At 71.2% G+C, this 55,913-nt stretch carries 50 protein-coding genes and 2 pseudogenes (1 of these 52 running past the window's edge); 28 read left to right on the forward strand and 24 right to left on the reverse strand.

From position 1 onward, the window contains the following. The 3 genes from ACBJ59_RS29745 to ACBJ59_RS29755 all read left to right on the forward strand — a co-directional run. Positions 1-560: ABC transporter permease (locus ACBJ59_RS29745; RefSeq protein ID WP_375113513.1), on the forward strand; the 560-nt coding region annotated here is incomplete at its 5' end. Between the two features lie 224 nt (positions 561-784). Beyond that, positions 785-2,125 (forward strand): serine hydrolase domain-containing protein, encoded by a 1,341-nt coding sequence (locus ACBJ59_RS29750; RefSeq protein WP_375113514.1) that lies wholly within the window; start codon positions 785-787, stop codon positions 2,123-2,125. Positions 2,126-2,252: 127 nt separating this feature from the next. Beyond that, complete coding sequence (locus tag ACBJ59_RS29755; protein ID WP_375113515.1) at positions 2,253-2,879, forward strand: DUF1707 domain-containing protein; 627 nt, start codon at positions 2,253-2,255, stop codon at positions 2,877-2,879. A gap of 32 nt (positions 2,880-2,911) precedes the next feature. Here the strand turns inward: ACBJ59_RS29755 and ACBJ59_RS29760 are convergent, their stop codons facing one another. The 4 genes from ACBJ59_RS29760 to ACBJ59_RS29775 form a co-directional block, all read right to left on the reverse strand. Continuing rightward, entirely contained in the window at positions 2,912-3,679 is a 768-nt protein-coding gene (locus ACBJ59_RS29760; RefSeq protein WP_375113860.1) for a sporulation protein, read from the reverse strand. 358 nt (positions 3,680-4,037) lie between these two features. Continuing rightward, positions 4,038-4,757, reverse strand: coding sequence for a MerR family transcriptional regulator (locus ACBJ59_RS29765; protein ID WP_375113516.1), 720 nt, complete (start codon positions 4,755-4,757; stop codon positions 4,038-4,040). A 34-nt stretch (positions 4,758-4,791) separates the two neighbouring features. After that, positions 4,792-6,216, reverse strand: coding sequence for a serine hydrolase domain-containing protein (locus tag ACBJ59_RS29770; RefSeq protein WP_375113517.1), 1,425 nt, complete (start codon positions 6,214-6,216; stop codon positions 4,792-4,794). 108 nt (positions 6,217-6,324) lie between these two features. Continuing rightward, positions 6,325-7,140, reverse strand: coding sequence for a class I SAM-dependent methyltransferase (locus ACBJ59_RS29775; RefSeq protein ID WP_375113518.1), 816 nt, complete (start codon positions 7,138-7,140; stop codon positions 6,325-6,327). Between the two features lie 87 nt (positions 7,141-7,227). Here ACBJ59_RS29775 and ACBJ59_RS29780 point away from each other — a divergent pair, with 87 nt between their 5' ends. From ACBJ59_RS29780 to ACBJ59_RS29805, 6 genes are all read left to right on the forward strand, one after another. Then, entirely contained in the window at positions 7,228-7,710 is a 483-nt protein-coding gene (locus tag ACBJ59_RS29780) for a GbsR/MarR family transcriptional regulator (protein WP_375113519.1), read from the forward strand. 166 nt (positions 7,711-7,876) lie between these two features. Further along, positions 7,877-8,755: an ABC transporter permease gene (locus ACBJ59_RS29785; protein WP_375113520.1), complete on the forward strand. Its 879-nt coding sequence runs from the start codon at positions 7,877-7,879 to the stop codon at positions 8,753-8,755. Positions 8,756-8,799: 44 nt separating this feature from the next. Then, on the forward strand, positions 8,800-9,834 hold the full coding sequence (locus ACBJ59_RS29790) for a glycine betaine ABC transporter substrate-binding protein (RefSeq protein WP_375113521.1): 1,035 nt from the start codon (positions 8,800-8,802) through the stop codon (positions 9,832-9,834). Continuing rightward, a complete protein-coding gene (locus ACBJ59_RS29795; protein WP_375113522.1) occupies positions 9,818-10,609 on the forward strand; it encodes an ABC transporter ATP-binding protein in 792 nt (263 codons plus the stop codon). Before ACBJ59_RS29790 ends, ACBJ59_RS29795 begins: the two co-directional genes overlap by 17 nt. A gap of 23 nt (positions 10,610-10,632) precedes the next feature. Continuing rightward, entirely contained in the window at positions 10,633-11,502 is an 870-nt protein-coding gene (locus ACBJ59_RS29800; protein ID WP_375113523.1) for a TauD/TfdA dioxygenase family protein, read from the forward strand. Positions 11,503-11,630: 128 nt separating this feature from the next. Beyond that, a complete protein-coding gene (locus ACBJ59_RS29805; RefSeq protein WP_375113524.1) occupies positions 11,631-11,807 on the forward strand; it encodes a hypothetical protein in 177 nt (58 codons plus the stop codon). A 295-nt stretch (positions 11,808-12,102) separates the two neighbouring features. Here ACBJ59_RS29805 and ACBJ59_RS29810 read toward each other — a convergent pair whose 3' ends face one another. Next, a complete protein-coding gene (locus tag ACBJ59_RS29810; RefSeq protein ID WP_375113525.1) occupies positions 12,103-12,591 on the reverse strand; it encodes a Clp protease N-terminal domain-containing protein in 489 nt (162 codons plus the stop codon). Beyond that, positions 12,581-12,784 (reverse strand): hypothetical protein, encoded by a 204-nt coding sequence (locus ACBJ59_RS29815; protein WP_375113526.1) that lies wholly within the window; start codon positions 12,782-12,784, stop codon positions 12,581-12,583. Before ACBJ59_RS29815 ends, ACBJ59_RS29810 begins: the two co-directional genes overlap by 11 nt. Before the next feature lie 83 nt (positions 12,785-12,867). On the opposite strand from ACBJ59_RS29815, the gene ACBJ59_RS29820 reads away from it, so the two are divergent. Continuing rightward, complete coding sequence (locus tag ACBJ59_RS29820) at positions 12,868-13,560, forward strand: DUF998 domain-containing protein (RefSeq protein ID WP_375113527.1); 693 nt, start codon at positions 12,868-12,870, stop codon at positions 13,558-13,560. Positions 13,561-13,677: 117 nt separating this feature from the next. Here ACBJ59_RS29820 and ACBJ59_RS29825 read toward each other — a convergent pair whose 3' ends face one another. Beyond that, entirely contained in the window at positions 13,678-16,872 is a 3,195-nt protein-coding gene (locus tag ACBJ59_RS29825) for a tetratricopeptide repeat protein (RefSeq protein WP_375113528.1), read from the reverse strand. A 332-nt stretch (positions 16,873-17,204) separates the two neighbouring features. Here ACBJ59_RS29825 and rox point away from each other — a divergent pair, with 332 nt between their 5' ends. Further along, positions 17,205-18,722, forward strand: a complete 1,518-nt coding sequence (gene rox, locus ACBJ59_RS29830) for a rifampin monooxygenase (RefSeq protein WP_375113861.1) — start codon at positions 17,205-17,207, stop codon at positions 18,720-18,722. Positions 18,723-18,877: 155 nt separating this feature from the next. Here the strand turns inward: rox and ACBJ59_RS29835 are convergent, their stop codons facing one another. Continuing rightward, on the reverse strand, positions 18,878-19,129 hold the full coding sequence (locus ACBJ59_RS29835) for a hypothetical protein (protein WP_375113529.1): 252 nt from the start codon (positions 19,127-19,129) through the stop codon (positions 18,878-18,880). A 460-nt stretch (positions 19,130-19,589) separates the two neighbouring features. Between ACBJ59_RS29835 and ACBJ59_RS29840 the strand changes: the two genes are divergently transcribed. Together ACBJ59_RS29840 and ACBJ59_RS29845 are read left to right on the forward strand one after the other, a co-directional pair. Further along, positions 19,590-20,003, forward strand: a complete 414-nt coding sequence (locus tag ACBJ59_RS29840) for an SgcJ/EcaC family oxidoreductase (RefSeq protein ID WP_375113530.1) — start codon at positions 19,590-19,592, stop codon at positions 20,001-20,003. 97 nt (positions 20,004-20,100) lie between these two features. Further along, on the forward strand, positions 20,101-21,126 hold the full coding sequence (locus ACBJ59_RS29845; RefSeq protein ID WP_375113531.1) for a sigma-70 family RNA polymerase sigma factor: 1,026 nt from the start codon (positions 20,101-20,103) through the stop codon (positions 21,124-21,126). A gap of 155 nt (positions 21,127-21,281) precedes the next feature. Here the strand turns inward: ACBJ59_RS29845 and ACBJ59_RS29850 are convergent, their stop codons facing one another. After that, entirely contained in the window at positions 21,282-22,100 is an 819-nt protein-coding gene (locus tag ACBJ59_RS29850) for an ABC transporter permease (protein WP_375113532.1), read from the reverse strand. Next, positions 22,097-23,041, reverse strand: coding sequence for an ATP-binding cassette domain-containing protein (locus tag ACBJ59_RS29855; RefSeq protein ID WP_375113533.1), 945 nt, complete (start codon positions 23,039-23,041; stop codon positions 22,097-22,099). Before ACBJ59_RS29855 ends, ACBJ59_RS29850 begins: the two co-directional genes overlap by 4 nt. 85 nt (positions 23,042-23,126) lie before the next feature. On the opposite strand from ACBJ59_RS29855, the gene ACBJ59_RS29860 reads away from it, so the two are divergent. After that, a complete protein-coding gene (locus ACBJ59_RS29860) occupies positions 23,127-23,900 on the forward strand; it encodes a TetR/AcrR family transcriptional regulator (RefSeq protein ID WP_375113534.1) in 774 nt (257 codons plus the stop codon). Between the two features lie 140 nt (positions 23,901-24,040). After that, entirely contained in the window at positions 24,041-24,586 is a 546-nt protein-coding gene (locus tag ACBJ59_RS29865; protein ID WP_375113535.1) for a pyridoxamine 5'-phosphate oxidase family protein, read from the forward strand. 59 nt (positions 24,587-24,645) lie between these two features. On the opposite strand, the gene ACBJ59_RS29870 is transcribed toward ACBJ59_RS29865, so the two are convergent. Further along, positions 24,646-25,059: a hypothetical protein gene (locus tag ACBJ59_RS29870; protein WP_375113536.1), complete on the reverse strand. Its 414-nt coding sequence runs from the start codon at positions 25,057-25,059 to the stop codon at positions 24,646-24,648. Positions 25,060-25,334: 275 nt separating this feature from the next. Here ACBJ59_RS29870 and ACBJ59_RS29875 point away from each other — a divergent pair, with 275 nt between their 5' ends. Then, positions 25,335-25,958: a maleylpyruvate isomerase family mycothiol-dependent enzyme gene (locus ACBJ59_RS29875; RefSeq protein WP_375113537.1), complete on the forward strand. Its 624-nt coding sequence runs from the start codon at positions 25,335-25,337 to the stop codon at positions 25,956-25,958. Positions 25,959-26,092: 134 nt separating this feature from the next. On the opposite strand, the gene ACBJ59_RS29880 is transcribed toward ACBJ59_RS29875, so the two are convergent. Continuing rightward, positions 26,093-27,571, reverse strand: a complete 1,479-nt coding sequence (locus ACBJ59_RS29880; protein WP_375113538.1) for an MFS transporter — start codon at positions 27,569-27,571, stop codon at positions 26,093-26,095. 471 nt (positions 27,572-28,042) lie between these two features. Here ACBJ59_RS29880 and ACBJ59_RS29885 point away from each other — a divergent pair, with 471 nt between their 5' ends. Beyond that, on the forward strand, positions 28,043-29,026 hold the full coding sequence (locus tag ACBJ59_RS29885) for a hypothetical protein (protein ID WP_375113539.1): 984 nt from the start codon (positions 28,043-28,045) through the stop codon (positions 29,024-29,026). Between the two features lie 512 nt (positions 29,027-29,538). Here the strand turns inward: ACBJ59_RS29885 and ACBJ59_RS29890 are convergent. From ACBJ59_RS29890 to ACBJ59_RS29905, 4 genes are all read right to left on the reverse strand, one after another. Beyond that, complete coding sequence (locus ACBJ59_RS29890; RefSeq protein ID WP_375113540.1) at positions 29,539-30,498, reverse strand: TolB family protein; 960 nt, start codon at positions 30,496-30,498, stop codon at positions 29,539-29,541. Positions 30,499-30,813: 315 nt separating this feature from the next. Next, positions 30,814-32,232 (reverse strand): amidase, encoded by a 1,419-nt coding sequence (locus ACBJ59_RS29895; RefSeq protein WP_375113541.1) that lies wholly within the window; start codon positions 32,230-32,232, stop codon positions 30,814-30,816. A gap of 309 nt (positions 32,233-32,541) precedes the next feature. After that, entirely contained in the window at positions 32,542-33,981 is a 1,440-nt protein-coding gene (locus ACBJ59_RS29900) for a dihydrolipoyl dehydrogenase family protein (RefSeq protein ID WP_375113542.1), read from the reverse strand. 1 nt (position 33,982) lies between these two features. Next, positions 33,983-34,594: a hypothetical protein gene (locus tag ACBJ59_RS29905; RefSeq protein ID WP_375113543.1), complete on the reverse strand. Its 612-nt coding sequence runs from the start codon at positions 34,592-34,594 to the stop codon at positions 33,983-33,985. Between the two features lie 165 nt (positions 34,595-34,759). Here ACBJ59_RS29905 and ACBJ59_RS29910 point away from each other — a divergent pair, with 165 nt between their 5' ends. Continuing rightward, complete coding sequence (locus ACBJ59_RS29910) at positions 34,760-35,368, forward strand: TetR/AcrR family transcriptional regulator (protein ID WP_375113544.1); 609 nt, start codon at positions 34,760-34,762, stop codon at positions 35,366-35,368. Between the two features lie 499 nt (positions 35,369-35,867). On the opposite strand, the gene ACBJ59_RS29915 is transcribed toward ACBJ59_RS29910, so the two are convergent. The 3 genes from ACBJ59_RS29915 to ACBJ59_RS29925 all read right to left on the reverse strand — a co-directional run bounded on the left by ACBJ59_RS29915 (position 35,868) and on the right by ACBJ59_RS29925 (position 39,112). Beyond that, positions 35,868-37,157: an erythromycin esterase family protein gene (locus tag ACBJ59_RS29915; protein WP_375113545.1), complete on the reverse strand. Its 1,290-nt coding sequence runs from the start codon at positions 37,155-37,157 to the stop codon at positions 35,868-35,870. A gap of 195 nt (positions 37,158-37,352) precedes the next feature. Beyond that, positions 37,353-37,940: a hypothetical protein gene (locus tag ACBJ59_RS29920; protein WP_375113546.1), complete on the reverse strand. Its 588-nt coding sequence runs from the start codon at positions 37,938-37,940 to the stop codon at positions 37,353-37,355. A 131-nt stretch (positions 37,941-38,071) separates the two neighbouring features. Next, positions 38,072-39,112, reverse strand: a complete 1,041-nt coding sequence (locus ACBJ59_RS29925; RefSeq protein WP_375113547.1) for an RNA ligase family protein — start codon at positions 39,110-39,112, stop codon at positions 38,072-38,074. Positions 39,113-39,321: 209 nt separating this feature from the next. On the opposite strand from ACBJ59_RS29925, the pseudogene ACBJ59_RS29930 reads away from it, so the two are divergent. Next, positions 39,322-40,402, forward strand: a pseudogene (locus ACBJ59_RS29930) (DUF6183 family protein). A gap of 97 nt (positions 40,403-40,499) precedes the next feature. Beyond that, positions 40,500-41,066, forward strand: a pseudogene (locus ACBJ59_RS29935) (DUF6596 domain-containing protein); the annotation flags it as partial. Positions 41,067-41,105: 39 nt separating this feature from the next. Here the strand turns inward: ACBJ59_RS29935 and ACBJ59_RS29940 are convergent. Continuing rightward, positions 41,106-44,348, reverse strand: a complete 3,243-nt coding sequence (locus tag ACBJ59_RS29940) for a BTAD domain-containing putative transcriptional regulator (protein WP_375113548.1) — start codon at positions 44,346-44,348, stop codon at positions 41,106-41,108. A 223-nt stretch (positions 44,349-44,571) separates the two neighbouring features. Between ACBJ59_RS29940 and ACBJ59_RS29945 the strand changes: the two genes are divergently transcribed. Then, a complete protein-coding gene (locus ACBJ59_RS29945) occupies positions 44,572-44,940 on the forward strand; it encodes a hypothetical protein (RefSeq protein WP_375113549.1) in 369 nt (122 codons plus the stop codon). Between the two features lie 112 nt (positions 44,941-45,052). Beyond that, positions 45,053-45,877, forward strand: coding sequence for a hypothetical protein (locus ACBJ59_RS29950; protein ID WP_375113550.1), 825 nt, complete (start codon positions 45,053-45,055; stop codon positions 45,875-45,877). A gap of 240 nt (positions 45,878-46,117) precedes the next feature. Here ACBJ59_RS29950 and ACBJ59_RS29955 read toward each other — a convergent pair whose 3' ends face one another. Continuing rightward, entirely contained in the window at positions 46,118-46,849 is a 732-nt protein-coding gene (locus ACBJ59_RS29955; RefSeq protein ID WP_375113551.1) for a response regulator, read from the reverse strand. Next, the gene (locus ACBJ59_RS29960) at positions 46,846-48,087 is read right to left on the reverse strand and encodes a sensor histidine kinase (protein WP_375113552.1); all 1,242 of its coding nucleotides are present in this window, start codon (positions 48,085-48,087) and stop codon (positions 46,846-46,848) included. Before ACBJ59_RS29960 ends, ACBJ59_RS29955 begins: the two co-directional genes overlap by 4 nt. 217 nt (positions 48,088-48,304) lie before the next feature. Here ACBJ59_RS29960 and ACBJ59_RS29965 point away from each other — a divergent pair, with 217 nt between their 5' ends. From ACBJ59_RS29965 to ACBJ59_RS29990, 6 genes are all read left to right on the forward strand, one after another. After that, entirely contained in the window at positions 48,305-49,915 is a 1,611-nt protein-coding gene (locus ACBJ59_RS29965; RefSeq protein ID WP_375113553.1) for a hypothetical protein, read from the forward strand. Continuing rightward, positions 49,912-50,370: a hypothetical protein gene (locus ACBJ59_RS29970; protein ID WP_375113554.1), complete on the forward strand. Its 459-nt coding sequence runs from the start codon at positions 49,912-49,914 to the stop codon at positions 50,368-50,370. The genes ACBJ59_RS29965 and ACBJ59_RS29970 overlap by 4 nt, the downstream gene beginning before the upstream one ends. A 33-nt stretch (positions 50,371-50,403) precedes the next feature. Then, positions 50,404-51,573, forward strand: a complete 1,170-nt coding sequence (locus tag ACBJ59_RS29975) for a hypothetical protein (RefSeq protein ID WP_375113555.1) — start codon at positions 50,404-50,406, stop codon at positions 51,571-51,573. Between the two features lie 4 nt (positions 51,574-51,577). Beyond that, positions 51,578-52,222: a hypothetical protein gene (locus ACBJ59_RS29980; RefSeq protein ID WP_375113556.1), complete on the forward strand. Its 645-nt coding sequence runs from the start codon at positions 51,578-51,580 to the stop codon at positions 52,220-52,222. 301 nt (positions 52,223-52,523) lie between these two features. Next, positions 52,524-53,369, forward strand: a complete 846-nt coding sequence (locus ACBJ59_RS29985) for an alpha/beta fold hydrolase (protein ID WP_375113557.1) — start codon at positions 52,524-52,526, stop codon at positions 53,367-53,369. 240 nt (positions 53,370-53,609) lie between these two features. Continuing rightward, positions 53,610-54,281, forward strand: a complete 672-nt coding sequence (locus ACBJ59_RS29990; RefSeq protein WP_375113558.1) for a TetR/AcrR family transcriptional regulator — start codon at positions 53,610-53,612, stop codon at positions 54,279-54,281. Positions 54,282-54,412: 131 nt separating this feature from the next. Here ACBJ59_RS29990 and ACBJ59_RS29995 read toward each other — a convergent pair whose 3' ends face one another. Further along, positions 54,413-55,138, reverse strand: a complete 726-nt coding sequence (locus ACBJ59_RS29995) for a DUF1684 domain-containing protein (protein ID WP_375113559.1) — start codon at positions 55,136-55,138, stop codon at positions 54,413-54,415. A 31-nt stretch (positions 55,139-55,169) separates the two neighbouring features. Next, positions 55,170-55,913 carry the 3' portion of an MFS transporter gene (locus ACBJ59_RS30000; protein ID WP_375113560.1) on the reverse strand. 723 nt of this gene lie beyond the right edge of the window, so 744 of the gene's 1,467 nt are visible here — the last part of the coding sequence; the start codon falls outside the window, past its right edge; the stop codon is at positions 55,170-55,172.

Below are 55,913 nucleotides of genomic sequence, written 5' to 3' on the forward strand. Positions count from 1 at the left end.
CGGTCGCCTCGGGCATCGCCTACACCGCCTACCGGCTGTTCATGGACATGAAGGGCGGCATCTTCGAGCGCTTCCAGTCGATGCCGACCGCGCGGTCGGCGGTGCTGTGGGCGCACGTGCTGACCTCGCTGGTGGCCAATCTGGTCTCGCTGGTGGTGGTGATGCTGGTGGCCCTGCTGATGGGCTTCCGCTCGTCGGCGGGCGTGCTGGCGTGGCTGTCGGTGGCGGGCATCCTGGTGCTGTTCACCCTGGCGCTGACCTGGATCGCCGTCATCCCCGGCCTGTCGGCCAAGACCATGGAGGGGGCGAGCGCGTTCTCCTACCCGCTCATCTTCCTGCCCTTCCTCAGCTCGGCCTTCGTGCCCACCGACACCATGCCCGGCCCGCTGCGCGTCTTCGCCGAGAACCAGCCGGTGACCTCCATCGTCAACGCCGTCCGCGCCCTGTTCGCCGAGCAGCCGGTCGGCAACGACATCTGGATCGCCCTGGCCTGGTGCGTCGGCATCCTCGCCGTCGCCTACGCCTTCGCCATGACCACCTACCGCCGCAAGATCTCCTGAAAGGGCGACCGGAGACCGCCGACGTCTACGGCGGCAAGAGCCCCCGGTCACCTGGGGCGCGTAACGACGAACCGGACGTGGGCGGCTCGGTCACCGGAGCCGCGAAGCCGGACGTTCCTCGCACGCCATTCGCGTGCCGCGTCGATCCAACCGTCCGCTCGATCCGGGCTTGCACCGTCACCCGGTGATCCCTACATGTCAGATCGTTTGAGAGGAATAACAGCATGACAAGCGGAACACCCGAGCAGGGACACATCGGGCGCCGGACCGTGCTGAAGGGCGTGCTGGGCGCCGGCGCGCTCGCCGGCACGCACGCCGCCCTCGCAGGCCCCGCCAATGCCTCCGTGAACGATGGCGAGCGCGGTGTCGAGCACGGCTGGGGGAAGGTCGCCGACGCGTTCCGCGCGAACTTCACCAACCCCGGCGAGGTCGGCGCGGCGTGCAGCGTCTACGTGGGCGGCCGCCCCGTCGTCAACCTGTGGGGCGGCCGCGCCGACCGCGAGGCGAACCGGCCGTGGCGCGAGAACACGATCGTCCAGGTCGCCTCCACGACGAAGGGTGCCACCGCGATCTGCGCGCATCTGCTGGTCCAGCGCGGCCTGCTGGACCTGGATGCCCCGGTGGCCCGGTACTGGCCGGAGTTCGCCGCCGCCGGCAAGGAGCAGATCCCGGTGCGCTGGTTACTGTCGCACCAGGCCGGCCTGCCCATCGTGGACGGGCCGCTGACGTTCGAGCAGGCGTGCGCGTGGCACCCGGTCATCCGCGCGCTCGAGGCGCAGCAGCCGCTGTGGCAGCCGGGCACCGAGCACGTCTACCACAGCGTCACGTACGGGTTCCTGGTCGGGGAGGTCGTACGCCGGATCACCGGCAAGTCGCTCGGTACCTTCTTCGCCGAGGAGGTGGCCGCCCCGCTCGGGCTGAGCGCCTGGATCGGGCTGCCCGAGAGGCAGGAGAAGCGGGTGGCCCGGCTCCACGAGGCCGCCCCGTTCAGCTACGAGGAGTTGCTGGCCGGGCTGATCGCGAGCACCGGCCTCGACGCCGAAACGGTCACCGCCTGGGTGAACGCCGTGTGGGCTCCGGGCTCGGTCCAGGCTCGCGCCGGCGAGCTCGGCGGCGCCCTGACCACCCCCGGATATCACACCACGCGTGCCTGGCGCGCGGCCGAGTTCCCGGCCGCGAACATGCTCGCGGACGCCCGATCGGTGGCGCGGATGTACGCCGCCACAGTCAGCGACGTCGATGGGGTACGGCTGCTCGACCCGTCAACCGTCGAACGGATGACGGACGTGCAGACCGACACGACCCCGATGCACGGGCTACCGCCCGGCCTGAACGTCCCGGCCGACCGCTCCTTCTGGATGTCGCTGGGGTTCTGGCGGGCCTGCCCGCCGATGCCGATGACCGGGCCTGCGTCGTTCGGGCACCCGGGCTCCGGCGGGTCGATCGGCTTCGCCGACCCCGACGCCGGCGTCGGCTTCGCCTACGTGACGAACCTCTGGAACTACCGGCCCGACGACCCGCGCGCGGCGAACCTGGCCAAGGCCGTCCGCTCCTGCCTCGGCTGACGACAGCCCGGCACCCCGTTCGAGATCGGGCACGGCCGGTCCGGTGCGCAGGCCGAAGCAAGATCACCGCAGAGCCCACGGTGTTCGGCGACTGACACCGCCACGGGCCGACGGAAGGGAGAACCCGATGACACAGGAAATCCACGTACAGGGTCTGGAGAAGTCCTCCTCGCCGGCGCTGCGCGCGTCCGACGCGGACCGCGACCGGGTCACCGAGCTCCTGCGCACCGCCGTGGCCGACGGCCGGCTCGACCCGGTCGAGTTCGACGAGCGGCTGGACGCGGCGCTGACCGCCCGCACCCTCGACGCGCTGGCCCCGCTCGTCACCGACCTGGTCGCGGTGCCGGGCAGCGCCGGCGCACTCATGCTGCCGCTCGCTGGGCGGCCGGCCGAGCCGGCCGCCGAACTGCTCACCATCAAGGAGCGGCACGGCTCGGTGCGCCGTGACGGCCGGTGGACGCTGCCGCACCGGCTGGCGCTGCGCACCGCGTGGTGCGACGTGCTGCTGGACCTGACCAGCGCCGTGCGCAGCGCGCCCGACCTGGTCATCGAGCTACGGGTGAGCGGCGGCAACGTGGAGCTGGTGCTCGCGCCGGGCATGGTGGTGGACGCCAACGCGCTGTCGGTGCGGCACAGCACGCTGGCGATCCGCGGGGACACCGACGACGGCACACCGGAGGCGCTGCGCATCCGCTTGACCGGCCGGATGCGGCACGGACGGCTCGACGTCCGCCGGCAGACGCCGCACCGGTGACGCGGCGCGGCTCGAACGGACGCACCGACCGGCTACCTGGCGCCCCGCCCTGGGCGAGTCACCAGCCAGCGGTCGATCTCACTGGGCCAGTCGGTATGCAGCGCTTCCTCATGACTCATCTGGAAGCGTTCGGCATGGGTGCGGCGGCTTGCGAGCTGATCCGCCTCCAGCACCACGACCAGCTCGGACGAACTCGGCACGAACGTCACGTCGACCTCGTGCACCGCTCCGGCGTGATGGTCCGGAGGATAGAACTTGATCTTCTGGAGGAACGGCAGTCCGTGATGCGCGTCCGCTTCTCGGCTCGCCTGCAGGACAGCGGATTTGAAGGGACAGCCCAGTCGCGCGAACGCCTGCAGCACCCGTGACTCCGAGGGCGCCGGCCAGACGGCGACCCGGTCGAGATCGCTCCTGCCCACGTTCGTGGCGATCGCGACCTCGGTACGCACGCCCAGTGCCATGCCCGGCAGGTGCCGGCCGCCGATCTCGCTGATGGGTGTCCCCCATGGGACCGCGGCCCGGAAGGCGATCGCCCTTTCCTCGCCCGGCCGCAGGACGACCGGGCCCGAGACCTGAACCTGCGAGAACTCCTCGGTCGGGTGGTGGCCGCCGCCTTCCCGCGCCGGCCATGGCGAGGCGATCAGGCCGAGGCCGAGGCCGATCCGGTCGATCGCGACGTCAACGTCACCGCCCTTCAGCCGTACTTCGCCGGACAGCACACCACCGGGCTGCGTTCGCGGGGTGGCCAGGAATGTGAAGACAGAGGGCGCGCTCGCCCCGCCGGCATCGGACAGCCGCATGAAGATCACAGTTGATCTCCCGCCTCGCAGGGATCGAGTCACTTGCCCGTCTGAACGACCAGGCTATGGCCTGAGTTCCAGTGCGTCATGACATCCTGTCGTCCCAACCCGATCAGCCGTCGAATGGCCCGGCCGCGCGGTGCGGCGCCGCCACCACCCGACCGGAGCGGGCGCCTCTCCCCCAGGGCGTCCCGCAGGTGGCCGGCGCCAAGTCTCTCAACGCCGTCAGGATCACGAGGTGCTGATCACGGGCGGCCGGCACGACGATGGGGCCGAGATCCGCGTGATCGACCGCGGCCCCGGCGTCGGCCTCGCGCTCTCACGGGGGCTCGCCGGGGCCATGGGCGGCGCTGCCGCACTAGCCTTCCATGATCTGGGCGAGCCGGTCCCAGGCCGGGGACGAGGCTCCGGGCTGGGATCGCATGGCCAACCGGGCGATGGCCGCGTTGTGGACGGGGCGGGTCTCGGATCGGCTGTGGTGCTGGGTGAACCAGTTCCGGGTACGGTCCGCCAGGGCCGGAAGGCGGGGATCGTCCGGCCGCCAGCCGTAGGCGGCGTCATGGTCGAGGTAGAGGGCGAGGAACTCGGGGTCGCTCATGAGCTCGCGTTTCTCGGCGATCCACACGGCGGCGTCCTCCGGTGAGGCGGTCTGCATCAGGATCCAGCCGTCGCGTTCCAGGTTCCGCTGACGTTCGCTCACGCCGAGCCGGCGCAAGTCGTCGAGGAAGTCGGCGACTTCGGGGGAGACGAAGAGCCGGTCACCGCCGCGCAGCTGGGCGAGGTGCTCGCGGGTTTGCCGCAGCTGCGCGATGCGGTCCTGGAGATCGTGGTCGATCTCGGCGATGGCCGCCGTGAGCGTGGCCGGGTCGGCCTCAAGAAGGTCTTTGATGCGAACCAGGGGCACGCCCGCATGCGCCAGGGTCCTGATCTTGACGAGGTCGATGGCGTCCTGGGCGGAGTAGCGCCGGTAGCCGGAGGAGTCACGGTCGGGCTCGGTGAGCAGGCCGCGCTGGTGGTAGTGGCGGATGGCCTTGATGGTCACTCCGGCGTAGTCCGCGAGCTGGCCAATCGTGAGCATGCCGGACATCCTTCCATCCGGTGGGTCGGAACGGTCAGGCCCGTCGGGTCAGGCGGCCGCCGCCGTTGCGGAAGCGCGCCTGGCCGTCGCGGACGTCGTGGTAGGAGACGAGCAGCAGGCGCAGGTATCCGTCGAACGCCTCCAGCGGGTATCCGGCGGGCGCGAAGAGGCCGGGCCGGATCGGCACGTAGCGCTGCGGGGGCGCGGAGGTCGTGCCGCCGGCGAACTCCGTGAAGATCCGCTCCTGCGAGGCGTCCGCCGGTTCGTAGGTGGTCCGCTCCTCGAGCTGGCCGTCGACGATGCTGACGTCGATGCGGAGCTGGTCGGAGCGGTAGGTGCCCGCGTAGGGGGTGAGGTCGACGTCCTGCTCCATCTCGGTGACCAGCGTGGGGATCGGGACACCGAGGTGCTCGCTCAGGAGCCACTGGAGCAGCTGGTCCTGCAGCATGATCGCCGCGGGGGTGTTGCCGTAGGCGGTGAAGACCAGGTCGTGTTCAGGGATGACGCACAGGATGGACACGCCGCCGGGCGACGCGCCCGACATGGCCAGGACCGTCGTGTCGCCGAACGGGTACCGCACCCAGCCCAGGCCCATCGGGGGGACGTTCGGCGTCGCCATGTCGTACGAGACCTGCTGCATCACCGCGGCCGACCCGGCCGACAGGACGCGTGTGCCGGTGGGGGACATCCCGCCCGCGAGGTGGGTGCGTCCGAACGCGAGCAGGTCGGCGACCGTACCGATCGGCGTGCCGCCGGCCGGCCCCCAGGTGTCGGGCAGCGTGAACATGCCTGTGGGCCTGGCCGCCATGGTCTCGGGGTCCGGGAAGTGGCCGATCGCCGTGCTGCGCAGGATGGCCCGCTCGGCCGAGGTGCTGGAGTCCCTCATGCCGACGGGTGCGTAGATGTCGCGCTCGAGCAGGTCGGGGAAGGGCGTGCCGGTCACCACTTCCAGCAGGCGGCCGGCGACGATCATGCCGCCGTTGGAGTAGCTGAGCTGCTCGCCGGGCTCGAACAGAATGCCGCAGTCGCTCGCGAGGCCGGTGACGTAGGCCTGGAGGGCGTCGCGGCCCTTGGCGTCGGGGAAGAACAGGTCCGCGTCGATGCCGTTGGTGTGGGAGATCAGATGCCGGACGAGGATCTTGTCCGCCGCGCCCGGCACGTTCAGGGCGAATTCGGGAAGGTACGTCACGACCGGCGTGTCGAGGTCCAGCAGGCCACGATCGACCTGCTGCAGGACCAGCGTGGTGGTCAGGACCTTGGTGACCGAGCCGAAGAGGAACCCGGTGTCGGTGAGCATCGGCGCGCCGGTGGAGACGTTCGCGGTGCCGTGGGCGACAACGGTCTGCTCGCCGGCGTGGTGGACCCCGGCGACGAACCCGGGGACGTTGTCGGACGCGCAGAAGGCGACCACCTGCTCGCGGATCTGGGCTTCGACGGTGTGCAGTGCGTTGTTGGTCATGCGAACGATCGTCGGACCTTGACCCAGGGGCAAGGTCAAGCCCCGGCACCGGCATCGCCACCGACCCCTGCCCGTGCGGCATGCCCCTCGGCCGCCTCCGGTCCGGACTCAGAACCGGAAGCGCACGATGCGAGTGGACCGTTTCATACCCGGCAGCAGGTTCAAGAGGCGGTACATGCGGCGGATGTTCGCGGGAGCCTTGGCCATCAGGATCGGGGAGTCGTTCATCGGCGCCTCGTCGACGTACTCGAGCCGGGGGTGCCAGTCGGCCAGCGCGGCCGGGGTGTTGAAGCCGCAGTGGAACTGGGCGTCGTATTTGCGCAGCATGGGGTCCCATTTCGAGGTGCGCCACGCCCAGACCGCCACCGTGTCGATCTGGATCTGGCCGGCGGGGAAGGCGTCGACGACGCCGGTCAGCAGCCGCCGGGCGTCCGGCTCGGTCAGGTAGGGCACCAGTCCCTCGGCGATCATCAGCACCGGCCGGTCGTGGGGGATGCGGTCCAGCCAGGTCAGGTCGGTGACGCTGGAGCCGATCAGGGTGTAGTGCTCGCGCGGCGGCAGGAATCGTTGCCGCAGCTCGATGACGGCGGGGTAGTCCAGGTCGTACCAGTCGACGGTGGCGGGCGGGTCGATCCGGTACGCCCGGGCGTCGAGGCCGCAGCCCAGGTGCAGGACCACCGCGTCGAGGTGATCGGCCAGGAAGCTCCGGGCCCAGTCGTCGTGGGCCTTGGCGCGGACCACGGCCGCGAGGCCCAGCTGGCTGGTGCCGAATCTGCGCTGGTCGTAGCCGGGGTCGAGGCGGCGCATCACCTGCTCGGCGTATTCGTCGCCGAGGATCGGGTCCGGCAGCCGGTTGTCCAGAGCCTTGGCTTTCAGGACGGGGCTGAGGGTCTTCTGCACTCCGACGAGTTCGGTCTCCTTCACATCAGCGACGCTACTCTTATTTCACGAATTTCGTGAAATATCTGAATGATCTAAACTGTGAGGCCGACGACGGGGAGGGGATCCGCGGTGACGCGAGCGGACGAGGGCGCCATCGCCGGTTTCCGGGAACGGTTCGCGCAGATCATGGTCGAATCCGGCATGCCCCGGATGGCCGCGCGCGTGTACGCCGCGCTGCTGGTCACCGACTCCGGCAAGCTGTCGGCCGCGGAGCTCGCCGGTCAATTGGGGGTCGGCGCGCCGGCGATCTCGGGGGCGGTCAAATACCTGGTGCAGGTGCGGCTGGTCGAGCGTGGCCGCGAACCCGGCACGCGGCACGACTTCTGCCGGATCCACGAGCACACCTGGAGCCACTTCATCAGCCAGTCCGACCCGGTGCTGGTCCGGGTGCAGACCGGCGCCGACGAGGGCACCGCGCTCCTGGGCCCTGACTCCCCCGCCGGGCGACGGCTGGACGAGACCAGCCGGTTCTTCGCGTTCATGCGCGAGGAGATCAGGCAGTCGATGGCGAAGTGGTCGCGGCTCCAGGCGGCCGAACGCGACGCGGGCTGAACGGCCGGCAGGATCTTGCCGAGTCGACCGCCGGGCTCCGGGCAGCCGGTGAGCGTCGGCGCTCGGGCTCGCCTTTCATGAACGCGTACGACACGACCCTCGCCATAACCCTAAAACCTAGTAGGAAATGTTGACTTTAGCGGGGTGCCGCCGTAGGTTCGTGGTCATGAGCCCGTCCGAGACGGTGACCTCGCCCACCTCGACGGCCGCCGCCTCGACCTCCGTAGCCCACGGCGGAGCGGCGTCCGCCACCCGGCGATGGCGACCTGCGACCCGCAGGGTCACGGTGCGCGTGCTCGCCGGGGCCGCGCTCCTCGGCCTGTGGCAGCTCGCCGCGACCGCGGCGGCCAATCCCTCCTTCGTCCCCTCCCCCGGCGCCGTGTGGGAGCAGCTCCTGCGGTTGTCCACGACGCATGACGGCATCCGCGGCTACAGCGGCAGCCTGCTCGTCGAGCATCTGGGGATCAGCCTGCGGCGCATCCTCATCGGGTCCGCGATCGGCGTGGCCGGCGGGCTCGTGGTGGGCGTCGTGCTCGGCACCGTGCCGTGGATCCGCGTCGTGGCGGAGCCGGTGGTCACGTTCGTGCGGGCGCTGCCGCCGCTGGCGTACTTCAGCCTGCTCATCATCTGGTTCGGCATCGACGAGACGCCCAAGCTGTGGCTGCTGGCGATCGCGGCACTGCCGCCGGTCGCGGTGGCCACCGCCGCCGCCGTGCACGGTGCGCCGGCCGAGCTGGTCGAGGCGGCCAGGGCGCTGGGCGCCTCGCGGTGGGACGTCATCCGGGACGTGGTCCTGCCCAACGCGTTGCCGGAGATCTTCACCGGCGTGCGCCTGGCCGTCGGCATCGCGTACTCCTCCGTGGTCGCCGCGGAGACGGTCAACGGCGTGCCCGGCATCGGCGGCATGGTGCGGGATGCCCAGCGTTACCTCCAGACCGACGTCGTGGTGCTGGGGCTGCTGGCCATCGGTCTGTCCGGCCTGCTCATCGACGGTCTCCTGCGGGTCGCGGAGAAACGGCTCATCCCGTGGCGAGGCCGCTCTTGACCCGCCACCGCCCCACCGTCCCACGTCCCCGCGAGGAAGCCGCCATGCGTCTCAGATTCCTGCTGTCCTTCGTGCTGATCGCGATCCTGACCGCCTGCGGTGACGGCACCGCCTCCCGAGGAGGCGGCGACGGAGCGGCGGGTACGCGTATCCGCCTCGCTTATCAGGCGTTCCCCAGTGGTGACCTCATCGTGAAGAACAAGAGGTGGCTGGAGGAGGCGCTGCCCGGCTACCAGATCCAATGGACCAAGTTCGACTCGGGCGCCAGCATCAACACCGCCTTCGTGGCCGGCAGCGTGGACATCGCCGCCATCGGATCCAGCCCCGTCGCCCGCGGGCTGTCCGCCCCGCTGAACATCCCGTACCAGGTGGCGTTCGTGCTCGACGTGGCCGGCGACAACGAGGCCCTGGTCGTCAGGAACGACAGCGGCGTGTCGGGGATCGAGGGATTGCGCGGCAAGAAGGTGGCCACGTCGTTCGCCTCGACCGCCCACTACAGCCTGCTGGCCGCGCTGGACCAGGCGGGGATACGCGAGTCGGAGCTGACCATCGTCGACCTCGAACCGCAGGACATCCTCGCCTCCTGGACGCGTGGCGACATCGACGCCGCCTACACCTGGCTGCCCACCCTGAAGGAGCTGAAGAAGGACGGCAAGGTCCTGATCGCCAGTCGTGAGCTGGCGACGGCCGGCAAGCCCACGCTGGACCTCGGGGTCGTGTCCACCGCGTTCCTGAAGGCGCACCCGGAGGCGGTGGACGCCTGGCGCAAGGCCGAGTCGAGGGCCCTGCAGCTGATCGCCGACAACCGCGGCGAGGCCGCCGCGGCCGTGGCCGCCGAGCTGAACCTGACCAAGGAGGACGCCGAGGACCAGCTCGGCCAGGGAGTCTTCCTCAAGCCCGCCGACCTGGCCTCCCCCGAATGGCTCGGCACACCCGAGCGGCCCGGCGCGCTGGCGGAGAACCTCGTCAGCGCCGCGCGGTTCCTCAAAGGCCTGCAGAAGATCGACGACGTTCCCGACCTGGCGACCGTGCGGAACGCCATCTACACCAAGGGCCTGCCCGATGTCCTCATCCCTTGAGATCGGTACGGAGGCCGCCGTCCACGTGAACGAGGTCGTGCACGTCTACGGGACCGGTGCGGACGCCGTGACCGCGCTGGGCCCGATCTCGCTCGACGTCCCCCGGGGTTCGTTCGTCGTGATCGTCGGTGCGTCCGGCTGCGGCAAGAGCACGTTGCTGCGCCTGATCGCCGGGTTCGAGCGGCCCACCGCCGGCGTCGTCCGCACCGCCGGAGCCGCACCGGTGCCCGGCACCGGCGCCGGGATCGTGTTCCAGCAGCCCCGGCTGTTCCCCTGGAAGAGCGTGGGGGGCAACGTCGGGCTCGCGCTGCGCTACGCCGGCGTCCCTCGCGAGGAGCGGGCCCGCCGGGTGCCGGAGCTCCTGGAACGGGTCGGCCTGCACGACGTGGCCCACCGCCGTACCTGGCAGTTGTCCGGCGGTCAGCAACAGCGCGTGGCCATCGCCAGGGCGCTGGCGGGCGCCGATCCGCTGCTGCTGCTCGACGAACCGTTCGCGGCCCTGGACGCGCTCACCCGCGAGCGGCTGCAGGAGGACCTGCGCCGGGTCAGCGAGCGGACGGGCCGTACCTCCGTGTTCGTCACCCACAGCGTCGAGGAGGCGATCTTCCTCGGCAGCCGCGTCATCGTGCTCACCAGCAGACCCGGCCAGATCGCCCTCGACCTCGACATCCCCCTGCCCCGCACCGGCCTGGAGCCCGACGAGCTCCGAGCCCTCCCCGAATACGCGGCGCTGCGTGCCACCGTCAGCCACGCCGTCCGCGACGCCGCCGGTTGAAACCCACCCGAACAGGAGCTCACATGTCCACGTCACTTGCCGCCCAGCTCACCCTGCAGCCGCTCGGACCGCACTTCGGCGCCCAGGTGGAAGGGCTCGACCTGGCGACCGCCGACGACGCGGAGCTGGCCGCGGTACGGGCCGCGCTCGTCGAGCGGAAGGTGCTCTTCTTCTCCGGGCAGAGCCTCGACGACGACGGTCAGGTCGCCCTGGGTCGTCGCCTCGGCGAGCTGACCGCCTCCCACCCCGTCGTCGGCGGCGTGGACGAGGCGCACCCGGAGATCTACGCGCTCGACAGCGCCGACAACGGCTTCGCCGACGTCTGGCACACCGACGTCACCTTCATGCCCCGCCCGCCGCTCGGCTCGATCCTGCGCGCCGTGGTCCTGCCTCCGACCGGCGGGGACACGAGCTGGGCCGACAGCCAGCTCGCCTACGACTCCCTGGCCGCACCCGTCAGGGAGCTGGCCGACCAGCTCACCGCGGTGCACGACGGCAACCGCGAGTTCGGCTACTACCTGGCCCAGCGGCGCGGCGGCAAGGGCAGCGTCTGGGACGGCGAGGTCGTCACCCGGCTGGACCCCGTGGAGCACCCCGTCGTCCGCGTCCACCCCGAGACCGGGCGCAAGGGCCTGTTCGTCAACCCCGGCTTCACCTCGCGCATCGTCGGCGTGTCCGAGGCCGAGAGCCGCCACCTCCTCGACCTGCTCTACGCGCACCTGACCAAGCCCGAGCACGTCATCCGCCACCGCTGGAGCCCGGGGGACGTCGCCATGTGGGACAACCGCAGCACATCCCACTACGCCAACCGCGACTACGGCACCGCCCACCGGGTCATGCACCGCATCACGCTGCGCGGCGACCTCCCGTTCGGGCCGTCGTCGCCCCGCTGAAGGGAACGGCCCGCCCCCGCCTCCCGGAAGCGGTGAACGGGCGTCCGCCGCGATCTCACTGCCCGATCGCCGGAGCAGCACCCCGAACGGCGCAGGAACTCGGATGATCACCCGCTCATTGCCGGGGAATGACCACACCTCAGCTCGCCTGCCCCCTCTGTCACGGCACCGAGTTCCTGCGGCAGGACGGGCGCATCGACAGCAAGAGCGGTTACTTCCCCAACCCGGTAGCGCTGATGATCTGTAAGAGATGCAACTACGTGCTGCCGTTCCGGGAGAGGCGGTCGATCTTCGATCTGGGCTGACGCTCACGCGGCCTCGGACGCCGCCTGGAGGGGCTTGTCCGGCGGCGTTCGCGGCCGGCGGCCTGCTCTCCTCCCTGCTCTCCTCCCTGGTCCCCGCCTTCCCGCGCGACCGGCGGCACGTCCACAACGTCGCCGCCATCGGCGCCTGTGGACCCGGTCGCCGCCGATGTTCGCCGCCCGCACGATCGTGGCGGGCGCCGGCGTCGTGCCGGTCGGCCGCTCTTCCACGGCACGCAGGCCAACGACCGGCTCTGGCATCCCGCTCCCCGACCTCGGTGCCTGGGATGGCGTGCGGTCAGGAGCCGTCCCGCGCGAGGCGTTGCGACACGGCCGCGTGATCGACGCCCAGCCGCGCCAGCAGCTCCGCCGCCGGGTCGGGACGCTCCAGTTCCAGCAGCGCGCGCAGCAGATGTCTGGTGTCGATGTCGCGGGTCCTGGCCTTCGCGGCCTTGACGGCGTTCGTCAGTACCGCCTGGGCGGTGGAGGTCATCGGCGGGTACTTGCGGGAGGGCGCGCCTGGATCGGTGACCAGGTGTCCGAGGTCGATGCCGATGGCGCGCAGGGCTTCACGGTCCAGCGCCTCCAGGGCCGCGTAGGCGGCGTCGAGATCGACCTGAAGGGCTCGTACGGAGGCCGAGCCGGTCTCGTGGAGCAGGCCGAGCAGCAGGTGCTCGGTCCCCATGCGTTTGGCGCCCCGTCGCCGCGCCTCCTCCCGGGCGGCGGTGACGACGACCACGTAGGGGCTGCCGGTGAACTGTTCGAACACGGTGTCCTCACTTCCCATGCTTGGCATGCGCGGACTGCCGCGACATGCCCAGCGCGTCACCGATCTGCTCCCATGACCATCCCTGTCGCCGGGCGTGGGCGACGGCTGCGGTCTCCACCTGTTCGGCCAGTTGGTGCAGCACTCCCACCGCTCGCAGGCCCAGGGCCGGGTCGTGAGCTTCGATGCGCTGCGCCAGGTTATCGAACGCCATGTCTGTCAGTTTGTCTTGACACGCCCCTCCTGTCAAGTGAAACTGACAGACATCGCTCATCGTCGGATTCCTGGAGGCACATCATGGTCAAGCGGATCGGCTTGCTGTGCGGTGCGGTCGCCGGACCGCTGTTCATGCTCGTTCTCCTCATCCAGGGAGCCGTCCGCGACGACTATGACCCGATCCGTCATGCGGGCAGCTCCCTGGAACTGGGCAGCAGGCTCGGCTGGATACAGCAGGCCAATTTCATCCTGGCCGGGCTGCTCGTGATCGTCTTCGCGTCAGCCCTGCCCGGCGCGCTGCGAGAGCACGGACGGCGGTCGGTCTGGGGGTCGCTGCTCGTCGCCCTGTGGGGAGTGGGGCTCATCGGGGCGGGCGTCTTCCTGGACGATCCGGTCAGCGGCTACCCGCCGGGAACCCCGGCACTCACCGTGCCCCCCACCCCTCACGGCGACCTGCACGGCAAGATCTCCCTCGTCGGGTTCCTGGCGCTGGCCGTCGCCTACTTCGTGTTCGCCCGGCGCTTCGCGGACTGGGGCGAACGCCGATGGGCACGGTACTCGGCGGTCAGCGGAATCCTGTTCCCCATCGGGTTCGTCCTGTTCGTCGCGGCCTCTCTGCAGGTGAACGGCCTGGTCGAAGTCGGCGGCCTCCTCCAGCGCCTGACAGTCGGCATCGGCTGGCTCTGGCTGACGCTGCTGGCGATCCACCTCATCCGGATGCCCGGCGGCCTCCTTCGTGCCGGGGGTGACCGGGCCGCACGTCAGCAACCCTGAGCGGGTGGCCCTGGTGCCGAGGGTACGACGACGGCAACCGCGACTCGCACGCGTCGTCCTGGCCGGTGTGTGGCGCTTGGCGCGGTATTGGCGATCAGGGCTGCTCGAAAGGGCGGATCACCCACGCATCCAGTCGGGAACGTCCTGGCCGGTGATCGCGCGATACTCGCGGGAGACCCCCGCGGAGTCGCCCGCGTAGGCAAGGTACAGCTGCGCCATGATCGTGTAGACGATGTCCCGGCCGTGGTCGGGCAGGTGGCGACCGGCCGGCAAGGCGTGCAGCAGGGGTGCGACCGCTTCGCGAAACCTGGCCTCCTCCACCAGCATGAGCCCTAGGACGGTCAGAGCCTGCGCATACGACGGCGTATGAGCGACCGAGTCGAGCTCGGCCAGCTGCGCGTTCAGGACGACGGCCTCCTGCGCGAGCGGGACAGCCTCGGCACGCCGCCCGGCCCCCGCCAGCCGAAGCGCGCAGTTGTACAGCGAGAGCGCCAGATCCGGCAGATACTCGGCCCGGTCGAGCTCCACCATCTCCCGCCACAGGGCCACCGCCTCCTCGGCGACCGGGGCCGCCTCCGCCGCCCGCCCCGCCTCGGCCAGCCGCCCGGCGTGGTTGTTCAACGCGCTGGCCAACATGGGCAGGTGAGGCGGGCGATCGAGCTCGGCCAGCTCCCGCCACGAGGCCACCGCCACTTCCGAGTACGGGAGCGCCTCGGCCCGCCGTTCCTCGCCCACGAGCCGCAGCGCGTACCTGGATGACAGGTCCGCCAGGCTCTCCAGCGTGGACACCAGCTCAGGAAGGCGAACGGCCGGGTCCCGCCCGGCCAGCTCCCGCCGCAGCGAGACGGCCTCCGAGAAGAGCCCGACCGCCTCCGCCTCGCGCCCGGACGGGACGAGCTTGAGCGCGTAGTTGTGCAGCGAGGCGGCCAGCAGGGGCAAGTAGGCCCTCCGATCGGAATCGACCAGCTCCCGGCACACGTCGATCGTCTCCACCGAGAGCCGGATGGCCTCGTCCATCCGTCCGGCCTGTGCCAGCAGCCCGATGTGGTTGTTCAGCGAGACGGACAGGTCCGGCAGGTGGGCCGCCCGGTTGAGCTCGGCCAGCTCCCGGCACAGGGCGAGGCTTTCCTCGGAGAGGGGAAGCGCCTCGTCCAGCCGACCTACCTCAGCCAGCCGTCCGGCGTGCCTCTCCAGGGCGGTGGCCAGGTCGGGCAGGTAGGCGGCGGGGTTGAGTGCGGCCAGCTCCCGGCCGATGGTCACGGCCTCCTCCGAGAGCGGGACCGCTTCGGCCCGCCGCCCCATGTCCGCGAGCTGGAGGGCGTGGTTGATCAGCGACGGGGGCAGGTTGGGCAGGTGGGCGGCGCGGTCGAGCGCCACCAGCCGCCGCCGCAGGAGAAGGGCCTCCTCGGAGTGCGGGAGCGCCTCGTCCAGCCGCCGCGCTTCGGCCAGCGAGGCGGCGTGGTTCGCCAGGGCGGTCGCCAGGTCCGGCAGGTGGGTGGCCGGGTCGGCGGCGGCCAGCTCACGCCGGAACGCGATGGCCTCGTCGAGCAGCGGGAGCCCTTCGTCCCGCCGGCCCAGCGACATCAGCCTCGTGGCCTGGTTGTTCAGGGAGGCGGCCAGGTTGGGCAGATGCCTGGCGCGGTCGAGCGCCGCCAGCTCGCGCATGATCTGGACGGCCCGCTCGCCCTCGGCGAGAGCGCGAGCGTGCAGCCCGGCATGGCCCAGGCGGATGGCCAGATCCTCGTGGATGCGGGCCCGCAGGGCTGGCTCCGTGGTGACCGCCAGCCGATGCCCCACGAGCCGGGAGGTCACGGCGGCGATGCCGATGTCCAGGTCGATGTGCCGGTGATCCGGCAGGACGGCCGCGATGCCCTCCAGGAGATGGGGATCGATCCCGTCCAGCGCGGCCAGGGCCGCCAGGATGGCGCTCCCGGCCTGCAGGGCCAGCTCGGGGTAGGCATCCAGCAGCGGGTACAGCTGGCCGCCGGCCAGGTGCGGCCATCGGCGCGCGGCCTCCACCAGAGTGGCCAGCGCGTGGGGCGCCCACACCCGGCCGGGGTCCCCCGCCGGCGCCTTCTCAGCCGGCGCGAGCAGCCGGGCCGGTGCGCCGTCGGCCCATGGGTCGGCCGGGAACTCATGAGAATGGCCGGAGGTCATCAAGGCGACGAAGTCCTCGCCCAACCGGTCCGGGTACAAGGGCTCCAGGACCGTGTCCCGCGCTCCCGGGTAGCAGACCGCGTGATCCTTGAGAAGCTGCCCGGGAGCCTCTCCGGAGTCGATCCCGGCCAGGGCCAGCGCCGCCCTCCCGTCGGCGTGGCCGAGCCGGCCGGTCAGCGTGGCGGTGTAGACGACCTGCCCCAGCGCGTCGGGAGTCGTACGGAGGGGGTTGTCGCGAGAGGGCGCGGACATCGCCTCCCAGTGATCGCGCTCGCGGGCCAGGAGGAAGGCCGACACGGTCGCGGGGTCGGCGGGCGGGGAATCACCGCGGTCGTAGGCGAGCACCGCGGCCAGCGCGGCCATGTGCACGGTCAGCACCAGCCGGTAAGCCTCGTGGCGGTCCCACGCGGGTGGCGGGTCCACGTTCCCGGCGTCCGGTATCCCGAGCAGCTCGGCGAACCGGTCACGCGCGGCCTCGAACAGCCCGGCGCGCGTGACGCCGGGCCCGTCCTCCAGCGGCCCCAGCTCCGTGCGGCCGGGCGTCAGGTGGACGTCACGCTGGATCCGGTACGCCAGGCCCTGCCACCAGGTGCCGGACGGGCGGGCCAGCAGCAGCACGCGTACCGGCAGCCCCGTGCCGACGCGGGTGTCGGCCAGCAGCGACAGCACGTCGGCGGTGTCCCACCGCTCGGCGTAGTCCACCACCAGCAGCACCCCGGCGGCCCGCGCCAGCTCGGGAACGACGAAGGGCCCGGGCGCGGAGCGGTCGCGCCGGTGGTGTGCCGCCAGCACCACCCACCCGTCCTGCCGCCATGTCCGCGCCATCTCGTGGGCCAGGCGGGTCTTGCCCTGCCCGCCAGCGCCGTGGATCAGCCGCACCGCGAGGCCCGGCCCGTCCCGCCAGCGCCGCAGGTCGTCCAGCAGGTCCCTGCGTCCGGTGAACGCGATCAGCCCGTGCGCCGCCTGCAGCAGGCCGCTGGGCCGCGCCCGCGCCTGCTCCGGCGGCGGGGCGGCGGGAGGGGCCGGCCAGACCGCCAGCCGGTACGGCTCCCCGCCGTCATGAACGATCATGTCGCCGGCGGCCTGGTAGATGCGCGCGAACCCCGAGCCGGTTGCCTGCTGGTGAACCCGGCGCACCCCTTCTGGACCGCTCATGACGGTCATCATCGGCCGTACCCGGGCCCCGCGCCACCGCGCCGGCATCGGCCCGCACCCAAATATGGCTGGACCGGCGGATATGACCACCGGGATTCGCCCGGGCAACCGCGCGGGCCCGTTCGGAGCCGTGATCACGTGGCCGGGAAAAGGATTGGACGCGACGATGCTCGGGCTTGTAGCTTGCGGTTGATCGTGACACCGCCCGAGGAGGTGAGACCCATGAACGCTGTAGCGATGTGGGTGCTCCCCCTTGCCGTCACGGTCGGGCGATCGAGGTAGGTGTCGCCGGGAGCGCCTCGCCAACAAGGCACTCCCGAAAGGCAACACCTATGCACTCTCAGCAGGTCACCGCCGAGCCGCCGTCGAACGCCAGGGCCGAGCGTGACTCCACCGTGGGCGAGGTCCCCGGAGTTCTGCCCCTTACCTTCGATGTGATCATTGCCGGGTGCGGGCCGACCGGTGCGATGCTGGCCGCCGAACTGCGGCTGCACGATGTTCGGGTACTCGTTCTGGAGAAGGAGACCGAGCCCACGTCGTTCGTCCGGATAGTCGGTCTGCATATGCGCAGTCTCGAACTGATGGCGATGCGCGGACTGCTGGATCGCATCGTCCAGCACGGAAGACGGCGTCCGGCCGGCGGTTTCTTCGCCGCCATCCCCAAACCCGCGCCCAAGGGCCTGGATTCCGCGTACGCCTATCTGCTGGGCATCCCGCAGCCGGTCATCGAGCGTCTGCTCGAAGAACATGCGCTCGCCCTGGGCGCGCAGGTCCGGCGCGGTTGCGCGGTCACCGGTTTCGAGCAGGACGACCAGGGCGTGACCGTCGAGCTGGCCGACGGGCAACAGCTGCGTTCGCGCTACCTCATCGGCTGTGACGGCGCGCGCAGCACGGTGCGCAAACTGCTCGGCGTCGGCTTCCCCGGCGAGCCCTCACGTACCCAGACGCTCATGGGCGAGATGGAAGTGGGCGTGCCGCAGGAAGAGATCATCGCCAAGATGACCGAAGTCCGCGAGACCCAGCAGCGATTCTGGCTCCGGCCCTTCGGCGAAGGCGTCTACAGCGTCCTGGTCCCCGCCGCGGGAGTCAGCGACCGCACGGAACCGCCCACCCTCGAGGATTTCCGACAGCAGTTGCGCGCCATCGCCGGAACCGATTTCGGCGTGCACTCCCCGCGCTGGATGTCCCGCTTCGGGGACGCCACCCGGCTGGCCGAACGTTACCGGGTCGGGCGGGTGCTCCTGGCCGGCGATGCGGCACACATCCATCCACCCATCGGCGGACAGGGCCTCAACCTGGGCGTTCAGGACGCCTTCAACCTCGGCTGGAAACTGGCCGCACAGATCCGCGGCTGGGCCCCGGACACACTGCTGGACACCTACCAGGCCGAACGTCATCCGGTCGCCGAGGACGTGCTCGACAACACCCGCGCCCAGACGGAACTGCTGTCCACCGAACCCGGCGCGCAGGCCGTACGCAGGCTGCTCACCGAACTGATGGACTTCGACGAGGTGAACCGCCACCTGATCGAGAAGATCACCGCGATCGGCGTCCGCTACGACTTCGGCGAAGGCCCCGACCTGCTCGGCCGCCGCCTGCGCGACATCGACGTGAAGCAGGGCCACCTCTACGGTCTGCTGCACCGCGGCCGCGGCCTGCTCCTGGACCGCACCGAACGCCTGACCGTCGGCGGCTGGTCGGACCGGGTCGATCACCTCGCCGATCCCACTGCGGACCTTGATGTCCCCTGCGTCCTGCTACGCCCAGACGGCCACGTCGCGTGGATCGGCGACGATCAGCACGACCTGGACGCCCACCTCTCCCGCTGGTTCGGCAAGCCCGCCAACTGATTCCGCCTGAGCAACCTCGGAAGGCTGGAGGCAGCATCAGCCGTGGTGCTCTGGCGCTTGCACTCCGGAAGAAGGCGGAGGAGCACCACGGGTGATCGGCGCAGGCGGCCATAGCAATCTTGACTGACGGCGCGGCCGTTGCATGGGCGGAAGTCTCATGCGCCGCCGAGAGGCTCGTCGGATGCCTGTCGAGAACCTTTCGAACCTTCAGGACGATGCGCGCCGGGCGGGTCCTCGGGGGCACCGGCCTGAAAGCTGACGCGTCGGAGCAGGCTGACGTCGTCAAGCGCGACGCCCTCGCGGGCCAGGACGAAGAGGAGGGCAAGGAACGCGGCACGGGCGTTGCAGTCGCCGAAGGGGTGAAAGAAGCAGACGTCGAGATGGGCCCGTGCCGCGCGGGCGGTCAAGGAGAGTGCCCGCCCGCTGGTGGAGCCGTTCGAAGGTGAGGGAGGCGCCGCGCGTCGCGTCCGTCCGGACGTCCTCCAGGGCGGCGAGCAGGCCTTCGGCGCGGGCCGGTTCTATGGCGCCGTCGAAGGCTCGGATGTCTTCTGCCGCGCCGTCACGGGATGGGGCCACCGGGTGGTCCTCACTTCCGTCTGAGGCGTCTTGCCACGGCACGGAATCACGTATCGCGAGCCAGCGCTCCAAGTGGTGCGTACATGATCTCCAGGACGCCCGGCCAGGCAGACCACCGCGCCGTGACCGGCCCGAAGAGGCCACGCGCCCGGCCGAACGGCGGGCGCCAGGCCGCCCTCGAAGACGTGGAGACGGATTTCATCCGCCGCGATGAGTTCCGACCCCGCCGCCGGTATGTACTCACGAGCTCGCCGGAGTACCCCGGGCGAACCGATCACAAGGGAGAATCCGATGTCGAACACCCGTGCTGCAGACGAGGCCGCCATCCAGGCCGTACTGGTTGACTCCTACAAGGCGTGGGAGGCCGGCGACGCCGACGGCATGGTCGCCGACTACACCGCGGACGCGACCGCCATCATGACCGGCTCGTTCCGCGACAGCCGTGACGTGATCCGTCAGAGCATGGCCCTGGCCTTCGAGGGGCCGCTCAAGGGCAGCTCGACCTACAACAAGCAGCTCAGCATCCGGTTCATCGGCAGGGACGGCGCGATCGTCATCAGCGAGTCCGCCATCCTGTTCCCCGGCGAGACCGAGGTGCCGGACGACGTGCGTAAGGTGAACGCGACGTGGGTCTTCGAGAAGCGGGATGGCCAGTGGCTGATCGCCGCCTATCACAACAGTCCGGTGCTGGCGCCCGCGCAGTGAACCCTTCCCTGTAGCCAGCGGTGACCGTGTGTAGCCGTTGATGACCGCGCGGGGTGATCTGTCCGCCCATGGCGGATGCTCAGTGCAGTCGCCGGATATGGTGGCTGCGGCGGCGGCGGAGATGGAGCGTGGCGTGATGACGGGGAAGGAAGGCTTCGATCGTCGGATCGCACCTTTCCGGACGGAACTGCTGGCGTACTGCTATCGGATGCTCGGCTCGGCTCACGACGCCGAGGACCTGGTCCAGGACACGTACCTGAGGGCGTGGCGGGCGCGGGAGCAGTACGACGATGCTCGCAGCTCAGTGCGCACCTGGCTCTACCGGATCGCGACCAACGCCTGCCTGACCGCCCTGGAGGTCCAGGGTCGCCGGCCGCTGCCGTCGGGGCTGGTGGCCGCGTCGGATCCGCTCGGGCCGCTCGTCCAGGGAGAGCACGCCGCCTGGCTCCAGCCCTTGCCGGACTCGCTGCTGGACGCGGGCGATCCGGCTGGGGCCGTGATCGACCGCAGCAGCCTGCGCTTGGCGTTCGCCGCCGCCCTGCAGCACCTGTCGGCGCGTCAGCGCGGTGCGCTGATCCTGCGTGACGTGCTCGGCTTCTCCGCGTCCGAAACGGCGGAAATCCTCGGCACCACCGTCGTGTCGGTGAACAGTTCCCTGCAGCGGGCGCGTACCCGCGTCAAGGAGGTCGGGGTCCGGCAGGAACGGCTCAGCGAGCCGTCCGCGGCCGAGCAGCGCGCCTGGGTCGAACGCTACATGAAGGCGTTCGAGCTGGCCGACGTCGAGGGGCTCAAGCGGCTGCTCACCGAGGACGTGATCATGGAGATGCCGCCGATGCCCAACTGGTTCTCCGGCCGCGGCAACTACGGCCTGTTCATGGAGTGGGTCTTCGGGGCGGCCGGGAAGGACTGGCTTCTCAAGGAGGTCGCGGCCAACGGCGGCCAGCCCGGATTCGCCGCCTATCAGCGCGTCGGCGACGGGTACGACCTGCACACGCTCCAGATCTTCACCGTCACCGACGAGGGCGTCAGCCGGAACTCGGTGTTCCAGGATTCCAACGTCTACGCGACTTTCGGCCTGGCGGTCAGGCTCGACGACCAGGGGCGTGCCATCGCCGAGGCCTAACCGCTCACGACCAGGTATGCACCGGGCATGACCGACCCGGGTGGCCCAAGCCCCGGCCCTCGGCGGCCTCGCGTGCCGGGCCCGCCCCATGCCCGGCCGGGACCGCGACCAACGGGCGTCCTCACCCCAACTCGGGTCCGCGGATGCCGGAGCGTTCAGCGTCCTCTGCGCATGTAGGCGCGGAGCGACAGCGGGACGAAGATCACCAGCAGTGCGGCCGACCAGAGCAGGACGGCGGTCACCGGATGCGCGAGTGGCCAGGCCACGTTTCCCGACGGCGCGCCGGGGTTGCCGAACAGTTCCCGCGAGGCGGCGGTGAGCGCGCTCACCGGGTTCCAGTCGGCCAGGAAGCGCAGCCAGCCCGGCATGCCGTCGGTCGGGACGAACGCGTTCGACAGCATCGTGATCGGCAGGCCCAGCGGCACCATCGCGTCGGCGACCTGGTCGTTCTTCACCGCCAGGCCCACATAGACGCCCACCCAGCTCAGCGCGTACCGCAGCACGATCATCAGCAGGAACGCCTGGGCGGTGAGGATCAGGCCGCGGTGCGGCTGCCAGCCCACCAGCAGGCCCGTGCCGACCATGATGGCCAGCATCAGCAGGCCGGTCAGCAGGTCGGCGCCGGTCTGCCCGAACGGCACCGCCAAGCGCGCCATCGGCATGGAGCGGAACCGGTCCATCACGCCGCGGGAGGCGTCGGTGGCCACCCGCGTCATGACCCCCAACCAGGCGGAGAAGGTCACCATCGCGAACAGGCCGGGCATGAGGTATTCGCGGTAGTCGCCGCCGTCCGGCACCTGGATGGCGCTGCCGAAGACGTAGCCGAACAGCACGACCATGATGACCGGGAAGACCAGCGCGGCGATGATCTGCCCGGGTTCCTGCCGCAGCCGCCCCAGCTCGCGGCCGACCAGGGTCAGTCCGTCGGTGAGGGTCCAGCGCAGGCGGCCCAGTGGCGAGGTGAGGGCGGTCATCGCACGGTCTCCTTGCGGTCGGTGAGGCGCAGGAACACCTCGTCGAGGGTCGGGCGGCGCAGGCTCACGTCGGCGGCGGCGACTCCGGCGCGGTCGAGCTCGCGCACGATGTCGGCGAGGCGGAGGCCGGTGGCGGGCAGGGCGACGCCGAGCCGGTCGGCGCCGGTCGTGGTGGGTTCGGCGCCGGTCAGGGCGTTCAGGACGGTCGCCGCCTCGGGCATCGCGGCGGGGTTCTCGAGGGTGACGTCGAGGCGGTCGCCGATCGTGGCCTTCAGCTCGTCGGGCGTGCCCGTGGCGATCACCTGCCCGTGGTCGATGACGGCGATGTCGTCGGCAAGCCGGTCGGCCTCGTCCAGGTACTGCGTGGTGAGCAGCACCGTGGTGCCGTCGGCCACCAGCTCGCGGATGCTGTCCCAGATCTCGCCGCGGCTGCGCGGGTCCAGGCCGGTGGTCGGCTCGTCCAGGAAGAGCACCTCGGGGCGCTGGATGAGGCAGGTGATCAGGTCGAGCCGGCGGCGCATGCCGCCGGAGTAGCCGGCGACCTGCCGATCGGCGGCGTCCATCAGGCCGAAGCGCTCCAGCAGCTCGTCGGCCCGCCGGTGCGCCTCGCGGCGGGTCAGGTGGGACAGGCGCCCGAACATGCGCAGGTTGCCGCGGCCGGTGAGTTTCTCGTCCACGGCGGCGTACTGGCCCGCGAGCCCGATCCTGGCGCGCACTTCGCCGGCCTCGCGGACGACGTCGTATCCGGCGATGCGGGCGTGCCCGGCATCGGGATCGGACAGGGTCGCCAGGATGCGCACCGCGGTCGTCTTGCCCGCGCCGTTCGGCCCCAGCACGCCGCAGACCGTTCCTCTCGGAACGCTCAGGTCCAGCCCCCGCAGCGCATGGGTGCCGCCGAAGGACTTGTGCAGCCCCTCGGCGACCACGATCGGTTCCGCCATGATCCCTCCACTGGGTACTTCGTACGCGGTCATGGCGGCCAGACTAAGAGACCGGGTACTATGTACGCAACCAGGAGGGGGGACGATGACCGACGCCGAGTACGTGAACATCTGGATGCGGCCCGAGCGCCCGGCCTACGGCCCGAAGCCCACCTACAGCCGGGCCCAGATCACCGAGGCCGCCATCCGGATCGCCGACGCGGAGGGGCTGGAGGCCGCCACCATGCGGCGCATCGCCGCCGAGATCGGCGCCGGCGCGATGTCCCTCTACCGGTACGTCCCGAGCCGCGACAACCTCATCGAGCTCATGGCCGACCGGCTGCAGGGCGAGATCGACGTCGAGGGCATGCCCTCCGGCGACTGGCGCGCGGATCTGACGCGCTACGCCGACGGGCTGCGGGCCATGTGGCTGCGGCACCCGTGGATCGCCACCGTGCAGCGCTCACTCCCCAGCTTCGGCCCCAACCAGCTGCGCCTGATCGAACGGCTGATGGGAGTGCTCGACCCCTTCGTCTCCATCGACGAGAACCTCGGCCTCATCGCCATGCTGAACGGCTACATCGAGGGCACCGTCCGCGAGGAGAACAGCTCGGCCATGGAATTCCGCCGCAGCGGGCTCAGCGAGTCTGAGTGGATGGCGCGGAGCTACCCGTACATCGACCAGCTGGTGAAGAGCGGGGAGTACCCGATCTTCACCAAGATCGTGATGGAGGCGCGCCAGCCGCACCTCAGCCGCGACGACCAGTTCCGGTACGGGCTCCAGCGCGTCCTCGACTGCATCGCCGCGGCCCTCCCGTCAACGGCCGGGTCTCACCGGGAGGGGCGGGAAGAACAGGACGGGCCTGGGCAGGGCTCGTAGCCGGCCATCCCAGAGGGCATCAGGAGCGAGGACGTGTGGGACCCGTTCGAGCGAGTCGCCGCAGAGCGGACCCAGCGCCGCCCATCACCCTGAGCGCCGGGCTGCGTGCCTTCGTGGCAATAGGGGGAAGGGAGTTCCGCATGACGCCGAAGCAGCCCAAGACCGAGCTCGACGCCCGCTACAGCTCCGCGCTGAACCCGCGCCCGGGCGCGGACAACGTCACCGCCACCGACTGGGCCGAGGCCCAGCGCCAGTTGCGGGCCGCGGAGGTCTTCTGGATCACCACGGTCCGGCCGGACGGCCGGCTGCACGTCACGCCACTGATCGCCGCCTGGCACGACGGGGCGCTGCACTTCAGCACCGGGCCGGGCGAGCAGAAGGCGAAGAACCTGGCCGGTAATGCCCACTGCGCAGTCACCACGGGGCACAACTCACTCTCCCAAGGCCTCGACATCGTGATCGAGGGCATGGCGGAGCGGGTGACGGATCCGGCGCGGCAGGACGAGGTCATCGCCGCGTTCGAGGCGCAGTACGGGGACCACATCACCTCGCCGGAGGGGGCCTTCTACGGCTTCGGCGGCAGCATCCGCAAGGGCAACGACCTGCTGTTCGCGGTGACACCCGGCACGGCGTACGGCTTCGGGCACGACAGCCAGGTGTTCAGCCACACCCGCTACACCTTCTAGCGGGCGGGCCCAGCTGCCGCATCGGCTCGTGGTCTGCCAGGCCGGGCGCCGAACCCGGCTCAGCCGCAGTTGCCCCAGGACTTCCAGCGCGATTTGCCGACGGCGGCATCGCGTCCGTCATCCCGAATCGTCCCCATGTACTTGACGCACCGGCCCTTGCCGTAGGTCTTCACCGGTCCCAAGTAGTGCTTGACGCTCCGACCCTCGTTCTCGCCGCTCGCGCGTGAGTTGGCCCCACGCGTCTGCGTCGTGATCGTGGCCATGGTGAAGGTGGGGATGCCGATGTTCGAGGTCTTGATCGTGGTGACGCAGTTGTAGCCGGTCCTGCGGTTGTACAGCAGATAGACGTAACCGAGGACACGTTTGGCGGGAGTCTTCACGGCCTGCTTGCTGTGGGTGACCCGGGCGAAGCCGGAACCGCACACCCGCTCCGGGGTGACGGCGGAGGCGGCCGCGTACGCAGGATTGACCATGACCCCTCCGACCGACAGTGCCGCGGCAAGGAGGATCGTCGTCGTTGACTTGCGCATTCAGCCAGCCCTTCTCAACCGTCTCCCGCCATCCGGGACAACAGTTGATCATCTTGCCGGATGATTCCACACCGAATGACCGAATGGTCAAATTAGTGCGTGCCTGATGCCGCGGAGACCAACGCGTTCGTCTCGGTGGACGAACAGTTGCCTCACCTGAATGTCGGCAAGAACCCCGCCGCAGGCCCAACCGGCGTGACCAGCCCTCCCGCCGCCGGATGGACGGTCTCCGACGTGGTGCTTCACCTGGCCCAGACCGAGGAGCACGCCGCCGCTGCGGTCAGAGGCGAGCTGACGGGCACGCGGCCACGTGGCGAGATCGACGCCATGGCGGACGCCTCGTGGCCGCCGAGCGCGACATCGCCCCGGCCCGCCTCCTGGCCCGCTGGCGCGCGGCCACCTCCATCACCCCGGCCGCGCTGCGCGGCCATCCCGAAGGCAGCCGCCTGGACTGGGTGGCCTCCTCCGTCTCGCCCGCGACGCCGGCCACCACCCGCCTGGCCGAACACCGGGCGCATGCCTACGACATCACCGCCCCGTTCGGCATCCCGTATCCGGACACCGCACGGCTGCGGCACATCGCCTGGCTGGGGCACCGCACGCTGCCGTACGCGTTCGAGGTGGAAGGGCTGGTGGGCGGGCAGGTCTACTGCGAGCTCACCTCACCCGACGGGCAGCTGTGGCACTTCGGCGACCCCGACTCCCCCTCGGTCATCACCGGCCCCGCCGGCGACTTCTGCCGCGTGGGCGCGCGCCGTATCGCGCCCGCCGACTCGGCGCTGACGGCGACCGGCCCGCACGCCGCCGAGGCTCTCGCCGTCCTGCGCAACTACGCTTTCTGACAGTTCGCCACCGACGTGCGCGACGCCTCCGGCGGCACCAGCCTCATCGCCCGCGACACCGGCGGCCGGGCTGACCGTCGGCCTGCAACGGCCAACCGCGTCACGAGCCACCGCTGTGTCGCTCGTCGATGGGGTCAGCGCCTTCGGAGCAGGGTCACGACCAGCAGAGCGACTGCGGCCATGAGCACGGCGCTGACGCCCGCCGCCACGTGGAACCCGTCGATGAACGCGGCGCGGGCGGTGCCGAGCAGTTGCACCGCGGTTTCCGTGGGCAGGCGGTGCGCCAGCGCCACCGCAGCGCCGAGGCTGTCGCGGGCGCCGTCGTCAGGAACGACTGCGGTGGACAGTTCTGCCCGGTAGGTCGCGGTGATCACACTGCCGAGCAGCGCGATGCCGAGTGCGCCGCCGAGCTGGGGCGCGGCCGAGGAGATGGCCGCAGCCGCTCCGGCTCGCTCTGCGGGCGCGGAGCCCACGACCATGTCCGTGGCCAGGGCCATCATCGGCCCCAGACCGGCCGAGACCACGACGGCCCCCGTGATCAGTACGGGCAGCCCGCCGGTCTGCGTGAGCACCACGTACCCCACGGCGGACACGCCCAGGCCGACCCCGATCACCAGCGACGGGCGCACCATGCGGGCCAACCTGGGAGCCAGCGTCGAGCCGACGATGACACCCACTGCCGACGGAGCCGTCCACAGGCCCGCCTCCAGCGGCGACATGCCGTGCACGAGCTGGAGGTACTGAGCGATCGCGTAGTTCGAGCCCCACAACACGAAGATGCCGAGCGCCAGGGTGGCCGCCGCGACGCTGAACGCCCGCTCGCGGAACAGCCGCAGGTCGACGAAGGGATCGGCCAGCCCGCGCTGCCTGCGTACGAACACCCAGGCCAACGCCACGCCCACCACGATCGCCGCGACGGACTGCGCCGTCAGGCCGTCGGCCGCGATCTGCTTGAGCCCGTAGACGACCGGCAGCACCGCCGCCAACGACAGCAACGCACTGACCAGGTCGAGCCGCCCCGCGCCCGCGTCGCGGTGCTCGGGCAGCAGCCACGGCCCCAGCGCCAGCAGCACCACCATCACCGGTACGGCCAGCAGGAACGCCGAGCCCCACCAGAAGCGGTCCAGCAGCCAGCCGCCCACCAGCGGCCCGATCGCCGTGCCGCCCGAGACGCTGGCCACGATGACCCCGATGGCCACCGCCCGCTGCCTGGCGTCGGTGAACATGGACGTGGCCAGCGAGAGCGTGGACGGCATCAGCGTCGCCCCCGCCATCCCCATCAACGCCCTGGCCACGATCAGGCTCCCCGCGTCGGGCGCGTACGCGGCCATCACCGAGACCAGGCCGTACGCCGCCGCTCCGATCAGCAGCAACCGGCGGCGGCCGATCCGATCGCCCCAGGCCCCCATGGTGATGAGCGAACCGGACAGCAGGAAGGCGTAGATGTCGACGATCCACAGCAACTGAGTGCTGCTCGCCCCGAGATCCTTCCCGATGGCGGGCACCGCCAGGTTAGTGACCGTGAGTTCCAGGGACGCGAGCAGCGCGGGGAGTGCCAATACGGCCAAGCCGGTCCATTCACGTCTTCCGGCCTTGATCGTTGAAGTCGTCACGGATCAAGGATCCAACCTCAAGCAAACCTGAGGTCAAGCCCTTCGGCCGGGTCACGTACTCCATCGTCCTGAGAGAACGAAGGGGTGTGGTGAACGGCGGGCCGTTCTCGCCGGGGAGTGCGGCTCCGCGGCACAGCGGGGAGGGGCGAGCCGGGCAGAGCCTCCCGATCATCCCCGGCGACCTTGACCGCGGCATCCGGGGCCGGCCGGTAGGAGCGCCATCGGTCCTACCAGGTGCCGGGAAGCCGCCGCCTGAACCGTTGCCCTGGCCCGAGCGGCCGCGGGCATCCCGCTGCTAAAGGCCGTCGACCGCCCGACGTTGCCGGCGGAGGCGATCGCCGAGCTGGTGACCGCCGGCTTTCGGCCGGTGCTGGTGAGCGCGTGTTCGAAGTGAGCTGTATCAGGAGCGGCGGAGGCTCTCTCTGCACACCCGGACAACCGCGTAGGCGGTTGCGGCGGCAGGGGGAGACGATGTTTTCAGCGGTCGAGTACGTCAAGCGTTACGAGGCGGCACCCGATAAGCAGACGGTCGAGCAGTTGCAGAAGCTCGTGGACCTCTCGGGGCTGGGGGCGGAGGAGCAGTTCGTGGTGGCGTTGCTGAACGCCGTCTCGGCGTCCGACTTTCCTCTCGCGGCCGCGATGCGGGAGATCCGCAAGGCGCTGGCGGAGGCCGCGGAGATCCGGGGGCTGGGAGGCTGGTGGAAGGAGAAGCTCGACGCCTATGTCGCGCACATCGGCGAGGAGCCGTTCGAGATCGCGACGTTCCTGCAGGGCTGCATGAGCGGCGGGCTCTCGCTCGATCACAAGGACGCGGTGGCCGGGCAGGCGCTGGTCCTGCCCACGCCGCTCGTCCTCGTCCGGCAGCCGGTCTTCGAGGAGCGGGCGAACGTGTCCGGCTTACTGGGCGACTACCGGTACCAGACGGACGTGATCGAGGTCGGGATGGGGCTGTTCGAGGTGGCCGCCGGGCTGCGGACGGAGGCGGACTTCAAGGGCGCGTCCAAGCTGGGCATCCTGCAGTTCGCCTCGAGCGACCGGGTCGCCACGTACGACGGCGTGACGGTCGGCAACAGGTTCACCAACGCCTTGGACACCAGCAAGCGGCCCTGGTACAAGGGCGTGTCCGCGCAGATCGTCCCAGGCGCGCCCACGGCCGTGGCCCCCAACGACGCGCCGCGATGGGGTCTTCCGAAGGTTTGGGCCAAGGGGCAGAAGCTGCGCGGCATCACCATCAGGGACACCTTCGTCACCCACGTCGTCATGGAGGTCGCGCCGAACAAGTTCCACAAGCTCTTCACCTGCGAATGGGCCTTCACGGTCGACTACGACGCCACGAACCCCGGCGCGGCCAGGGCGGGCTACCAGGTGACGGGCCAGCGGTTCGAGAGTGGTGAGATCGCGCTGAGCGGCAAAGAGCCGCTGACGGGCGACTATCGGGACCAGGTCACGAAGTAGGTACGCAGGGCAGCGCGCGCAGGCCGCTCGTTCCTCAAATGCCATGGATTCGGCCCCGAACGGTCTACGGCCGTTCGGGGCCGAATCGGTTGGGCCGCTCAGCCCCGCATGCTCTACGCCGCGCTGCCGCTACGTCGCCGAGCGGGCCCCGACCCGCACCTCTCACTTCGCCGCTCTGCGTCCAGCAGCATGACGAGTGGACGGCACCGCGACCGCGTCTAAGCGCTCGTGTTCGCCGAGGCGCTGTTCCCCGGATTCGGCTTCGAGGACCGGCACGAGCGCGAGCTGATCACCACCAGCGGCCGTAGCAGGCGGCGCGTCCCGCCACGGCGCTCCGGTCCGGTCCGGTCGGGGGCTACGGCGGGACCGTGGCCTGGGAGTTGTGCCCCGACGTCCTGGTCCACATGGTCGGCACACCCACGACGTCCGGCTTCTCCGCGTGGAACGGATCCCTCGTCACCGGTGCCGCCGTGCCCTCGGGCCGCACGCCGGCCGTCACCGCCCCGCCCGTTTCAGTGCTTGCGGCGGGCGTCGAAGCGGGGGTAGAAGTTCGCCTTGTCATCGACCTTGACCAGGGTCTCCACGACCTTGCCCTTGAGATCGACGACGCCGAAGCCGTCGCGGACGGGCAGGAGCAGGTGCTTCTCGTCGTACCAGCCGAACACGGGGAACCGGTGGGCCACCTTGATCCGGGTGACGGCCTTGCCGCTGGCGGTGTCCCACACGCAGGCCGACGACTCCAGGGAGTGGCACGCGGTGAGGAAGCGGCGGCCCGACGGGGAGAACGTGCCGAGCCCGTGGCTGGCGGGGCGGCCGCGTACCTTCCAGGTGCGCTTCATCGCGCCCTCGAGGTCGTACTGGCGGATGGAGGACTTGCCGTTCTTGCCCCAGCGCACCACGACCCCCTTGCTGTCGCGGGTCCACTGGAAGCCGCCGACCGTGATCAGGGCCTTTTCGATGCGGACGAAGCGTGGCTTGAGCGAGGGTACGTCGATGAGCACGATGCCCGCGGACCGGGGCTCGGATCCCGGCTCGAAGACGTTGACCAGCAGGGTCCGGCCGTCCGGCGACCAGGTGGGCCACATCGTGTTCAGGTATCGGCCCTCCCGCGTCGGGTCGGCCTCGACGGGCAACACGACCTCTGTCGCCTTACCGGTCTTGCGGTCGACGAAACGCACCATGGGCGGCCCTTCGCGGCGATCCCGCAGGTGAACGGCTTGCCAGCGCTCGTCGGGCGACACGGTGGCCTCGCCGTCGATCTCGACGAACGCGCGCCTGGCCGGATCCCATGCGCGCTGACCCGAGCCGGGATCACTCTCCGTGAAGTAGGAATAGAAACCCAGCTGGACGGGGCGGCCGCTCATCTTGGCCACGATCTTGGCCGTCGTACCGGGCAGCTTGCCCACCGGTGGTTGCACGGGTGTTGCGGCGAGCATGGCCGTCAGGGCCAGTGCCGTTCCTAGGTGCAGCATCGCAGTCAACTCCTCGTCTTCTGGCGCGTCAGCGGATCCTACAAGATCACCCGTTGCTGAGGGGATAAATGGTGAAACGGCAGGCGGGGGCACGCCAGGCCGCATTCCCGGAGCGCCCGGTGTCCGGCGTGGCCGTTTCTCTTGTTCGCCTCTGGTGAGACGTACGCACGCCGAATCGCCTTGCACTTGTCGTAACTGCCTGGGGCGCGCCCGAGCTCGGCACAGCCGATGCCGCCGCCAGGCCCCCGCGACGTTCGGCAAGGGTCCGGCGGCGGCGGTCAGTACAGGGCCTGAGACCCCGCCTCCCATACGTTGTCAGGCGTTGCCCACGAAGACCGGCGGCGTCCGGTCCTTCCAGGGCATGGCCTGTTCCAGGTAGGCGGCGATCTGGAACAGCAGGTCCTCGCGGCCGTGGGCGGCGATGAGCTGTACGCCGATCGGCAGCCCGTCGTCGCTGTGACCGAGCGGCAGACTGATCGCCGGGTGACCGGTGATGTTGAACAGCCCCGTGAACGGCCCATAGTCCGTCAGCGCCGCTCCCCAGGTGCTCATCGTGTGGCCGGGGTCGTCGTAGCGCAGGGTGCCGTGCGGCGCCGGCAGACGACCCATCGTCGGCGTGATGAGCAGGTCGTACTCGGTGAAGAACGTGCTCACCGATCGGGTCACCCGGTTCTGCGCGTTGAGCGCGGCCAGCATGTCCAGTGCGCTGCACTCCCTGGCCAGCTGGAGGAACTGCCGGGAGACGGCCTCCATCATGGCCGGGTCGGGCTGCCGGGGGGCCAGCAGGAGCAGGGATGCCAGCGCGACCCCCTCGGCCATCCCGGCCAGCATGACGGCCTCCCCGTCGACGTACGGGCCGGACTCGGAGACGCTGTGCCCCGCCTGCTCCAGCACCTGGCCGGTCAGGATCGCCGCGGCGGCGACCTGGCCGTCGACCGGCGTGCCCGACCAGGGCTGGGTGGTCACCGCCACCCGCAGCCGGCCCGGGTCGGCGCCGAGCTCCTCCGCGTACGGGCGGCGCGGGGGCGGCGCGGTGTACTTGTCGCCGATCCCCGGTCCCTGCACGGCGTCCAGCAGGCCGGCGGCATCGCGGACGGTGCGCGTCAGCACGAACTCGTACGCCATGCCGAGCAGCGCCTCCCCCGCGTCGGGCCCGCACGTGACCCGGCCCCGGGTCGGCTTGAGCCCGACCAACCCGCAGCAGGAGGCCGGAATCCGGATGGAGCCCTGCCCATCGCTGCCATGGGCGACGGGCACGGCACCGGCGGCGACCAGCGCGGCGGCGCCGCCGCTCGACCCGCCCACGCCCCTGTCCAGAGCCCACGGGTTGCGGGTCGGCCCGTATCTGACCGATTCGGTGGAGAAGCTGGCGCACAGCTCCGGCACGGTGGTCAGGCCCAAGGTGACCAGTCCGGCGGCACGGAATCGGGCCATGAGATCGGTGTCGTGCTGGGCGACGACGCCCGGCAGAGCGCGGCTGCCGAGGGTGAACGGCACTCCCTCGGCCACCGGCCCGTGGTCCTTGATGAGGAACGGCACCCCGGCGAACGGCCCATCCGCCGCGTGGTCGAGCGCGGGTGCGAACACCGGCAACGCCAGGCCGTTCACCTGCGCGTTCGCCACGGCGAGAGCTTGCCGGGCAGTGGCCTCGACCTCGTCGGCGGTGACCTCGCCCGCCCTGATCAGATTCCGGATTCCGACGGCGTCGTACTTCGCGTACTCGTGAAGTTTCATGAGAAATCCATCTCCCGGCGTCCTCGACACCTGTACCTCGATCACAGCTGGAATGGGCGGACAGCGCGCGACAAGCCACAGGCAAGGGGCGCCGCCGACAGCGAACAGCCTGAACGGGGTGATGGTCGCGACACCGGGCCGGCGGCTCCGGGGACCATCACAGCCAGTGATCGGGGTACGTCTACGCTCGGTACATCACCGCCCATGCTGGTGGCAGCCACCCCGGACCGTCCACTGGTTTTCTCCGGCGGGCTTGCACCCTCCGAACCTCATGAGGGTTGCCCAGCGCGACGTGCCTGAAGCCGGCGGTCAGCGGCCGTACGCCTCCAGCAGCCGCAGCCACACCTCGCTGACCGTGGGGAACGACGGAACCGCGTGCCACAGCCGGTCCAGCGGAACCTCGCCGACGACCGCGATCGTCGCGGCGTGCAGCAGCTCTGCGACGTCCGGGCCGGCGAGCGTGCAGCCGACGATCACTTTCCGGTCCTCGTCGACGACCATGCGGGCGTGCCCCCGGTAGCCGTCGGCGTGCAGGGCCGATCCGGCGACGGCGCCCAGGTCGTGGTCGACGACGCGGATCCGTACCCCGGCGGCCTCGGCCGCGGCCGCGGTCAGCCCCACCGACGCGATCTCCGGATCGGTGAAGACCACCTGGGGCACCGCGCGCTCGTCGGCCGTGGCCACGTGCCGGCCCCAGCGGCCGTCCTCGACCGCTTCGCCCTTCGCCCGCGCCACGATGACGTCGCCGACCGCGCGGGCCTGGTATTTGCCCTGGTGGGTCAGCAGCACTCGCCGGTTGACGTCACCGGCGGCGTACAGCCATCCGTCCCCGACCGGCGTCCCGTCCTCCCCCACCACGCGCAGCGTGTCGTCCACCGTGAGCCAGGCGCCCGGCGTCAGGCCGACGGCGCCGAGACCGATGTCCTGGGTGTTCGGTGTCCGGCCGATCGCCACCAGAACCTCGTCGGCCTCGACCCGCTCGCCGCCGGTCAGCGTGATGTGCACCGTTCCGGCCTCGTCGCGGTGCACCGATGCGGCCTCCGCGCCGAGGCGTACCGACACACCGGCCTCCCGCAACGACTCGGTGACCCGCTCGCCGGCGAACGGCTCGGCCTGCGGCAGCACGCCGTCACGGGCCAGCATCGTCACCGAGGACCCCAGGGCGGCGAAGGCGGTCGCCATCTCCGATGCCACCACGCCGCCGCCGATGATCGCGAGCCGGCCGGGGACCGCGCTCGCGGCGGCCGCCTCCCGGCTGGTCCACGGCGCGGCGTCGCGCAAACCGGGAACGTCCGGCAGCAGCGCGCCGCTCCCGGTCGCGACGACCACCGCGTGCCGGGCCGTCAACGTGACCGGGACGCCGTCGTCGCCGGTCACCTCGACCACGCCCGCGGACACGATCCGGCCCTGACCACGGTGCAGGGCGATCCCGGCCGAACCGAGCCAGCCGACCTGACCGTCATCCTTCCAGTGCGAGGCGAAGGAATCCCGGCGGCCCAGCACCGCGGCCGCGTCGAGACCGCCGGTCACTGCCTCGCGCGCGCCCGGCACCTGGCGCGCCGCCCGCAGGGCCGCCGCGCTGCGCAGCAGGGCCTTGGTCGGCATGCAGGCCCAGTAGGAGCATTCCCCGCCGACGAGCTCGCGCTCGACGACGGCTGCGCTGAGCCCGCCGTGCGCCACCCGGTCGGCGACGTTCTCCCCGACCGGGCCGGCTCCGAGGACGACGACGTCGTACGTGTCGCCGTCCATGTCAGTTCCCCTTCGCGGCGCGGCCGAGGCGGAAGGCCGAGATGAGGAAGAAGATGCCGCCGGGGATGGCGTAGCCGGCCGCGTTGGTCAGCGTCGGGCCGGCCGCGGAGGCGCCGACGATGAACGACGCACCGGCGAGTACCGAGATGCCGCCGCTGATGATCATCGGCCACTGGCCGCCCATCTTGCGGCGGGTGACGCCCACGATCAGCTGGACCGCCCCGGCCACGACCGCCCAGGCGCCCCACACGCGCAGCACCGCCGGGATACCGGACGCGCAGGCGACGGCCACGCCGATGGCGGTGATCAGGCTGACTGCGATGTTCACGTACAGCAGGGCAGGCGATCCGGTGGTGCGCGAGGCGCGGGCGTCGATGATGGCGGCGGCCACGTCGAACAGCGGGTAGAGCACGAGCAGGGTGACCGCGAGCGGACCCAGGTTCGCGGCGGTCGTGAACATCGCAAGGGCCCAGACGATGGCGAACGCGAACCGGACGAAGTACAGCCGCCGCAGTGCGGACGCGGTCCCGGAAATGCCGGGTGAAGCGGCGATGGTGCTCATGGTGATCCTTTCGGTGGATGAGCGATGTGGAGAGCGGTCCAGCGCGGCCATGGCGCCGCGTGACGCCCCTGGTCGCGGCAGCCGCTGGTGCGTACGTGCAGCCGACGAGCCGCTGCCGGCCCTCTCCTGCTAGACCGAACGTTCTGTCTCGGCACAGCATGGCGACCCGCGACGCAGACTGTCAAGACCGAACGTTCTATCCGCTAACATGGCCGTATGCCCAGCCAATCCGAAGGCCGGCCGTCCGAAGCGCGGTCCCGGCTGCTCAACACGGCCACCCGGCTCTTCTACGCGGAGGGCATCCACGCCGTCGGCATCGATCGCATCGTCGCCGAAGCAAAGGTGACGCGGGCCACCCTCTACCGGCACTTCCCCGGCAAGGAAGACCTCGTCCTCGCCTACCTGAACGAGGTCGACCGGGCCATGCGGGGCCAGGCGGACGAGGCCGTCGCCGCCGGACTACCGGCCGCCGGCACCATCCAGGCCCTCAGCAAGTCCATCGCCCAGAGCATCCAGTCCCCCGGCTTCCGGGGGTGCGCCTTCCTCAACGCCGCCGCCGAGTATCCCGACCCCGAGTCCCCGGTGCACAGGGCGGTGCTCGCCCACCGCCAGTGGTTCCTGGACACCGTCACGGAGCTGCTGGCCGAGATCCAGGAGACCGGCGCCGAGCCCGCCGCCCGCCACTTCGTGATGATGCGCGACGGCGCCATGGCCGCCGGCTGCCTGTTCGACCCGGCGCTGATCTGCGAGACCTTCCTGCGCGGAGTCGAGAGGCTCCTGCAGGTCTATGCTGTCACCGACTACAGCGCACCGGCGGGCGCCTGAAGCCGCGGGCGCCTCCGCTCTGGAATCAGCGGTCGAGCCACTGCGGGCGGTTGCAGTCGCAGAAACGCCGTAAGCCGGTCTGGTGGCTGAGCGGCGTGGCATGGCTGACGTTCTCGATCGCGCGCCCCGGCGATGGCGGCGGCCAGGTGGTTCCGCACGGTCCCGCGGGACAGCGAGACGCTGGGCTATCTCGTCGGCGGGTGCGCCGTCGCGTGCGAGGGCGAGCACGTCGGTCTCGCGCGGGGTGAGCGGGGAGTCGCCGGCACCGGTCGCCTCGGACGCGAGCTCCGGGCCGACGTGCCGGCCGCCGCTCGCGACCTTCCGCACGACCTCCGCCAGGGCGGCAGAGGACACGGTCTTGGGCAGGAAGGCGCACCCGCCCGCGGCGAGCGCTTGCCTTCAGGCTCAGCACGTTGGTCAGGAGCTGATCGCCGCCCTGAAGAAGCTCGCCGGCCCCGCTGCCTCATCCCCCTGGCGCGTGGAAGCCGCGCGCACGACCTCAGTTCCCGGCGCGCTTCACCACGTGATCGGTGCCGGTGGTCCGCGACACGTGCGCGATGGCGTCGAACGCCTCGAACACCGGCATGTCCACGAAGTAGTCGGCCATGCGCGAGCGCTGGAAGGACGCCGCGTCGTCGATGTGCGGACGGGCCGCGCGCAGATCGGCGAGCATCCAAAGCCGGTCGATGGGGAACGCCGCCTCGACGCTGCCCGCGGCGGGCGGCGGGAGCGGCGCGTCGTACCAGGCGCCCTGGGGCCGCTCCGGGGTCGGCTCCCCCAGTGTGGTGGTGCGGCCCAGGCTCGACGTGACGCCGATGGCCCGGTAGTCGTCTCCCAGAGCGGCGGCGAGGTGGGCGCCGGCCGGCAGAAGCGGGTTCCCCTGGCTGTCGGCCGCCGTTGTGCGCTGGATGTGCCAGTTGTGCGCCGCCAGTATCACGCGCGTGCCGTCCTCCAGGAGGCGTAGCACGGATTCGGCAATGTAGACGTCGCGAAACGTCGAGGCGGATTCGAAGCCCTCCTGGGCGTTGGCACGATGGAGCTGGTCGAGGTACCAGGCGCCGCGCAGGTGCCACATGGCCGTGTCGTGCTCGGCCCCGTGGCCACGGGCGCGTTGGACGAGAGCCAGGCGCTGCAGGTGCCCCATCAGCCGGCTCAGCGCGCTGGTGAGCAGGTCCTTGTCACCAGCGTCGAGACTCTGGTAGCGGCCGAGCGCCGTGAAGGTGACCGGGTCGTGGAAGCGCTGCGCCACGCTGACCGCCTGTTCCAGCACCGCAAGCGCGTCCGGGGCGGCCCAGCGCACGTAGCCGGCCACCTCCTCCAGCGCGGGCAGCGGCGATGCCGCGGCCCCGGGCAGGTCAGTGCCCAGGCACCGCAGCGGCGGCTCTGCCGTGGTGCGGTGCCGCTCTCTCATCCAGGTCAGCGCCTCGTGCATCTCCTCGCATTGCCCCAGTGACAGGGCGATACCGTCTGCCGCGACCTGCTCCACGGTGCCGGGGCCGCCGCGGACCCAGCCGTCCAGGACCTGCCCCTGGGTGAACGGGGCCTCCAAGGCGTACACCTCGAAACCGCACCGTTCGACCAGGAACCGCAGGATGCGGTGGCGTACCTGGTAGAACTCCCGGATGTGGTGGGAGCTCTCGCCGAGCGCCACGACGCGCGCGCCACCGACGATGTCGCGCAGCGGTTCGAGGTCGTCCACGGGTGACTGGAAGTCCAGGGTTTCCATGGCGCAGGCACGATCGCCGACCCAGCTGGCGAAACTCCTCCGGCGGCTCGTTCGCACGTTCATGCCCGACAGCGTTTCGTGGTGGGCCTGCCCTGGTCGTCATGCCTGAGGAGGGACTTGAGGGTACGGTTGCGGGAGCAGAGGCGTTCCTGATTACGACCTTGGAAGTATTCAGGTGGTCCATATGGCACCAAGGACCACGCCGTCCCCACCGCCGGACGGCCTGTACGGCGGGCTGGTCGAGACCGACCGTGACGCCTACCTGCCCGGCACCGGGGAGGCATGCCTCCCGACGCCGATCGCCACGGCCAGTGCCGACAGGAACGCGGCACCCACGAACGGCACCCACGACAGGGCGGGCGACACCACGAACGTCCCGGTCAGCCCCACGCGGCCGAGCACCGCGGCCGACGCCAGGCCTGGCAGCGCGCCGGCCGAACCCGAGACGACCACAAGAACGGCGAGCCAGGCGACGCGGGCGGGATTGCCCCTTCGGAAGGGCTCCCCGTCGAGGACGGAAGCCAGCAGAGGCCCGAGCAGCAAGGCGGCGACGCCCGCGCACAGACCGCTCACCAGGACGTCCGCGCGTGCGACCACCTGCTCGATGACCGTGGATTTCCAGACCTGCAACGACAGATCCGCCCCCCGGAACCCGACGCCCGGAGGGAGCTCCACGCCGGTCAACCGTAAGCTGTCGACGACGCCCGGCCCTGGGCTGACCTGTACGGTGATCGATCCTTCGGCCTGCGTGGCGCCGTTGATCGCGTAGGCGACGCCCCAGACCGCCGCGACAGCACCTGCGAACCTGACCACGTAGATCATCAAGCGCACGAACGCGCGATTCATGGATTCTCCAGGAGCCGTATCGAGGGCTGTCATTATGCGCGCCGGGCACGACCTGCGTACAGAAACGGCGTACGGAGATCTGGGGAACAGGCGCTACGTCGCCTGCTGCCCCCGGGGCGGCCGGTTCGGGTTCACACCATGGCGTCGGGCTGCGCGACCACGTGCGCGGGGTCGACATCGGTTCGCGGGCGCAGGTACCTCACGGGGTGCCGGTGTCTCCCGGCGTCCGTGGCCGTGTCGATCAGGATCTCCACCACGAGATCGGGCCGAACCCGGGTGTAGTCGAGGGGCTCGCGCTGTCCGTAGGGGCTGGACACCCAGCCGGGCGGCAGGGTCGCCGGCCACGGGTGACCGTCGTGAGCCGGGGTGAGCAGCGGGGCGACTTCGGCGGCGGCCTGCGCGCTCAGCTGGGTGGTGCGGCCGACCATGCGGAACCGTCCCGCGTCGTACCGGCCGAGCAGCAGCCCGCTCGGCCGCCGCGGGGAGCCGACGAACCCCCCGACGACGGCGTCCGCGCTGGCCCGCCGTTTCAGCTTGAGCCAACCCCGGGCGCCGCCGTCGTACGTCGAGCGGGCCGGCTTGATGACCAGGCCCTCCACACCGACCGTGTGCAGCGAGTCGAACCAGGCTCGTGCCTCGGCCTCGTCGAGCGTCTGCATCCCGAGGGCGAGGACGCCGGCGGCCGGGATCGACGCGAACAACGTCTCGAGGAGCGCCCGACGCTCGGACAGCGGCAGGCCCGTCACGTCCCGGCCGCACAGCCGCAGGAGGTCGAAGGCCGCGAAGTGGACGGGCTCCACGCGTGCGAGGGCAGCGGCACGGCGGTGTCCGGCCACGTTGCGACGGTGCAGGGAGGAGAAGTCGAGGCGGCCGGAAGGCGACCAGCGGACGATCTCCCCGTCCAGGACCGATCCCGCGGGCAGGTGCTCGAACGCGGCCCACGTCACCTCGGGGAAGGTCTCGTTGAGGCGGGCGCCGCGCCGGGACTGCACGTGGACACCGCGGTCGGAGTCGATGATGGCCAGCGCGCGGAATCCGTCCAGCTTGGGCTCGAACGCCCACGTGCCCGGCCGCCCCGGAGGGAAGCTGTCCACACTCGTCGCCAGCATGGGCTCGATCGGGGTCCGCAGCCGGGTTCGGGCGTGTTCACGCTGGTCGGAAGGCATGGCCATGGGCCGGTTTCTATCGGCCAGCCGAACAGGACAAAACCCCTATTGAGTATAGAAATGCCCAGGGTTGCTTCAGGTCCGTAAGATCGCCGCCCGCCGCCGCGTGCCCGATCCTGGCCGGGCGCGCCAAGGCGAGAGCATCCAGATGTCGGCGTGCTCGGCCTGGAAGACTCTGACAGATGAAGGTCGACGACGCGGTGCTCCGGATGGGAATGGCCGACACCTACCAGGACGAGCACTGGAACAAAGCGATCGCGGTGACCGACAAGGTCGTGCGAAGGGCCGCCCCCGACTGGCTTGACCAATTACTGACGGCTCTCCTGCGGGTCTCATCGCCGACCCACCCGATGCGATACGGATTCCGGGTGGCGCTGCAGCGATTCGCGCTGGTGGAAGGCGATCCAGAGCACGTGATGACGGTGCGCGGAATCGCTGCCGCCGCAGGGGAGAACTGGGGCGCGGTCCGAGATCTGCCTCGGGAGGTGGCCGAGTGGCTGGCCACCGGCCAGCCACTGGAACATCTGGTCCCGGTCTTCGCCACCGCCCGGGCCGATGACGAGATGGCGGCCTGCCTGCTGCAGGAGACAGTGCTGCGCCACGACGACCTCAGGTCCGCGCGGGCGGCGGTCGAGTTCGCGGGACGGCTTCGCGCGGCAGCCCATCCGCTCGCTGCCTTGCCGCTCCACCGTTTGCCGGCCGAGCACCAGCTGGGCGTGCCGCAATATCCCGGCCGGCCCCGCCCGAACTGGTACGTCGCTCCCGAGCCGGTCGCCGCCCCCCGGCGCGACCGGGATCGAGCTGGAAGCGGCCGAGATCGACTGGCCACAGGCCGTCCAGGCCATGAGCGCCATCAGCGGGTGGATCCACGACAGCGCGAGCGACTGCGACGAGGCCAAGCTGTTCCGCCTTGACCGCCCGCTGGCGCCGGCCGATTTCGGGGCCACCACGCTGGCCGCGCTGAACCTGCGATCAGTCGGAGGCGACCTGACCGTGCATCATGCGGGGACCGCCGATGTGATGAGGACGCTGTACAGCGCTGCCGTATCGGGCACCGAGTCCCGCAGCCGGATGTACGGCGCGTACGCGCGTCTGACCGCCTGGCGCTCCCTCGCAGCCCTGACCGGGGCCGACGGCGACCCCGCAACGATCGCATGGGCCGCTGACCGGTGCACCTGGCTGTTCTACACCTCCGACTGGCACGGTCGCGACGACTGCTCCATGGACTTCGGGATGGCCGTCCTCCGCTCCGACCACCAGAGCATCGCGATCATCGCCGGCACGTTCTCAGACTGACCGCCGCCTTCCGAAGATGCGACGATAGCTTTCCGATCAGCAGGGCGTCCGGGTCCGCCACCGCTCCAGGGGCCGATCTGACGGGCGAAACGCGGGTCGGAGGGATCCGGACGAGCCGGAGATGCACGGCCTGCTCGCGTTGTGCGAGCTGACGGCCGCGCGTTTCCCGGCCCGGACCGGCCCGGACGGTTCGCCGGTCCTGCTCGACGAGCAGGACCGGCGGCGGTGGGACTTCTCGGCGATCCACCGCGGGCTGGCCGCGCTGGCCAGGGCATCGGCTCGCGGCCTCGGCCCCTACGGCCTGCAGGCCGCGATCGCCGCCACCCACGCGGCGGCGCCCTCGGTCGAGGCGACCGACCGGGACCGGATCGTGCTGCTCTACGAGGCACTCGGCCGGGTCGCACCCTCGCCGGTGGTCGAGCTCAACCGGGCCGTCGCCGTGGCCATGGCCTCGGGCCCGGCGCGGGCCCTGGCCATCGTGGACGAGCTGATCGCCTCGGACCGGCTCCCCGGTTCGCATCTGGTTCCGACCGTACGCGGTGAGCTGCTGGCCCGGCTCGGACGGCGACCGGAAGCGCGCGCCGAGCTGGAGCTGGCGGCCCGGCAGTGCGCCAACCAGCGCGAACGCTCAGTGCTGCTCCGCAAGGCGGCCGCGCCGGGCTGACGACCCCGGAAACACGTACGCCCCCCCGCGCCGTCGCCCTCAGCGTTCCAGGGATCGTTCGGCGAGCGCCGGCGAGCCTGCCCGCCCTTCACCCGCGAGCCGGGCGTCCAGCGTTCGCACGCCATTCTCGTGCGAGATCCCGCGGAACAGCTCGCGGGCCTCTTCCCAGACGGCCCTCGCCGTGCCGTGGTCGCCGGCGGCGGCGTGGGCGTCGCCGAGGGTCCGGAGCGTCCGCGCCAGGTAGGGGATCGAGCCGCGGGTGCGCCACACCCGGACCGAACGTTCGAGGGTGGCGATGGCGGCGGGCAGGTCTCCTTCGGCCAGGTCCAGCTCTCCTAGAACGCCGAGCGAGTCGGCGAGATAATGGCCGAAGTTGCCGTTCTCGCTGTGGGCCAGCGTCAGTTCGGCGGTCGCCCTGGCCCGCTCGTCGCCGACCTTGGCGAACAGCTTCGAGAGGTAGAGCAGCGAGAACGTCTCCAGATAGCGGTAGTTCAACCGCCGTGCCATTGTCAGCGACCTCTCCAGCAGTTCCTGGCCGCCCGCGATGTCACCGCAGAACGATTTCGCCGCGCCGAGGAACTGGGTGACCGTCGTGGTGTAGTGAGCGTTGCCGAGCGCCTCGGCGACTTTCACCGCCTGCTCCAGCACGATGTGCGCGGCCTGCGGGTCGTCCTCGCCGTGGATGATCGCCAGCACGTGATAGGCCCGTGCCTGGCCGCCGAGGTAGTCCGCGTCGGCGGCCGTCCGCAGAGCGCGCTCCGCCAGGGCGAGCGCTTGCGCACTGCCGTTCCCGTCGGCCGTCAGGCTCCAGGCCAGGGAGGCCAGGCTGTCGGCCATCCCGACCGGATCGTTCAGCATGGTGAACAGGTCGAGGAGCTGCGAAGCGCCGGCCCGCATCCGTGTCATCGCCGGTCCGGGGCCCGGCGGTGAGTTCCAGGTGGTGACCTCCAGGAGGCCGCGCATCAGCACGGCCTCGCCGCGCCTGTCGCCGGTCTCGCGGCACAGCGCGAGCGCCTGTTCGTGCATGCGCTGCCAGCCGTCGTACAAGCCGCGCACGTTGAGGTACGTCTCGGTGGACCCCGCGAGGTCCCATGCGAGTTGGGTCAGGCGCGCCTCGCACGCTTGGGCGACCCCCGCCATCAGCGCGCCGTGCTCCGCGCCGAACCAGGCCATCGGGTCGGCCAGCAGCGGGCCGGAGTCCGCCGCGGGCAGCCGCCAGCGCGGCGCGCGGCTGTGCATGAGCGCGTAGCAGGGGCCCGGGACGTGCTCCGCCGCGACCTCCGCCAGCGCCAGCCAGGCACCCAGGGCCCGCTGGAGCGCGGCCAGGCGCTCGGATTCGGAATCCTCGCGCTGCGCCCGCTCACGCGCGTACAACCGGATCAGGTCGTGGAACCGATACCTGAGCCGGCCCGTCTCGTCCGTCCCGGTGAGGTTCAGCAGATGAGCGTCGACCAGGGTTTCGATCTCACGTTCCGCCTGCCGCACCGGCACGTCCAGGAGGGCCGCCACCGCCCAGGAGGCGAAATCGGGCGCGTCGAGCAGCCCGGCCAGCCGGAAGGCCCGCCGCGTGCCCGCGGGCAGCATCCGGTAGCTCATCTCGAATCCCGCGCGGATGTCGAGGTCGCCCGCCACCAGTTCGTCCAGCCGGTGCCGTTCCTCCCCGAGGACGCCGGCGAGGTGGGACAGACTCCATTGCCTTCTGCCGAGGAGCCTGGCCGCCGAGATGCGGACCGCCAGCGGGACCCGGCCGCACAGCCGGGTGATCTCCAGTGCCGCGTACGGGTCGTCCTGGACGCGTTCGTCGCCGACGATCCTCCTCAGCAGGTCCATGGCCTGGCCCGACGGCAGGACGTCGAGTTCCAGCAGGCTCGCGCCCTCGAGACCGACCAGCCGGACACGTCCGGTGAGGAGCACGGCCGTGCCGGGGGCCCCGGGCAGGAGCGGCCGCACCTGCTTCTCCCGGGCGACATCGTCGAGCAGGATGAGTATTCTGCGTCCGGCCAGACAGCTCCGGTAAAGCGCCACGCGTTCTTCCAGGGATTCGGGTATCCCGGTGGGGCTGACGCCCAGTGCGAACAGGAACCGGCTGAGCACGTCCTCTGGACGGGCAGGGTCCGCGGAGGCGCCGCGCAGGTCCGCATAGAGCTGGCCGTCGGGAAAGCGATCCGCGACCCGGTGCGCGACATGCACCGCGAGCGTGGTCTTGCCCAGGCCCCCCAGACCCGCGATGCTGGCCAAGGCGACGGTGCCCGGCCGCGGCTTGGTGAGGGCCTCGGTGAGGTTCGCCACCTCGTCGTCCCTGCCGGTGAAATCCGCGATGTCCGGCGGCAACTCGGCTGGAGCGGGAGCGGCTTGAGGCTCAGGCATCGGAGCCGGGACATGGACGGGACGGTCGGCGGACAGGGCCCACACGTGCGCGTGCCGGACTTTCCCGCTCAGCTCGATGCCCAGTTCGTCCGGCAGGTGCGCGGCACGTTCGCGGCACGCCCGTGAGGCCTCCGCAGGGGAACCCGTGATCGTCGCCATGACGCGAGGAACGAGGTCGAGTGAAGGGTCCTGCGTGAGGATCCGCTGATGCATGTCGTGCAGCTCTCCGGCCGGGTCCAGACCGGTCTCCTCGATCAGGGTCTTGCGGGCACGCGCGTATTCGGCGAGCGCGTCCGCCCGCCGGCCACAGCGGTACAGCGCCAGCATCAGCTGCGCGCGCAGCCGCTCCCGTAGCGGGTACTCGCTGGTGAGCGCGGTCAGCTCGCCCAACAGCCTGGCGTGGCGGCCCAGCCTCAGGTCCGCGGCGATCCGCGACTGCAGGACCGACAGGCGGACCTCGTCCAGCCGCGAGGCCTCCGCGGCCAGCATCGGGACATCGGTCATGCCGGCGAACGCGGGCCCGCGCCAGAGGCTCAGCGCCTCGTGCAGGCGGTGGGTCGCCTCCGCCGGCTCACCGGCGGCCGCCACCGCCTGCCCTGAGCCGGCCAGGTTCTCGAACCTCGCCGCGTCCAGCTCGTCCCCGTCCACCGGGATCAGGTAGCCGGTGCCCTGCCGCACCACGAGAGCCGGGTCGCCCAGGTGCCGCCGGAGCCGGTGGACGTAGGTCTGCACGTTCTTGGTGGCGCTCTTCGGAGGGGTGTCCCCCCACAGCGCCACGACGAGTTGATCTTCCGAAACCGGGCAACCCGCTTGGCACAGCAGAACCGCCAACAGCACCCGCGCCTTGGGCGTGCCCAGATCGACCTGCTCACCCGCGCGCCATGCCGTCAGCGGACCCAGTATCCCAAACTCCATAGTGCTCCCTTGGCTGGACGCACTGTAAACCCGGACGGCCTGCTTAGTCGGTCCACTCGGTCAAGAAACCCTGGCGAATCTTTCTCGCCCGGCCCTCGGTCCCTGACGGCATCGGTGCCGAACGCGCCTGACCTCGAACCGCGACCGGCCATGGCGTCGTCCGCCCTTCCCCCTGGACGCCGTACCACGACGCCGCCGGGTGACCAGGAGGCCAGGAGAGACGATGAACCCGCTCAAAATGGTCACCGTCGGCATCGCCGCCGCGGTGGCGAGCGTCATTCTCGCGCAACCGGCCTTGGCGGCGAGTTCTCAACGGGATGTCGGCGACGGGATCGTCCGCTACGCCGACCCTGCCAACGAGCTGTGCGTCCGGGCGGACGACACCACGGGAACGGCCTGGGTGGAGGTGACCCTGACCCGCCCGGGTGTGATCGGAAAGCCCATCGTCATCAGAGATGACAACATCCGGCACCCCGGCGCCACCTGTGCGGTGCTCCCCGCCTTCGAAGACGTCACCTACCGGGCCGATTACGAGAGCTACTGGAGCGGGCGAGGCACCGTCCTGCGCGGGACGTTCCAATTCGGGATCTGACGCTCCGGCAGGGTCCTCCGTGGCGACGGTCGCCGCAGGGTCCACGCTCGCCGGAGCGCTGCCGGCACAGGCGTTTCCGGTTCGTGATCTATATCCAGGATGATCGCGCCTCGTGAAGCAAGCGATCATGGGCGTCACCGCCGGCGCCGCCCTCCTCTTGACCGCCACGCCCGCCGTGGCCGCCCCCAAGGACCCGCTCGCGGCGCTGCGGGCGCAGCTCGTGGCGGGCAAGGGCGTGTCGTTCTCGTTCCGCATGTACGGACAGTCCACGCCCCTCACGCAGACCGGCCGCCTGCAGTTCGGCAAGAAGGGCATCGCGGCCTCCGACATCACCGGCAAGCTCGCCACCGGCGACGACGAGAAGCCGGCCGACGACTTCGGCGGCGGCGCGGACCCGAGCGCCCTGGCCACCGCCATGGGCAAGCCGGAGCGCACGATCCGCATCGGCCGGACGTCCTACGTCAGGGGCGGCCCGATGAGCGCGGGCCTGCCCGAGGGCAAGACGTGGTACAAGCAGTCGCCGGGTTGGACGAGCGGCATGACCGCCCTCTTCGGCGGCTTCGTCAACGCGGCCGACCCGAGCACGTTGAAGGTGCTGCTGGCGCGCTCCAAGCGGAGCGGGTCGACGTACAAGGGGTCGATGAGCGTCAAGGACCTGCTGAAGGCCTCGGACTGGTCCCGCGCCACCATGTGGTGGAAGCTCGACTCCGGTGTGAAGGTGAACTGGACGCTCGCCGTCGGCTCCTCGGGCCTGCCGGTCAAGCTGACCACGCGGCTGGAGAACAAGAAGACCGGCGTGAGCAAGACCGCGATGGAGATGCGCTACACCAAGTGGGGCGCCAAGGTCTCGATCAAGGCCCCGGCCGCGAGCACGGTGACCACCAAGCTCGACTCGGAGAAGGCCGCACTCCAGCTCCCCCCGGCGCCCAAGCGCTGATCACGGCATGCGAGGCAACGTGCCTTCACCGCCGGTCAACGGGCCTTGCGTGCGGCCCGTCCGCTCGTGACCTTTTGATCCGGCGGGCCCCTCGCCGGGCTACCGGTTGAAGCCGGCAATCGCCCTCGAGTTGTCCCTGCCGAACCACAGGCGGCCGTCGGTCTGTTCAGGGAATACGGCTGGTATACGAGCGCTGGATCGACGAGACGGCTTGGGTCACGGTCGGCGTCCCGTACAAGATCAAGGCTCGCGGCGGGTTGCCTCTCGGCGGCGCCTGACCCGCCCGCCCTGGTCCTCTCCGGGATCGGGATGAGCGGGGGCCTGGCCGACGAGGCCATTGAGGTGGGCGTAGGCGACCGCGTGCACCCGGTCCCGCAGGTTCAGCTTGGTCAGGATGCGCGACACGTGCGTCTTGACGGTCTCGTCGCCGATCCCGAGACGGCCGGCGATCTCGGCGTTGCTGTACGCCCCGGCGAGCAGCAGCAGTACCTCGCGTTCCCGCGTGGTGAGAAGGTCCAGGTCGGCCGAAGCGGGAGGCGGGGCGATGCCGTCGGCCAGACGGGCGCTGAGGCGGCGGGTCACCGAGGGGTCGATGAGGGCGTCGCCGCGGGCGGCCACCCGGACGGCCGCGATCAGCTCCTCCGGCGGGAGGCTCTTCAGCAGGAAGCCGCTGGCTCCTGCCCGAAGGGCGCGGTGGACGTACGTGTCGTGGTCGTAGGTGGTCAGCAGGATGACCTTGGTGGCGTTGGCCGGGTCTGCGAGGATCTCCTCCGTGGCGCGCAGGCCGTCGAGCCGCGGCATGCGGATGTCGATGATCGCGACGTCGGGACGCAGCCGGAGCACGTCGGTCACAGCGGCCCGGCCGTCCGACGCCTCGCCCACGCAGGTGAGGTCGGGCTGGGTGCCCAGGACGGCGCGCAGACCGGAGCGGAACATGGCATGGTCGTCGGCGATCAGGACGCGCAAGGTCATGAGGGGCTCAGGGGGAACGTCGCGGTGGTGGTCCAGGTCCTGCCGTCGGGTGCGGGTCCGTAGCTGGTGTGGCCCGCGAACACGGCGGTACGGCTGCGGATCCCCTGCAGCCCCCGGTGCGGCGAGTCCGGCCGGGAGCGCGCCCGCGTGCCGAGGAGGTTGGAGGTGGTCACGGTGAGGCTGGAGGGGTCGTGGCGCAGCTCGACCTCCGCGACACCGCCGGCGCCGTGCCGCAGGGCGTTGGCGAGCATCTCCTGCACCACCCGGTACACGGCGATGTCCAGCGACTCCGGCAGCGGGGACGGTGCGCCGTGGACGGTCACCCGCGCCCGCAGGCCGACGGCGCGGAGGGTGTCGAGGAGTTCGGGGAGGTTGTCCAGCCCGGGCTGGCTGTCCTCCCCCGACGGGTGGCCGTGCAGGACGTCCAGCAGCCGTCGCAGGTCGAGCATCGCCGCCCGGCTGGAGGTCTCCACGGCGGTCAGCGACTCCGCCAGGTCGGGAGCGCCCGGCGCCGCCGCGGCCCGCAACCGGGCCACCCCGGCGTGGACGCCGATGGCGCTCACGTGGTGGGAGATCACGTCGTGCAGGTCGCGGGCGATGCCGGCGCGCTCCTCCGCGATGGCCGCGGCCAGGGCCTGCCGCGCCTCCGCCTTCTCCCGCTCGGAGCGTTGTTCCAGCTCGGCGATGTACGCGCGTCGGGCGGTGGTGTACCGGCCGACGAGCCAGGGCAGCAACGCGCTGGCCATGGGGGCGAGCAGGAGGAGCTCCTGTGCGAAGTCCGCCCCGCTGAGGATCGGTCTCGCGAGGGTCCCCGCGGTCAGGCAGAGCAGGGCCACCACCGCCGGCCACCGGTCCAGCCAGGCACCCGCCCGGTAGGCGGAGATGAGCATGCCCGCGCTGTTCAGCGAGGGCGGCAGAGCGGCTTCGGGGCGCAACAACGTGCCCGCCACCTGGACCGTCGCCTGAGCGACGGCCACCACTCCCGACAGCCGCGGCGCGCTGGCCAGGCCGGCGTCCACCACGACGATCGCCGCCAGCATGGCCCAGCGCCATCCCGCCGGAAACGCGGGGGAACCGGTGGAGTGGGCGAAGGTGAGGGCGTCCACCACCAAGGTGACCGCGGCGATCCCGATCGCCTGACGGGTCAGAGGCCCATTGACGTCGCGGATGCGGACGGACCCGGCACCAGGCCCGTCACGTCCCTCCCTGTCGGGCACCGGCATCCCTTCCTCGTTCACGAGCTCCCATGATGCCTGGTCGGCGGCGGTGGCCGAGTCCCCCGCCCGGGGGACCCGCCTCCCCTGGCGCCGTGACGACAGCGGCGGGCGGCCTCCCTAGGCTGCCCGCACGATGAACGACTCCGCCGCTCGTACGAGGGATTACGCCGGGTTCCCGCGCACGGCTCCTCATCTCCCACCTGTCCTGGTTGTCCGGCCCGGGGAGCCTGCCCGGCCGATGCGGCGCCGCCTCGGTGCCGCGCTCGCCGTCGTGCTGACCGCCGTGGCCCTGACGCTCGCCATGAGCCCACGGGCCGGGGCGGACTCCACCGGCGGCGGCGACGTGCAGGTCGCCCAGACGCTCGGCGACCGGGAGCTGACCGTCATCCTGCGCCGGATCACCGGGGTGCCCGGACCGCTGCACGTGGACGTGTTCACCCACGCGGGCACGCCCGCCGGCGCCCTCGACCTGGCGGCGGTACCCACGGGGGTGTCCTCCTCCGCGTCGGCGGCCTCGGCGTCCGGCACGGTCGTCGACACCGCCGTGGTCACGCTGGGGAGCCGGCCGGGGACCTACTCCGCGGTGCTGGACGTCACCCAGGCCGGCCCGTGGGAGCTGTCGCTCAGCGACGGGCGGCGGGCCGCGACGATTCCGTTCATCGTGCCGAAGCAGACCGCCTCGCCCGCGGAGACCGCGGCCTACCTGGGCTTCTCCGGCGCCGGGGGGCTCATCCTCGTCGCTGTCCTGGTCGCCGTACGGGCGCGGCGCGGCTGGTGGACGCTGGTGCCGGGCGGCGGGCTGGTCGCCTGCCTGGCCGTCGCGGTCACCGGCGCGCTGCTGTCGTCCCAGCTGCCGCTGCCGCCGTCTCAGGGCGGCCAGGTGGCCGCCACGATCGACAGCGTCAACGATCCCTACGCCTCCGTCGGGCAGCAGACCAGCGACTACTCGCGCCCGCCCGCCACGCTGCTGCTGTCGTCCTCCACGAACCGCGCGGGCGAGGTCGCCGAGCTGCGGCTGACCCTGTCGGACGCCGCCACCGGCCTGCCCCTGGACGACGTCGTCGTCCACGACGGCGCGCTGATGCACCTGCTGGCCATCGGCCCCTCGGGACAGCTGTGGCACCTGCACCCCGTACGGACCGGACCCGGCGAATTCGAGGTCCCCTTGTCACTGCCCGAGGCAGGCCACTACGCGGTCTCCGCCGAGTTCGCCCGCCGGGGCGGCGGCGTCCAGCAGCTGCGCTCCGCCACCGGCATCGACGCGGTGTCCGGCTCCGGCGCGCGGACCACGGCCGGCGACGCTCCGGCGCGGGCGGGGACCGGTTCGCGGACCGTGGCCGGGGTCGAGGTACGGCTGTCCGCGTCGTCGCTGGTGGCGGGCAAGGCCACCGTCCTGACCGCCCGCGTGGGAGACACGGCGACCCTGCAGCCCTGGCTCGGCATGCTCGGCCACCTGATCGTCGCCGGTCCGCTCTCACCCACGGCAGCGGTGGGGGCGGCGACGCAGAACGCCCAGCTGTGGGCCCACTCCCACTCCATGGGCGCGCTGCCGGACAGCGCTCACGACATGAGCGGCACGCAGGAGACGCCGCACGTGGGGACGCACTCGTCGCCGGCATCGTCCTCCGCCCCCTCCGCGGAGACACACTCGATGAGCGGGCTGACCTCCCTCAACGGCGACAGCACCGTGGATGAGACCGTCGCCGCCTACGGCCCCGACGTCGCCTTCGTCTACACCTTCCCGGCCGCCGGCCACTACCGGATCTGGATCCAGGCCGAGCGCGACAACACCATCCTGACCGTTCCCTACCTGCTCCACGTCACCGGCACGGAGGACAGGACACCATGAGCCCGTCCGGTCGGCGATCCCTGGTAGCCGCGGTGGTCGTGGCGGCGATCATGCTCACCGCGCTGTCGGTCCATGCCCTGTGGGCGCCGTGGTCAGGCGGGACGCGGCCCGCGTCCGACTCCGCCCCGCAGGGCGCGGTGACCCTCACCGGCGGCACCGCCCACGACGTGGTGACCCTGACGGTCTCCGCGCCCGTCACCGGAGTCACCCCCGTCCATGTCCGCCTCGTACCGCGCGAGGCGACCGTCCGGTCACCACCGGTCGTCACGGTCTCCGCGGTGCTGCCCACCGCGGGCCACGCGGTACCCGGCCTCCCCGCCGTACGCGTCTCCGGCGACAGCTACCACGTGGCCGGCCTTCCGCTGATGATGGCCGGCCGGTGGGAGTTCCTGGTCGCCGTGGACGGCGACGGCCGTCACGAGCGGCTCGTCTTCCCGCTCACGGTCTCCCCCTGATCGCGCACACCCGTTCCGAGAAAGGCATCTCCGATGGATCCTGTTCCCGCACCCGCGCCGGCCGGACCAGGCGGGCCCGCCCCGTCCGACCGGCTGCCCGCCGCCGTGGCCGGCGCGTACACCGTGCTGGCCGGAACGCTGCTGTCGACGGTCGGCCTCAGCTGGGACGTGCAGTGGCACATCGAGGTCGGCCCGGACACCTTCTTCACCCTGCCCCATCTGCTCCTGTACTCCGGCAGCGCCATCGCCGGCATCGCCGGCCTGGTGATGGTGCTCCGCGCCACCTTCGCCCAACGGGCCGGGCGCCCCGCCGACCCCGCCGCCGGCGGCAGTCCGGTCCGGGTTCTCGGCGGCACGTTCACCGCGCCCCTGGGATACCTCGTCGCCGGGACCGGGGGCGCGCTGTTCCTGCTCTACGGCCTGCTCGACCTGTGGTGGCACTCCCTGTACGGCTTCGACGCCGTACAGGACTCCCCGCCCCACGTCGCCCTGTTCATCTCCATCAGCCTGACCATGGTCGGCAGCGTCATCGTCTTCGCCGCCGCCCGCGCGCGGCGCTGGGGGCGGATCGGGCTCATCGTCAGCATCCCCGTGCTGATGACGTTCGCCCCGATCACCACGTACGCGTTCCAGAGAATGCCCCTTCCCATCGACCCCAGGCTCGCGGGCACCGTCTTCTTCGCCGTCTGCTTCGTGCTCATGGGAGCGATCACCTTGCGGCACCGGCGGGTGGCTCTGTCCATCGCGGTCGTCCTCGGCGCCATGCAGCTGTTTCTCTGGTGGTTCTCGCCGTGGGCCGCGAGGGTCTACGCGGACTACGTCGGGCTGCCTCTGCGGGACAACCTCAGGGAGATGGCGCCCGTGCTCCCGGCCGGCATACCGATGTTCATGCTCGCCGCGGCCCTGGTGATGGAGGGGCTGCTCCGGCTGGGGCGCGGGCGGGGCTGGTCGGCCCGCCGGCTGCCGCAGCTCGTCGGCGCCGCCGGGGGCGTGGTGGTGAGCCTGTCCATGCTCGTGCAGACGTCGATGCTGCGCGGAGGGATGGGGAGAGGGCCGATGGGCCAGGCCACCACATCGGCGACCACGGTGCTGATCGACGTGGTCCTCGGGCTGGCGCTCGGTGCCCTGGCCGGCTATCTCGCCGCCCGCTTCGCCGTACTGCTGCGCCTCAACACCCCCGCCGCCGACCAGGAAGGCCGCTGACCTGATGCACGTCCGTACGTACCTACCGCCCCGTCCGCGACAGGCCCGCGCCACGCGCTCCGCGCCGAAGCACCGCGTCCGCAACCTGCTCCTCGCCGCGTGCGTCATGGGAGTCGTGATCCCGGTCTCGGCCCCGTCCGCCCGGGCCCACGCGCCGGCGGGGCCCGAGCAGGCGTACGCGCCGGTCGAGGTCGTGCACACCGAGCGGGTGCAGGCCGGCCCGTACCACCTGACCGTGGGCTTCTCCACGTGGCCGCTGCGCGCCATGCAGTCGCTCGACTTCACCTTCGCCCCCGACGGGGGGCTGACCGGCAAATCCGGCACGCTCGGCATGACCGGCCCCGGCATGGAGGGAGGTGGGCGCGGGGCGGCCCCGCTGTCTCGCCATCCGCGCAAACGGGATGTTTGGGGCCTGGACATCCAGTCACTGTCCGCGGCCGGAAAGTGGAGCTTCACCTTCACCATCGACGGCCTCCAGGGACAGGGAACAGGCACCCTCGACAACGTCACGGTCCTCGATCAGCCCGGCCCGCCGCTGGCGCTGAGCTGGGCCCTCTGCACCCTGCCCGTCCTCGGGCTGATCGCCTTCCTGGCCGTCGCCTGGCGACGTCACCGGCCTTCCCGTCACCTCGCGACGCTGGGCATCTGACGAGGTGTTCGCCCGTGCGTACGCGACGCGGGGACCGCCGGCCAGGTAGAGGCAGGACCTGGCTGAGCGCTGTGAAACCACTGATGATGGTCCTGTGATCGACAACGGCAGCAGCGGCCACGGACGTCGGATTCACCCACGGGCCTGGGTCGGGCAGGCGCCGCTGCGATCTTGAGTTCGCCTGTGGGCCGCGCGCGCCGGCCAGCTTGGAGTCCGTGACGACCGGCTGGTCCGTGCCCGCCTCAATCCCCGCCCCCACGCCGTCATCCGCGAAGTGCGCACGATCCAAAAGGGAGCATTCATGTCCGCCACCTCCACTCTGGTGTTCGTTCACGGTTTCTGGCACGGCTCCTGGTGCTGGAGTGAAGTCGTCCCCCATGTGGTGGCCGCCGGGCGTCCGGCCGTCGCGGTGGACATGGCGGGGCACGGGCTGTACGCCCGCCGTCCTCGGTGGTTCACCGGACAGCCGTACAACCGTGAGGCGGTCCGCACAGAGGTCTCGCCCGTGGCGGACGTGAGCCTCGACGATGCGGCCGAGCTGCTGACTTCGCAGGTCAAGCGGATCGGCGGTGGCGAGCCGGTCACGGTGGTCGCCCACAGCGCGGCCGGGCCCGTACTGACCCGGGTGGCCCAGCGGACGCCCGAACTGGTGGCGCACGCGGTGTACCTGTCCGCGTACATGCCGGCATCCGACGTGCCGGCCGCCGCGTACACCCGGCTGCCGGAGGCCGCCGACGACCAGGTCGCGCCGTTGTTACAGGGCGACCCGGCCCGGACAGGCGCGCTGCGGCTCGACTTGGCCACGGACGACGCGGCCTACCGGCAGGGGCTCTACGAGGCGTTCTACGGTGACGTGGACCCGGTCCTCGCCGACGCCGCCACCGGCCTGCTGACGCCCGACGGTCCGATCGACATCATGCTGGGCACCACCACCCTGACCCACGACGGCTGGGGATCGGTGCGGCGCACGTACCTCACCTGCACGCGGGACATGGCGATCCGGCCCGGCGTGCAGGCGAAGTTCATCTCCGAGGCCGACGCGGCCTTTCCCGACAACCCGACCTCCGTCGTCGCGCTCGACGCCTCCCACTCGCCGTTCCTGTCCATGCCCGGCGAGCTGGCCGGCGTCATCACCCCGCTCGGCTGACACGGAGCCCTTCAGCCAACGCGGCTCGAGGCGGCAGGACGTCTCCCCCGCAAGGCGTCGCCGAAGGCCGCCGGATCAAAGCTGCGGCGATCAAGGCCCGATCGGCGGTTGATACAACGGGTTGTTGCATTTAGGACTCTAGATTCGGCGCTCCCTTAACACAACCGACTGTTGTCTTAATCCCTGGCTTAACGCATCCAAAAGTTGCCTCTAGGATTGGCGTCGCTCTAGCCTGGCCGTATGGCAGGAGAACCGCCGCAAGACGTTCAGCATCTGCACGCCGACGCCGCGACGGTTCGGCCGGGCGGCCGGACGGCGCGCGTGCGCGAAGCCGTCATCGATGCCACCATCGCGGAGTTGAGCGAGGTCGGCTACGCCGCGCTGCGCGTCGATGCGGTGGCCGAGCGCGCCGGTGTCAACAAGACGACGATCTACCGCCGCTGGGGCAACAAGGTCGGCCTGGTGTCCACAGCCCTCATCGAGCGCCGCGGCCAGTTGGTGCCGCCCGCCGACACCGGCAGCCTGCGCGGGGATCTCATCGAGCTGCTCAACGAGATCCGGCTCGGCCTCAACGTCCCCTGGGTCGTCGCGCTGCAGCGCGAAGCCGGCCCGCGCACTGCCGCGAATGCCGACTTGTACGAACTCCTCGACAGGTTCTGGCCGGCCCGGTTCAAGGTCTCGGGAGTCGTCTTCGAGCGCGCCGTCGAACGCGGCGAACTACCCGCCGGCACCGACCCGGGCTTCCTACTGGAGATGGTCTCCGGGCCGCTCTACTTCCACTGGCTCATGCTCGGCCACCCGCTGGACGACGACTTCCTCGAGCGGGTGGCCGACTTCGTGCTCCATGGCGCGCAGGCCGGACCGCCGGGCGCGGGAGTGCCGGAGAGCGACGGCCGTACCCGCTCTGCTTGAAGCCGCCTTGCTCGAAGCGTTCGGTGATAGCAGGCACCCGGCCGGGGCTCGGCGACCTAGTGGCCGCCGGCCGGCTCGGCGGTCTCGTCCGCATGGCCGATCCGGTGCAGGTGGTGCCGCGCCGGTCCGCGTCAGTGGGGTGTCTTCTCTCCGGCCTCGATCGCGAAGGGCAGCCGGTTGCTCGATGGCGGTAGCGGGCAGATGGGGAAGTGCTCGCTGAACGCGCACGGCAGGTTGACGGCGCGGTTGAAGTCGCTGGTGGCGTCGGTGAAGACGGTGAGCAGCATTCCGTGCGAGCTGAGCACCTGGAGGGTGTGCTCGGTGCCCGCGTGCTCGAAGCGGACCAGGCCCGGCGTGTCGTGGGTGTGCGTGCCCCAGCCCACGGAGTCGAGCGTGATGGACGTCGGCGTGTCGAACCGTTCGAGGCGGCCAGGGAGTACCCACCTCTGGCTGGGCTCGTGGACGGGCACGCCGTCGAAGTCGTGCCGGGCCGGTGAGCTCGGGTCGTAGGTCACGATCAGGTACGTGCCGCGGTAGGTGATGCCCACCTCGAGCTCTCCGACGGTGACGCGGACGTCGTCCGGGGCGTCGGCGAGGGTGAACCGGCGTTCGGTGGTGAAGGTCTCGCCGTCGAAGGCCATCGGGACGCCCTGGGGGTCGACATGGATCGCGTCCCCGTGCTGCCACCACAGGCCGGGCAGCCCGGGATGGTTCCGGGGCGTGTCGTCGAGCCATTCGTGCGAGGTGGCGGCCAGCCGGCCCAGGGGCCGGGTGAGCCATCGCTCCCATCCGGCCCTCCACTCCTGCCAGGCGCGCGTGAACTCCTGCCGGCTGGTGGGAACGGGTGCGTCGCTCATGGTGGTTCTCCGGTTCCTCGTGTCGTTGCGGTCAGTGCGGGGTCGTGGTGGGGCGGGCCCAGGTGGCGAAGAGGGTCAGGGCGAGCAGGGGGAAGACGACCCCGGCGGTGAGTGCGGTCGCGATCGCCCCCGCTTCGCCGGCTCCGGCCGCGGCGGCGCCGTAGACGGTGGTCATCACGGCCAGGCCGAGCGCGCCGCCGAGCTGCTGCATGGCCTGATTGAGGCTGGAGGCGGCGCCGAGACGGGCCGGCGGCGCCTGGTGCATGATGACGGCGGTGAGCGGCGCGACGGTCAGCCCCGCGCCGAGGCCGAGCAGGACGAACGGCCCGAGCAGGCCGCCGGCGAAGGTGTCGGCGGCGTCGATCCGCGACATCCACACCAACCCCGCGAGCAGGGCGGACATCCCGAGGGAGCCGACGATCCGCTCTCCGTACCGCGGCACCAGGCGGCCGGTCAGCAGGTTCGTGACGAGCAGCGCGGCGCTGAAGGGCAGGACGGACAATCCCGTCTGCAGCGGGGTGAAGCCCAGCGCGTTCTGGGTGAACAGCGCGGCGAAGTAGAGGAAACCGACCTGACCTGCCGGAATCAGCATCATGGCGAGCAGCGGGGCCGCGCTGCGCATCCGTGTGAAGAACTCCAGCGGCACGACCGGGGCGGCGTGGCGCCGCTCGATGAGGACCAGGGCGAGCAGCCCGGCGATCGCCAGCGCGAACGGGACCAGGACCGGCGCGCCGGTCCAGCCGTGCGACTCGGCGTTGATGAGGCCGTAGACCAG

Origin of the sequence: Nonomuraea sp. MTCD27, assembly GCF_041950495.1 — a bacterium.
GTDB lineage: Bacteria > Actinomycetota > Actinomycetes > Streptosporangiales > Streptosporangiaceae > Nonomuraea.

Excerpts from the sequence above, each read along its gene's own strand:
- ACBJ59_RS29905 (WP_375113543.1), bottom strand. The coding sequence starts at position 34,594 with ATGGCCGCGCTGGACCGCTCTCCACATCGCTCATCCACCGAAAGGATC.
- ACBJ59_RS29985 (WP_375113557.1), top strand. The coding sequence starts at position 52,524 with ATGTCCGCCACCTCCACTCTGGTGTTCGTTCACGGTTTCTGGCACGGC.
- ACBJ59_RS29850 (WP_375113532.1), bottom strand. The coding sequence starts at position 22,100 with ATGACCGCCCTCACCTCGCCACTGGGCCGCCTGCGCTGGACCCTCACC.
- ACBJ59_RS29860 (WP_375113534.1), top strand. The coding sequence starts at position 23,127 with ATGACCGACGCCGAGTACGTGAACATCTGGATGCGGCCCGAGCGCCCG.
- ACBJ59_RS29825 (WP_375113528.1), bottom strand. The coding sequence starts at position 16,872 with ATGAGCGGTCCAGAAGGGGTGCGCCGGGTTCACCAGCAGGCAACCGGC.
- ACBJ59_RS29760 (WP_375113860.1), bottom strand. The coding sequence starts at position 3,679 with ATGCGGCTGTCCGATGCCGGCGGGGCGAGCGCGCCCTCTGTCTTCACA.
- ACBJ59_RS29955 (WP_375113551.1), bottom strand. The coding sequence starts at position 46,849 with ATGACCTTGCGCGTCCTGATCGCCGACGACCATGCCATGTTCCGCTCC.
- ACBJ59_RS29765 (WP_375113516.1), bottom strand. The coding sequence starts at position 4,757 with ATGCTCACGATTGGCCAGCTCGCGGACTACGCCGGAGTGACCATCAAG.
- ACBJ59_RS29865 (WP_375113535.1), top strand. The coding sequence starts at position 24,041 with ATGACGCCGAAGCAGCCCAAGACCGAGCTCGACGCCCGCTACAGCTCC.
- ACBJ59_RS29900 (WP_375113542.1), bottom strand. The coding sequence starts at position 33,981 with ATGGACGGCGACACGTACGACGTCGTCGTCCTCGGAGCCGGCCCGGTC.
- ACBJ59_RS29965 (WP_375113553.1), top strand. The coding sequence starts at position 48,305 with ATGCGGCGCCGCCTCGGTGCCGCGCTCGCCGTCGTGCTGACCGCCGTG.
- ACBJ59_RS29750 (WP_375113514.1), top strand. The coding sequence starts at position 785 with ATGACAAGCGGAACACCCGAGCAGGGACACATCGGGCGCCGGACCGTG.
- ACBJ59_RS29810 (WP_375113525.1), bottom strand. The coding sequence starts at position 12,591 with ATGGGAAGTGAGGACACCGTGTTCGAACAGTTCACCGGCAGCCCCTAC.
- ACBJ59_RS29875 (WP_375113537.1), top strand. The coding sequence starts at position 25,335 with ATGGACGGTCTCCGACGTGGTGCTTCACCTGGCCCAGACCGAGGAGCA.
- ACBJ59_RS29770 (WP_375113517.1), bottom strand. The coding sequence starts at position 6,216 with ATGACCAACAACGCACTGCACACCGTCGAAGCCCAGATCCGCGAGCAG.
- ACBJ59_RS29920 (WP_375113546.1), bottom strand. The coding sequence starts at position 37,940 with ATGAATCGCGCGTTCGTGCGCTTGATGATCTACGTGGTCAGGTTCGCA.
- ACBJ59_RS29795 (WP_375113522.1), top strand. The coding sequence starts at position 9,818 with ATGTCCTCATCCCTTGAGATCGGTACGGAGGCCGCCGTCCACGTGAAC.
- ACBJ59_RS29855 (WP_375113533.1), bottom strand. The coding sequence starts at position 23,041 with ATGGCGGAACCGATCGTGGTCGCCGAGGGGCTGCACAAGTCCTTCGGC.
- rox (WP_375113861.1), top strand. The coding sequence starts at position 17,205 with ATGCACTCTCAGCAGGTCACCGCCGAGCCGCCGTCGAACGCCAGGGCC.
- ACBJ59_RS29840 (WP_375113530.1), top strand. The coding sequence starts at position 19,590 with ATGTCGAACACCCGTGCTGCAGACGAGGCCGCCATCCAGGCCGTACTG.
- ACBJ59_RS29815 (WP_375113526.1), bottom strand. The coding sequence starts at position 12,784 with ATGGCGTTCGATAACCTGGCGCAGCGCATCGAAGCTCACGACCCGGCC.
- ACBJ59_RS29980 (WP_375113556.1), top strand. The coding sequence starts at position 51,578 with ATGCACGTCCGTACGTACCTACCGCCCCGTCCGCGACAGGCCCGCGCC.
- ACBJ59_RS29790 (WP_375113521.1), top strand. The coding sequence starts at position 8,800 with ATGCGTCTCAGATTCCTGCTGTCCTTCGTGCTGATCGCGATCCTGACC.
- ACBJ59_RS29910 (WP_375113544.1), top strand. The coding sequence starts at position 34,760 with ATGCCCAGCCAATCCGAAGGCCGGCCGTCCGAAGCGCGGTCCCGGCTG.
- ACBJ59_RS29820 (WP_375113527.1), top strand. The coding sequence starts at position 12,868 with ATGGTCAAGCGGATCGGCTTGCTGTGCGGTGCGGTCGCCGGACCGCTG.
- ACBJ59_RS29990 (WP_375113558.1), top strand. The coding sequence starts at position 53,610 with ATGGCAGGAGAACCGCCGCAAGACGTTCAGCATCTGCACGCCGACGCC.
- ACBJ59_RS29975 (WP_375113555.1), top strand. The coding sequence starts at position 50,404 with ATGGATCCTGTTCCCGCACCCGCGCCGGCCGGACCAGGCGGGCCCGCC.
- ACBJ59_RS29755 (WP_375113515.1), top strand. The coding sequence starts at position 2,253 with ATGACACAGGAAATCCACGTACAGGGTCTGGAGAAGTCCTCCTCGCCG.
- ACBJ59_RS29890 (WP_375113540.1), bottom strand. The coding sequence starts at position 30,498 with ATGCTGCACCTAGGAACGGCACTGGCCCTGACGGCCATGCTCGCCGCA.
- ACBJ59_RS29845 (WP_375113531.1), top strand. The coding sequence starts at position 20,101 with ATGGTGGCTGCGGCGGCGGCGGAGATGGAGCGTGGCGTGATGACGGGG.
- ACBJ59_RS29805 (WP_375113524.1), top strand. The coding sequence starts at position 11,631 with ATGACCACACCTCAGCTCGCCTGCCCCCTCTGTCACGGCACCGAGTTC.
- ACBJ59_RS29915 (WP_375113545.1), bottom strand. The coding sequence starts at position 37,157 with ATGAACGTGCGAACGAGCCGCCGGAGGAGTTTCGCCAGCTGGGTCGGC.
- ACBJ59_RS29925 (WP_375113547.1), bottom strand. The coding sequence starts at position 39,112 with ATGGCCATGCCTTCCGACCAGCGTGAACACGCCCGAACCCGGCTGCGG.
- ACBJ59_RS29940 (WP_375113548.1), bottom strand. The coding sequence starts at position 44,348 with ATGGAGTTTGGGATACTGGGTCCGCTGACGGCATGGCGCGCGGGTGAG.
- ACBJ59_RS29870 (WP_375113536.1), bottom strand. The coding sequence starts at position 25,059 with ATGGTCAATCCTGCGTACGCGGCCGCCTCCGCCGTCACCCCGGAGCGG.
- ACBJ59_RS29800 (WP_375113523.1), top strand. The coding sequence starts at position 10,633 with ATGTCCACGTCACTTGCCGCCCAGCTCACCCTGCAGCCGCTCGGACCG.
- ACBJ59_RS29970 (WP_375113554.1), top strand. The coding sequence starts at position 49,912 with ATGAGCCCGTCCGGTCGGCGATCCCTGGTAGCCGCGGTGGTCGTGGCG.
- ACBJ59_RS29995 (WP_375113559.1), bottom strand. The coding sequence starts at position 55,138 with ATGAGCGACGCACCCGTTCCCACCAGCCGGCAGGAGTTCACGCGCGCC.
- ACBJ59_RS29885 (WP_375113539.1), top strand. The coding sequence starts at position 28,043 with ATGTTTTCAGCGGTCGAGTACGTCAAGCGTTACGAGGCGGCACCCGAT.
- ACBJ59_RS29895 (WP_375113541.1), bottom strand. The coding sequence starts at position 32,232 with ATGAAACTTCACGAGTACGCGAAGTACGACGCCGTCGGAATCCGGAAT.
- ACBJ59_RS29945 (WP_375113549.1), top strand. The coding sequence starts at position 44,572 with ATGAACCCGCTCAAAATGGTCACCGTCGGCATCGCCGCCGCGGTGGCG.
- ACBJ59_RS29785 (WP_375113520.1), top strand. The coding sequence starts at position 7,877 with ATGAGCCCGTCCGAGACGGTGACCTCGCCCACCTCGACGGCCGCCGCC.